The organism is Pantoea sp. RCC30.1 (genome assembly GCF_058148845.1).
In genome coordinates this window covers 1-56,674 of sequence record NZ_JBXUHX010000004.1, presented here as the reverse complement: position 1 = coordinate 56,674, position 56,674 = coordinate 1, and the positions used below count along the sequence as shown (strand labels likewise).

The following is a 56,674-nucleotide window of genomic DNA, read 5'->3' as shown; positions in this document are numbered from 1 at the left end:
TCACAACCCCTTAATACCGCCAGCAGCGCGCGCAGAGACGAAAAATAGCGCGCCATATTCACGATACACACCACACAAAGAGCCCAAAAAAGCGCAATAGTGCTGATCATATTCTCCCCTCCTGACTGGAATCGCAGCAACAGACCCCGTGTCTGACACTGAGCCCGCCTGCAGAAAAAACCAGCCATTGAATCACCGGACTGCGAAAGTTTTTCGACCCCCTGAGCGGCTGCGAACCGGACCGCCTTTTTTCAGTGTAGGAGAATTCTTAACATTTTTTCCAACGATGATTTTCGTTCAGCGCGAGTAAATTTGGCATAGCCTTGATCTTATTCATAAGCCAGGCGGCAACGGCAGCATTTGCAGTGAGAGAAGGCTATACTCATCCCATAACAACATCATCACCTGCAATGCAGGTAGACACTTTGGTGGCGCTCATCGCCCGCTCGCGCAAGGGATTTCGCTAAGCTGTGACGCGGCAGGAACACTGGATGCCATCCTTAATCTCGTGAAAGGAGTTTTATCATGGCTTATAAACATATCCTGATTGCAGTAGACCTTTCTCCCGAAAGCCAGTTACTGGTGGATAAGGCCGTCTCGCTGGCTCGTCCGTACGATGCCAGAATTTCCCTGATTCACGTTGATGTGAATTACTCAGACCTCTATACCGGCCTGATTGATGTCAACTTAGGGGATATGCAGAAGCGCATCTCTGAAGAGACGCATGCGGCATTGAAAGGGTTGTCAGATGCGGCGGGCTATCCGATCAGTGAAACGCTGAGCGGCAGTGGTGACCTCGGCCAGGTTCTGGTTGATGCGATCAAGAAATATGACGTTGACCTGGTGGTATGTGGTCATCATCAGGATTTCTGGAGCAAGCTGATGTCCTCAGCCCGTCAGCTAATCAACACCGTGCATATCGACATGCTGATTGTGCCGCTGCGCGATGAAGACGAGGCGTAATTTCGCCGCATAAATGAATAAAGCCGGCGCAGAGCCGGCTTTTTTAAGCTTTAAAGCGGTGGATAAATATCGAAGCGATGACTTTTAGTGACCACGGCTGCCTGCGTTACCACACCCGCCAGCGGCGGTGCATAGTCTGGCCGTTTTACCACAATGCGTTTCTTCGCCAGCCGCCGGGCCGGTTCCAGTAGAGCATCCGCATCTTCATCCGGCCCGACCAGCGACTGAAACACCCGCATCTCCTTTTTCACCAGCGCACTTTTCTGGCGATGGGGATACATCGGATCGAGGTAGACCACATCCGGTTGCGGCGTGATATCGCCCAGCGCCTGCGCGCTGGCGGCATGAATCAGCGTCAGGCGATCGCGCAGCCAGGGACCAATTTCCGCATCCTGGTAACCGCGCTGCAATCCATCTTCCAGCAGCGCAGCCACCACCGGATGACGCTCCAGCATCCGCACCCGGCAGCCGAGTGCGGCCAGCACAAACGCATCACGTCCCAGTCCTGCAGTCGCATCAACCACATCCGGCAGATAACCGCCTTTGATACCGACCGCTTTAGCGACGGCCTCGCCGCGTCCACCACCGAAGCGACGGCGGTGCGCCATCGCGCCAGTGACGAAATCAACAAAAATACCGCCCAGCTTAGGCTCATCACGTTTACGCAGTTCAAGGTGCGTTGAAGTCTGCACCAGCGCCAGCAGCGACGCTTCATCGTGGTCCAGCTGCCAGCGCTGCGCTAAAAGTGATAAGGCGCCGTCTCCGGCGCCTGATTCATCGATCAAACAGATTTTCACGAACCGACTTATCCCTGAATGCCGTAATGTTCCAGCATCGCATCGAGCTGCGGCTCACGGCCACGGAAGCGTTTGAACAGCTCCATCGGCTCTTCAGAACCACCCCGCGTCAGGATGTTATCCAGGAAGGACTGACCGGTTTCACGGTTGAAGATGCCCTCTTCTTCGAAGCGGGAGTAAGCATCCGCCGCCAGCACGTCTGCCCACAGATAGCTGTAGTAACCCGCCGCATAACCACCGGCAAAGATGTGGCTGAAGGCGTGCGGGAAACGGCCCCATTCCGGACTCGGGACAACCGCTACGCGGCTTTTCACTTCTCGCAGGGTTTCGAGAATCTGCGCGCCTTTCTCCGGATTAAACTCGGTATGCAGACGGAAATCGAACAGGCCGAACTCAAGCTGACGCAGGATAAACAGCGCGGCCTGATAGTTCTTCGCCGCCAGCATCTTATCCAGCAACGCTTTTGGCAGCGGTTCGCCGGTTTCAAAGTGACCCGAGATAAAGGCCAGCGCATCCGGTTCCCAGCACCAGTTTTCCATAAACTGACTTGGCAGTTCGACTGCATCCCATGGCACACCGCTGATACCGGAAACGCCAGGCGCTTCGATGCGGGTCAGCATGTGATGCAGGCCATGACCAAACTCATGGAACAGGGTAATCACTTCGTCATGGGTGAACAGCGCAGGTTTGCCTTTCACCGGACGGTTAAAGTTACAGGTCAGGTAGGCAACGGGCTTCTGCAGGCTACCATCGGCTTTACGCATCTGGCCGACGCAATCATCCATCCACGCACCGCCACGTTTGTGCTCGCGGGCGTAGAGATCGAGATAGAAGCTACCGCGCAGTTCGCCGGTTTCATCGAACAGATCGAAGAACTTCACGTCTGGATGGTAAACCTCAACGTCAGTGCGCTGCTTCGCGCTGATGCCGTAAATGCGTTTTACCACTTCAAACAGACCGGCGACCGCACGCTCTTCCGGGAAGTAAGGGCGCAGTTGCTCATCGCTGATGGTGTAGAGATGCTGCTTCTGCTTTTCACCGTAATAGGTGAGATCCCACGGATTCAGTTCAGAGACGCCATGCTCTTTTTGGGCGAAGGCGCGCAGCTGCTCCAGTTCTTTCTCACCCTGCGGACGGGCGCGTTCAGCCAGATCGTTGAGAAAGTCGATCACCTGTGACGGGCTTTGCGCCATTTTGGTCGCCAGCGATTTATCAGCGTAGGAGTCGAAGCCCAGCAACTGTGCCAGCTCGTGACGCAGCGCCAGTTCTTCCGCCATGATGGGACCATTATCCCACTTACCGGCGTTCGGCCCCTGATCGGAGGCGCGCGTCGCATAGGCCCGATACATCTCTTCACGCAGCGCCGCATTGTCGCAGTAGGTCATGACCGGCAGATAGCTTGGGATATCCAGCGTCAGCAACCAGCCTTCCTGCTCTTTGGCCTCGGCCTGTGCTTTCGCCGCCGCCAGCGCGCTTTCCGGCATACCAGCCAGATCGCTTTCATCGGTAATCAGCTTGCTCCAGCCCATGGTGGCATCGAGCACGTTGTTGCTGTAAGCCGAACCCAGCTCAGAGAGGCGCGCGGCGATTTCGCCATAGCGCTGCTGTTTCTCTTTTGGCAGACCAATACCGGAGAGTTCAAAATCACGCAGCGCGTTGTCGACCGCTTTCTTCTGCGCCAGATCAAGCGCAGCGTACTGGTCACCCTCTTTGAGGTTGCGATACGCCTGATAGAGACCTTCATGCTGACCGACCCACGTGCTGTATTCAGAGAGCAGTGGCAGCGTCTGCTCATAAGCTTCACGCAGCTCCGGGCTGTTTTTAACCGCGTTGAGGTGGCTGACCGGTGAGAAGACACGGCTCAGGCGATCGTCGGTTTCCGCCAGCGGCTGAACCAGATTATCCCAGGTATACGGCGCACCCTGCGCCACGACTTTTTCGACTTCTGCGCGACAGTGGCTCAGCACTTCCGTCACGGCAGGCACCACATGTTCAGGCTTGATGGCAGAAAAAGGAGGGAGCGTAAAAGATGTCAGTAGCGGATTGGTCATAGCGCAGTCCTGTATAGATGTATGGGGCGCAGCGGGTCGCGCAACGCAATCTAAGTAACATGCGGCTTAGTGTAGCGGAAATCAATGGCAGCCAGGATGAGGTGGGGAAGAAACGCGCGGATCACCGCACGGAAGATGCCTGCTTTTGTCTGATGCCCGAAATCCGGCTGGTGTGCCGGGCTGATTTTGCGGCCGTTTTTGGCTCCCTGAAACCATAATCCCGACGCCCCACCTGAACCGCGTCCTGCAATCCCGATTTGTTATCACGCTTCTGGCCCATCCGCGGGTCATCCCTGATATAATCGCGGATTCTCATGCTTTTCCTGCGTCGGTTGCTGTGCGTCGTTCTGTGGGTAATACGTGAGGTAATAATTGGTATAAATTGATTTTCCATCAATTAAAACCTTATACATTCAACAGGATAAACAATGCTGAGTTATCGCCATAGCTTCCATGCTGGCAATCACGCCGACGTGCTGAAGCACACCGTTCTGAGCCTGATCATCACGGCGCTGAAAGAGAAAGAGAAACCGTTTTTCTACCTGGATACCCATGCGGGTGCAGGTCGCTACCAGCTGAGCGGCGAGCACGCCGAGCGTACCGGTGAATATCTGGAAGGTATCTCTCGTATCTGGCAGCAGCCCGATGCGCCGGAATTGCTGCAACCCTATTTTGACGCGATTCGTGCGCTGAACCGTAGCGGCACGCTGCGCTACTATCCCGGCTCACCGCTGATTGCCCGTCACCTGCTGCGTGAAGATGACAAACTGCAACTCACTGAGCTGCACTCCAGCGACTACCCGCTGCTGCGTAACGAATTCAGCAAAGATGACCGCGCGCGCGTTGATCGTGCCGACGGTTATCAGCAGCTAAAATCGAAACTGCCACCGCCGTCGCGTCGCGGACTGGTGCTGATCGATCCGCCGTATGAAATGAAAAGCGACTACCAGGCGGTGGTGAAAGGGATTCAGGAAGGCCATAAACGTTTTGGCACCGGCGTCTTTGCGTTGTGGTATCCGGTGGTTTTACGCCAGCAGATCAAACACATGCTGCGCGACCTGGAAGCAACCGGCATCCGTAATATCCTGCAGATCGAACTGGCTGCCCGCCCGGACAGCGATCAGCGCGGCATGACCGCTTCCGGCATGATCGTGATTAATCCACCGTGGAAGCTGGCCCAGCAGATGAAGACCCTGCTGCCGTGGCTGCACCAGAAACTGGTTCCAGCTGGTACCGGTCACTTCGTGGTCAACCAGATCGTACCCGAATAACTCTCTTTGCTTTCTACGCCGCTCACTACCGGTGCTGCGGCGTTGTATCAGGTCTTTACCATGTGGATCATACTGGCTGGCGCGCTGGCCACGCTGCAACCGGCCCGACGGCTGGCATTATTATTACTGGCGCTCGCCACACTGCTGGGTTTTTATCAGGACGTGTTAGCGTGGCCAGCCCTGCTGCTGTTTACCGCCACCGCCGCTGTGGTGGCACTCCGTATTTATGACCGTGACCACCATCGACGACAAATGCTCACCGAAGCGCTGCTGGTGCTGATCGCTATCGGGTTGCTCCTCCATCTTTTTCCAGGCTTTAATAACCCCCTTCAGGCAGAGGATGTGCAGGCCGGGCCGCGCAGCGTGCCTTTCAGCTTCGGGTTTAACTTCGATAAAGCGCTTATTCCTTTTGTGCTGCTGGCCTGCCTGCCGACGCTGTTTCGCGCGCCTGCCACGCCACCACGCTATCGGCTACCCGCCGCACTGGCGCTGGCCGCGGCCATTCCGCTGTTGCTGTACTGCGCGGTACTATTGGGCGGATTAGCGTTTGAGCGACATACGCCGGACTGGCTGGGCGCATTTATGCTCGCCAATCTGTTCTTTGTTTCGCTGGCGGAAGAGGCCCTGTTTCGAGGCTATCTGCAGCAGCGATTAAAGCAGGTTATGGGTGGCATCCCGGCGCTGTTACTGAGCGCGCTACTGTTTGGTCTGGTGCATCTGAGCGGAGGCCTGTTGCTGGTGATCTTCGCCACCCTGGCCGGGCTGTTATATGGGCTGGCGTGGCACTGGAGCGGCCGCTTATGGCTGGCGACCGCCCTGCACTTTGGCCTTAACCTCACTCATCTGCTGTTTTTCACTTATCCCGCACTGCATCATTAGAGGTTAAAAACCGCCAGGTCCGAGGCCAGCTCGGTGCAGGGGAAAATGGTCTGGCACTCCGCCAGCAGGCGGCTCATGTCCTTTGCCAGATAGCGTGAACTGAAATGGGTGGCGATCAGCCGTTTTGCCCCGGCGCGTTTTGCCACTTCGGCGGCCTGCAGCGTTGTGGAGTGCCCGCGCCCATTGGCTTTTTCCACCATCGCTGCTTCCAGCGTGGTTTCATGCACCATCAGGTCAACATTGGCCGCCAGTTGCAGCGCGACCTCGGTGGGCGCCGTATCGCCAAAGATAGCCAGCTTTTTGCCGGGTGTTGCCGGTCCAAGGTAGTCAGCACCGTTAACTATCCGCCCATCCTCCAGCGTCACGCATTCCCCCTGCTTCAGCTGCTGAAACCAAGGGCCCCGTGGAACCCCTTCCGCTTTCAGACGCGCGGCATCCAGCAGGCCGGGTTTGTCATGCTGTTCAATGCGGTAGCCAAAACACTCCACCGGATGGCTCAGCGGCCAGGCACTGATACGAAACTCACCGTCATCCAGCGTCCAGCCCGCCTCAATCTCAACAATGGTCAGCGGATAGTCGGTGTAGGAACCGCTGATCGACAGTGCCGTCTCAACAAAGGTCTTTAATCCTTTGGGGCCATAAACCGTCATCGGTGACGTCAGTCCGGCCATCGACCGGCTGGTGAGTAATCCCGGCAGCCCGAAAATATGATCGCCATGCAGATGGGTGATAAAAATCTTATCCAGCTTGCCCGGTTTCAGGCTGGAGCGCATAAACTGTAATTGCGTGCCTTCCCCGCAGTCGAACAGCCAGGTTTCACCACTCAGCGCGCGGGTAAAAGCGATGGACGTCACGTTACGTTGCAGGCTGGGAGCACCGCCACCGGTGCCGAGAAAAGTAAGGTGCATGGTATGCTTCCCTGTAAGCGAATAAAAAACAGAACCCTATTACAATCATAGGCGCAAACTTTGCGTCATTTCGACCCGCAGCGTTACACTCAACCCCAATTTTTTATGCAACCGGATGGATACTTCAATGACCCGACATTTCGACTATCTCGCCATTGGCGGCGGCAGTGGCGGCATCGCCTCAATTAACCGTGCGGCTATGTATGGCCAGAAATGCGCCCTGATTGAAGCGAAAGAGCTGGGCGGCACCTGCGTGAACGTGGGTTGCGTGCCAAAAAAAATCATGTGGCATGCCGCGCAAATTGCCGAAGCTATCCATCTCTATGGGCCGGACTATGGCTTCGACACTACCGTGAACCGCTTCGACTGGGCCACGCTGGTAAAAAACCGCAGCGCCTACATCGATCGCATCCACAACTCTTACGACAACGTGCTGGGTAAAAACAACGTTGAAGTGATCAAAGGCTTCGCCCGCTTTGTCGATGCGCACAGCGTTGAAGTTAACGGCGAGATTATCACGGCCAACCATATTCTGATCGCGACCGGCGGTCGTCCGGTTCACCCCAACATTCCGGGTGCGGAGTACGGTATTGATTCCGATGGCTTCTTCGAGCTGGATGCCCTGCCAAAACGCACCGCCGTGATCGGCGCAGGCTATATTGCAGTCGAACTGGCGGGCGTGGTAAATGCGCTGGGATCAGAAACCCACCTGTTCGTGCGTAAACACGCGCCGCTGCGCAGCTTCGATCCGCTGCTCACTGAAACGCTGGTCGAAGTGATGAACACCGAGGGCCCGGCGCTGCACACCGAATCCATTCCTAAAGCCGTGGTCAAAAACAGCGATGGCAGCCTGACGCTGCAGCTGGAAAACGGCAGTGACTACACTGTGGATTGCCTGGTCTGGGCGATTGGCCGTGAGCCCGCTAACGACAACCTCAACATTGAAGCCGCTGGCGTGGCGCTGGATGACAAAGGCTATATCAAAGTCGATAAATTCCAGAACACCAGCGTGTCAGGCGTCTACGCCGTGGGCGACAACACCGGTGCAGTTGAGCTGACGCCGGTGGCAGTCGCGGCGGGCCGTCGTCTCTCTGAGCGTCTGTTTAACAACAAGCCGGACGAGCATCTGGATTACAGTAATATCCCGACCGTAGTGTTCAGCCATCCGCCGATTGGCACCGTGGGACTGACCGAGCCGCAGGCGCGCGAACAGTATGGCGACGACCAGGTGAAGGTCTACATATCGTCGTTTACCGCCATGTACACTGCCGTCACCCAGCATCGCCAGCCGTGCCGCATGAAGCTGGTCTGCGTGGGTGCAGACGAGAAAATTGTTGGCATTCACGGTATCGGATTCGGCATGGATGAGATGCTGCAGGGCTTCGCCGTGGCGCTGAAAATGGGTGCCACCAAGAAAGACTTCGATAACACCGTGGCGATCCACCCGACCGCAGCAGAAGAGTTCGTGACGATGCGCTAGCCCGCCTGCTTATGCGCATCACTGACCGTTACCCGCTGAAACTTTGGTCTGCGGGTAACGGCCTTAATGAAAATAGGTTTCCCGCAACGGCGTCAACGCCGCGCCCAGTGCCGAACTGTCCCCCTCAATGGCGCTTAGCAGAATATCCGGATATTCCGCAGAAATGTCCCAGCGTTTACCCGAACAGGTCCGCGGCATGGCTAAAAACATCTCGCCCAGCTTACGGGGAATTTCGCCTCCTAATATGATGGCGCCGGGATCGATCACCGCATTCATGGCATTTATTGCCCGATGCAGGTTTGGCGTTACCTCTTCTACCCACTGTTGCGCAATCGGCCAGGCAGGATCGAATTTATGATTGAGATCGCGAATATCTTTAATTTCAATACCGCCGTTACGTAACCGATCGATCAGGATCCCCAGAGCCGGGCGCAGCTTGCCCTCTTCCGGCGTAAAAATACGGCTAATCTCCCCCGCATTACCAAACGCACCCTGGAACGGTTTACCGTTAATCACGATGCCACCGCCAAAACCATAATTAAAAGAGAGATAGCCAAACGTATCGTATTTCAGCCCGGCTCCTAAAAAGGCTTCAGCGTGCGCCGCCGTCGTGGCGTTATTTTCAATCCATACCGGTCGATCAAACAACATGGTAATTTCACGGCGCAGATCGATGCCCATCCAGTTTTTTAAAGGTTCAGGCGGATTGAAATACTTTCGTGAATCATAAAGAAAGCCCGCCATGCTGAATCCCACACCACAGACTTTTTCTGGCGGAATACCGTATTGTTTTAAGGTATCCAGATAGTGATGTTTGATATTGAGTAAAGTACGGGCAGGATCGTGCGGATGCGTATCCAGTACGCAGTATTCTGTAATACCGCCCCGGAAATTAATCAGACTGGCGGCAACGCTGTCTGAGTTAATAGAGATGCCGTAACCATAACGCGCATTCGCATTCAATGATAACGACGGGCTGGGTTTGCCTCTTCCCTGGGGCGGCGATTCCCCCAGGCTGAGAAAGCCGTTTTCGGTCAGCGTATCAACAATGCGGTGAACTGATGACTGATTCAGAATGGTTTGCGAAACCAGTGAAGAGCGGGAAATACCATCGTTGCGGCGGACAAGCTCCAGAATGAGTTTTTCACTGCGATTAAGTTCGATTTCATGACCAGCGGAATATCCATGAACCACAACGTTGTCCTCACCGTATTTAATCATGGGTTCTGTTAATACCCTAGCATGCTTTTATGCATGACGAATAGTAAAGGGCTCTGCTTTTACGTTTGAATAAAACGTGCTGATTTTCAGCCTCTTCTGCCCTGCTTTCACCGATCATAAAAGCATCATAATAATGAAACATAACGAAGAGACACTCTAATATTATGCAGTGAGCATTATATTAACAGCTAGCCTTACGTCCGGATGGGTACTTTCACGGTGTACAGGGTTCTGTATGCATCCACACACTTCTTTTTATGCATCAGGTAAACAATGGAAACGCGCTTAAAGGTGGCTGAACGCATCGCACAAGAAGCCTCACTTTTGGCTCTTAATTATTTCAGACAGCTGAGTGAATTAGAGATTTGCGAAAAAAGGCCGCAGGATGTCTTCAGTGAAGCCGATCGGGAAGTGGAAACTCTGATTCGGCAGCGTCTGGCACACCATTTCCCCCAGGCTCCTATTATCGGTGAAGAGCATGGCGGTGAGCTCAGCGCCAGCTACTGGTCTGTTGATCCTATTGATGGTACGAGTAACTTCCTGCGCGGCTCGTCATTGTGGGGAATTTCTGTTGGCTATGTGTACGATGGCGAGCCGGTTATGGGCGTCATCGTCCATCCCGTCTTAAACCTCATGGTGAGCGGCGGCAAAGAGACAGGGGTTTATCTGAATGGTGAACCCTTTAAACGGCCTGTGGTTGCCGAGGGGCTTAAAACCGTGGCGATTGGTGACAGTCCATCATGGGATTTCACCCATCAGCTCTGTATTGAAAAGGCCTATCGGGACGACGGCTGGAATGTAGTGCGCTATCGCTGTGCCACCGTAGGTTTAACCTTTAGCGTACTGGGTTACATCGACGGTTATCAGGAATGTTTTAGCAGCATGTGGGACGTTTCTGCGGGTTATGCACTTTGTAAAGCGGCGGGACTGGATGCGCACCTTGCCGGCACACAGGAACAAAGCAGAACACATGTTAGTGTCGGCACACCCGAAATGAACGGCATTGCCGCCCGGTTTATCCCTCATCCTCGTTTTACTCCCGCCTGACCACGCATTGCCCCCGGCTTACCTCATCACTGCATTTCAGGACAGCGTCTCCCCGCTGTCCTGCCCACTGTACGCTTTCTTTAACAGTCACCTTGCCTTTCATCCCGAATATTAATCACAACGCATTAAAATACTTAGCACGTTAAACATACGATCTCAAAGTAAAATATAATTAACTGTTATTAATACGTTTTAAAAACTTAACAAATTCTTAACCTGCCTGAAATTGCTTAAATTCACTACGGCACATTATTATGCATATCGCATTAATTAAGAATTCACTGGCATTTATGACGGAGCAGCCCAACGTGAACACGCTAGAAATCCACAATGCCATGCTGACGTTCGACGATTTTGTCGTGCTGAACGGCATTTCACTGCAGGCCAAAAAAGGGCAATTTGTTTCCCTGCTTGGCCCATCTGGCTGTGGCAAAACCACGCTGCTTAAAGTTATTGCCGGCTTTTACGGTCTTGATAGTGGCGAAGTACTGATCCACCAGCAGGACATGCATCATGTCAAACCTGAACATCGCGACACGGCGATGTGCTTTCAGTCCTATGCGCTTTTCCCTCACCTTTCCGTTGCTGGAAATATCGGGTTTGGTCTCAGGCAGATGAAGATGGCAAAAAGGGACATTCACGATCGCGTAGCGCAGACCGCCGCTCAGGTATCGCTGAATGCGCATTTGCCTAAACTGCCGGTGCAGTTATCCGGCGGTCAGCAGCAGCGCGTGGCGCTGGCCAGAGCGCTGGCCGTGCGTCCGGAAATCGTGTTGTTTGATGAGCCGCTGTCAAATCTGGATGCCAAATTACGCGACAAGGTACGACTGGAGATCAGACAGCTTCAGCGCTCCCATGGGTTTACCGCCATTTATGTTACCCATGACCGTGCAGAAGCCCTGTCGATGTCTGACGTTGTGGTAGTGATGAATGCCGGAAAGATTGAACAAACCGGTACGCCGGATGAGATCTATTATTCCCCGGTAAACCGCTTTGTTGCCGGTTTCGTCGGTCAGGCTAACGTCATGAAAGCCCACGTACTGGATAGCGACAGCAGCACCGGTATTTATCGCATTGCATGCGTACTGGGTGAAATGGAAATTCATAGCCCTGTGCCTCCCGTATCGGACAAGGTCTATACCTTCTGGCGCCCTGAGGATGCCGTGCTGAGCGAACACGGTACCGGGAAAAACACGCTGGCCTTCGGGATCGGTGCGGTCAGTTTTCTGGGCAACCTTTCTGAACTTCAGGTTCATCCGCTGGGCCATGAAGAAACGGAATATCAGTGGTGTATCCAGCTGGTCGGTAAAAACCCCATCCGCGAAGGTGACAACGTTAATTTCTCTATTGCGCCAGACAGGATCCGATTTTTGCGGGAAAGCTATTCATGAAAACGCGCAACCGGAACAGGCTCTGTTGGTTGCTGGTCCTGCCTGCGGTCGCGCCGGTAATCATCATACTGGTGATGATTGTGATCATGGCGTTGGCGCAATCCGTTGGCCTGTTTAATTTTGGCGCACCGCCGCACTTCACGCTTCAGTACTGGCAAACCATTCTGAATGACAGCCAGCTGTGGCGCGCGACAGGCTATTCACTCAGAATCGGCGTGATCAGTGCGGTGCTATCCGTTGCCCTGGCGCTTCCGCTGGCACTGTGGCTGAGAAAGCCTTTTCCTGGTTCGATGCTGATGGGCGCCTTACTCAAAGCCCCGCTGATGGTACATGGGCTGGTGGCTGCACTGCTGTTTATCAACCTGATTTCCTGGCAGGGCTTTATTAACCTGAGCTTGCTCAAACTGGGGATCATCTCTCACCCCATCAGAATGCAGAATGACCGCTGGGGAATTGGCGTGATTATTTTGCAGGTCTGGAAACAGCTTCCCTATGCGCTGCTGATTATGACCGGCAGCCTGCGCGCGATTGGCGACGAAATGTTTAATGCCGCACGGGATTTGGGCGCCGACAAGACTGCCCGGTTGTTACAGATCATTCTGCCCTTATCAATCAAGTCCATTCAGGTATCGCTGGCACTGATCTTCATCGGCGCCCTGGGTGACTTTTCATTCCAGGTCGTTGCGGGCCCAACCAGCGTGTTCTCTCTTTCGCAATACATGCTGCGCTTCCCTGAAATGAGCGCGCAGGGCTGGAATCTGGCGGCCGTTGTCGCGGTGATTTTAATGCTGGCGGCTTTTGTCGGTGCAGTCGTGCTTACCGCCCTGGCGAAGTGGCTACAACAAGCCGGAGAACAGAGATAATGAAAGCCAGACAGACCTTATCCCCGCTGCGGATCGTCATGATGATCATTATCACCGCCCTCTTTATGCTGTGGCTGGTTATTCCCTTTATGCTGACCGTTCTGTGGTCACTGGTCGATAAAACCCATCCGTGGGCATGGCCAGATGCCCTGCCGCCAGTTCTCTCACTGGGCCGCTGGATGGAAGTGTGGACCACGACCGCGTTACCGCAGGCGATCAGGAACAGCTATTTACTGGCCGCAACCGTCTCCGTCTGCACACTGATGCTGTCTCTGCCTGCCGCGTGGGCGTTTGGCAGAATGTCGTTTACGGGCAAACACCTTTTACAGAATGCGATCTTATTGCCGCTTATCATTCCGGGCTTTGTCGTCGCGCTGTTTTTTTCCATGTTGCTCAACGTGGTGGGCATTCACAGCCGGTTTGGCGGCATTTTGTCAGGGCACATTATTATCCTGATGCCTTATGCCGTTCGCATTCTGACTCTGTCGTTTTCGCAGATACGCCAGGACACGCTTGATGCGGCACGAGATATGGGCGCGTCGGTGATAAACCGTTTTTTAGTGGCCTGCCTGCCCACCATCAGACCGGGAATATTTGCCGCATTAATTATTGTCTTTACATTATCAATAGAAGAGTTCGCCATAAGTTTCATTGTTGGCTCACCTGATTTTATTACCGTTCCTACCATTCTCTATTCTTATCTGGGTTATAACTTTATCCGGCCCAATGCAGCGGTGATTTCTTTAATGCTGGTTATGCCAAATGTCATTTTAATGTTGATTGCAGAGAAATTATTGACGAAAAATCCTGTCGCCACCTTTGCAGGAAAAGGCTGACAGTCTTTAACACGCGTTATTGGGGAAACATATGTTCAGACTCGTTGCTGCAATATTATTGCTGGCCGGGGCTTTCTGTAGCCGGGCTCAGGATTTAACCACGATGAAGTGGGAACAGATTGTCGAACAGGCGAAAAAAGAAGGGAAATTAACCTGGTATCAATGGTATTACCAGGATCGTTTAAAAGAGCAGGTCAGCCTGTTTGAAAAACAGTACGGTATTAACGTCACCCTGTCTGAAGGCACACTACAGGGCAATATTAATAAACTCATGGCTGACCGGGGGCGGAAAACGGGTGATATTGATGTGTTTTCGATTGGCGGGGGCGCATTCGATACCGTATCGCCTCAGCAAACGTTTTTTGGCCCGATGAATACACTGCTGCCGGAAGGCAAAACCCTAAATTACACCATTGAGGGAACGGACAGTAAAAGCTATGGCGTGGCATTTTGGGGCAACCAGACCGGTCTGGCCTACGATTCGCGCCGCCTGAAAGAAAGCGAGTTGCCACGAACCCTGCCGCAGATCACTGCCTTCCTGCAAAGTCATCCTCAGGAATTTGGCTTCAACGTTGAGAACGGCGGATCCGGCCCGGCCTTTATTGAATCGGTGACGCGCACGCAGGTACCGGGTTTTGATTTCACGAAAGGCGACGCGGATGTAAAAAGCCTGGCAGCTCTGCAGCCCGCCTGGAACTGGTTCAAACACCAGCGTCCCAACTACATCATTACGGCGTCCAATGCCGACAGCATCACCCGACTGGTCAGCGGTGAATTTCTGCTGGTTCCCGCCTGGGAAGATTACCTGATGGGATTAGAAAACCACGGTGAAGTCCCGAAAACGATCCGGCTGTATATCCCCGATTTCGGCATGCCCGGCGGCGGAAATATGGTGGCGATACCCAAAAACGCCCCCCATAAAGCGGCAGCGTTGCTGTTTATCCACTGGCTGACGCTGCCCGCCACCCAACGGCTGTTCCAGCAGGTTTACGGCATTACGCCTCAGAACAAAGAAGTGAATCGTGATGCGGGGCTGATCAACAGCAAAGAGCGCGTTAATGGCACTCAGTTCATGCCTAAGCCGCTGGGTGATGAAGTCAGAACCGAATTTTCTAACCAGGTTTTGCTCAAGTAGACCTGCGATAAAACCCTAACAGAAGGTAAAACCAGGAATGTCGACCAAAAAACAACCTGCACGTGTAGTGAACTCCCGCCTGATTGCTCATCGGGGAGCACCGCTGCTGGCACCGGAAAACACGCTACCTTCGTTTCAGGCGGCTGTGGAACGCGGAGCGACGTGGATAGAGGTGGATGTCAAACTCACCAAAGATATGCACCCGGTCATTATTCATGACGATTCCGTAGACCGGACAACGAATGGTAAAGGCTATGTGGCGAATTTAACCCTGGATGAGATTCGGTCGCTGGAGGCTGGCGTGTGTTACGGCCACCTTTTCAAGGGTGTGAAAGTGCCTACGCTGGCTGAAACAGTCGGCTTTGTACTGGATAAAGGTGTCGGGCTGCAACTGGAAATCAAACCCACCTCCGGGCAGGAAGTGGAAACGGCGGAGATAGCGATCGCTCAGCTGAAGTCACTGTGGCCAGCAAGCGAGAAGAAGTTATTTATCAGCAGCTTCTCTGAGATTTCGCTGCAGGTTGCCGCAAAGCTTATGCCTGACGTACCGCGTGGGTTGGCGGTTTGCGTCCCGCCGAAAGACCCCGCGGCGCTGCTCGCGAGAACAGGTTGCCAGATCCTGCATTTCCTGGGTGACTTCGCGACGGATGATGACCTGGCGCGACTGGCCCGTTCAGGTATTGAATTCGCGATTGCCACGATCAATGACCCGGTTCTTGCCCGAAAATATATTGATGCAGGCGCACAAACAGTATTAAGCGACATACCCGATTTAGCCTTTTAGTAAAAAATCACCAGGAAATACTTTGCCATGTCGTAATAACACCAGGGGAATTCATTATAGAAAGTGGCCATAGTCTTTATGGCCACTATAACCATTTTATTATTCATTTATTAAAAAAGACGAAAGTGATATCGAAATGAATGCCGCCTTGAGCGGTAATATCCTCATGCTTCAGTTAACTGATAAGGGTAGATGATATGCACAATAAAATAAAAAAAATCGCGCCGTATGCAGTATGTTTTCTGGTCTCATTTTCTGCATACTCCTCCGAGATTTATAATAAAAATGGAAATAAGCTCGACCTGTACGGTAAAGTTGATGCGCGCCATGTTTTCTCAGATAATATTGCAGAAGATGGCGACAACTCTTATGCACGACTGGGTTTTAAAGGTGAGACGCAAATTAATGATCATCTTACCGGTTATGGTCAATGGGAATATAATTTCCAGCTGAATCACAGTGAAGGCGCTAGCGATACGCAAACGGGTAATGCCACACGTTTAGGGTTTGCCGGTCTGAAAATGGTCGACTTCGGCTCGTTCGATTATGGCCGTAGCTTTGGGGTACTGTATGTTGCTTCTGCCTATACGGATATGGCACCGGTCTACGGTTCCGGCACCATGACCACTAACGATAACTTCCTGTCAAAACGCTCAACCGGCCTCGCGACATGGCACTCTCCGGACTGGGGTGGATTAAAGCTAACCCTGCAGTATCAAGGGAAAAATGACCGCGCAACCGCCAAACTGGCTAACGGGGATGGTTACGGTGCGGGCCTGACTTACAGCATTACCGATGGGCTGAGCATTGCGGCAGCCGGGATGAAAGCAAAACGGACGCTAACTCAGCAAGCTGACAGTCAGGGAGACGAAGCCACCGCCTGGGTAACCTCTGCAAAATATGATGCCAGCCAGATCTATCTGGCCGCAATGTATGGCGAGGCCAATGACGTTACGCCTTATGGGCAGCTGGCACAGGTCGCCGACAAAACCCATAACATTGAGGCGATTGCGCAGTACCAGTTCCTGAACGGTTTGCGCCCTTCTGTCGGTTTTGTTACCCAGCGTGGCGAAAACCTGCGGGGCGCAGGGAATTTTGCCGGGGGCAACGAGACGATGCAGAAATATATTGCAGTGGGCACCTATTACTATTTCAACAAGAACATGCTGACCTACGTGGACTACCGCATTAACTTGCTGAAGGAAAATGACTTTACGCGAGCCACCGGCATTACGACAAAAAACAGTATCGGAATGGGCCTGACCTATCAGTTCTGACCAGGCTGATCATGTTTTGTGCGGTATTGCTTCTGTCCTGAAAATCGCTAATTTAACGAGGCTGGCTAATGCCGGCTTTTTTATGTCAGCCGCATGGGAAATGATAACAGGGCTGCGGAGTGCAGCAACGCACCGCGCCAGTGCAACTCAGCTAACCCGATCCAGCCAGCGCACATAAGCCTGATCCCACAACGCCGCGGGCGTTCCCGCCTTGCCAAGACCAAACCCATGTCCGCCTTTGCTGATCTGAATCAGCTCAACCGGCACACGGTTGCGGCGACAGGTGTCGCGCATCAGCTCGGTGTTAAAGGGATTTGAGGTGCGATCATCCTCTGCCTGCGCCAGAAACGTGGGCGGATATTGCCGCGTCACGAAGTTCTGTACTGACCAGTTCGCCTCATCCTGCGGCGTAGCGTTTTTGCCAACCATCATCAGATGCGTATTGGTGTGCTGATAAGGCGCTTCCAGCGTAATAACAGGATAAATCAGGCCGACGCTGTCGACTTTTGGCACCACTTCATCCAGCGGATCGATGGCCGGATAGGATTCAAAGTCCGGCCGCGCCGCCGCCAGGCCCAACAGATGTCCACCTGCGGAGAAGCCCAGTACATGCACCTTGCGCTCAAAAGATCTCACCAGCCGGATGGCGCGCTGCGCATCCTGCAGCGGTGCCAGCCGACCCGCCTGCCACTTCTCATGCGGCAACCGGTAGCTGAGCACATAGGCGGTATAACCACTGGCATTGAGCCAGCGCGCGACCGGCCAGGCTTCGCGTCCCATGCCGATCCAGCGATAACCGCCGCCTGCAGCGATTAATACCGCTTCGCCATTCGGATTTTCCGGTTTAAAGCGCTGAATCGCCGGGCTGACGATATTTGACCAGGAACCGGTGCTGTTAATATGCAACTGGCCGGATGGGCCGCCGCCGCCGGGCGGATCATCCGGCCAGAGGGGAATAATGTCATCACGGGCAAATAATTTGCCGGTGGTCATGGAGAGCCCGAGCGCTCCCGTGCCGAGAATAAAGCGTCGACGCGTAATCATAATGCCTGTTGTGTGATGCCTGAAGTGTCAGCAAACCGTTGCGGTAGGCTAAAGAAGTATGAACAAATGCAAGTCTGATGCCATGGCTGGCGATTATGTACGCAATAGCCCCTGGAAAGCCATAAAAAAACGCGCCCGGCAGGCGCGTTTTTATTTAATTCCGTGTGGTTAATCTTCCTGCTGAAACTGCGCCATGACGGCCTGCTCACACTGCTGTTCGTTGATGCGCAGTTTGGCACGCTCATCGTCACCCAGTTGCAGCCAGGCACTGGCTACTTCACGCGCGGACTCTTCATCAAATTCGGGCTGATTCATTGCCGATGGCGACTGACTGCTCGCCACTGAAGATTTCATCTGTTCAACATATTGATCCGCACTCGCGACCTTTTTCTCGCCGCTGACAATGTGGCACAACTGACTGGCATAAACATTCTGCTCAGTATCAGTGTCGTCCGCCGCCAGCGCGCTGCCGGTGGCGAGGATGCTCAGCAGCACTATCTGAGTCACTTTCATTCTTAACTCCTGTTCGTTCGGGTTAAACCTTGCGCTGAAGGGCTTCGAGGCGCTTCTGACGCCAGTTTAGCAGCGGCGACACGGTGGTGCCGTGGACCACCACGCTGCAGACCACCAGCGTTAACGCCATATTGGTCATAATTTCCATCTGCGGGCCTTGCATGCCGTGCGTCCAGGCATAGGCGATGTAGTTCAGGCTGCCAATCCCCCGGATGCCTAGCCAGCCAATCAGCAGACGCTGCCCCAGCGGCAGTCCGGCGCGAACTGTCACCAGGCAGACGGCCAGCGGCCGCACCACCGCAAACAGCACCAGGCCGATCAGCACGCCGTAGATGTTCCAGTGCTGCGCCAGTGTGACGCCCAGCACCACCATCATGCCAGCCGCCAGTAAACGTTCAATAGTATCGCCAAAAGAGAGGGCGTCGCCTACTACAAACCCAATCGACTTCACCATATTGTTGTCGCCCTGATGCGCCAGACGTTTGTTAGGGTTCACCAGCGCCTCAGAGGGCAATACACGCTCGTCGTCAGAGAGATCTTCCGGCTGATGGCGACGGAACACGCCCAGCTCGGCACGGCGTAACCCCAGTCCGGCGGCGAAGGCGGCCAGGAAGCCGGAGGCACCCAGGTACTCCACCAGAGAATAACTCAGCGCAATCAGCGCCAGCGCCAGGAAATCATTGGGCGCAACGTCGCCATTAGCATTGCGCAGCCGGGTCGCCAGCATGCCGATTAACTGCCCCAGAACAAAACCGATGATCAGACCGCCGCCAATTGCCCAGAGCACCTCGACCGCACCCCAGTGCGCCAGCATCGCGCCATTCAGGCTTTCGCCATTGAACAGCAGTAGTGCAAGCATCAGCAGCGGTAATGCGGAGCCATCGTTCATGCCTGCCTCGCTGGAGATCGCCACGCGCAGCGAGTCATCATCCTGCGCATCGTTGACCGAGATTAAACTCGCCAGCACCGGATCGGTCGGCGCGACAATTGCCCCAAACGCCAGCGCAATCGGCCAGTCTAATCCCACCAGGAAGTGTGCCAGCAGGGTCATCGCGGCGACGGTGAGCAGCATGGCGGGAAAAGCCAGTTTCAGCCCGGTGTGCCAGCAGTTGTTCTGCAGCGGCTGACGCAGCTTGAGACCGGTGATAAACAGCGAGGCCGCCATGGTGATTTCAGTGATATGGGCCACGGCTTCGGAATGGGTGACAATATCCAGGTGGATAACATCAAATCCCCACGGGCCGCACAGCATGCCGGCGATAAGGAACAGACCAAATGAGGTAACTGGCCCCCGGTGAATCCAACCGGAAGCCAGCGACATCAGCAGCAAAAGGCCGCCCGTCGCTGCTGTCCAGGCTAAAAAGTTCATAACACTCCACAATATTTCGGGTTTATGAATAAGCCTGGCACATTTTTTGACGGGCGCAGTGTCAGTTTTTCAGGTGGCGACTGGCAAAGCGGACCGCGAGAGCAGCGGCACCGGCTAAGGTGGCGAGCGCAACTACGCCATTCCAGCCCCAGTGAGCCAGCGCCAGACTCCCCAGCGCCGCACCGGTGGCCATACCGATAAACACGACGGTAAACAGCAGTGCATTCAGACGACTACGTGCTTCCGGGGCCAGTCCATAAACCAGTGTCTGATGCGCCACCAGTGTGGCCTGCACCCCTAAATCGAAGCCGATGGTACAGAGGACAATCAGCGCCAGCTGGGCCGGCATTGGCAGCAGCGGCAGCAGGAACATCAGCGCAAAGGAGAGGGTCACCAGCGCGGCACCAGCCTGCGTGACCCTTGCCGGACCGATGCGGTCAGCAAAACTGCCCGCCAGCGGTGCCGCCATAGCACCCGCCGCACCGGCTAAACCAAACGCCCCGGCCACGGCACTGTCCAGATGAAAGCGATCGCTGAGCATTAACGCCAGCGTCGACCAGAAGGCGCTAAAGCCCACTGACAACAGCCCCTGAGCCAGTGCGGCACGACGCAGCGTCTGATGGTGACGCCACAGGTGCACCAGCGACAGCAACAGGCGCGGATAGCTCACCGAGGTGCCGGGTGCGAAACGCGGCAGTACCCGCCACAGCGTGAGCGTAATCAGCAGCACCGCCAGCGCGGCGATCATATACATGGTGCGCCAGCCAAAATACTCTGCCACCACCCCGCTGACCACCCGCGACAGCAGGATCCCTACCAGCAGCCCGGTCATCACCGTGCCGACTATTTTACCCCGGCTGCGTTCCGGAGCCAGCGCCGCCGACGCGGGCACAATATCCTGCGCCACTGTGGCGGTCAGGCCGGTGATAAAACTCGCAACCAGCAGCGCGCTGAGCCCACCGGAAAAACCACACAGCAGCAGCGCCGCTACCAGCAGTAAACCTTTGATAAAGATAATGGTGCGGCGGTCATGACGATCGCCCAGCGGGGCCAGCAGCAGAATACCCAGCGCATAGCCCGCCTGGGTCAGCATCGGCACCATGCCGACCGCGCCGATGCCGGCATTAAACTGCTTGCTGATGATATCCAGCATCGGCTGGCTGTAGTAAATCGACGCAACGCTGAGTCCGGCACCGGCGGCCAGGGTAAATACCAGTGGCGTAGATAGCGGTTCATTTTGAGTCTGGGTTTGTATGGCTGACATGCTGTAATCCTCATCATTTCGTACAACCATTAAAGCGCATCGCGGTTATACGCGGTAGACTGATAACAGGCAAAACTGTTATGCGTGGTACGTATGAATAATCCTAACAGCAGCGATCGCATCGACCTGATGCAGACGTTTATCCGTATCGTCGAGAGCGGCAGCTTATCCGCTGCCGCCGCCCAGCTCGGTACGACACAGCCCACCGTCAGCCGTCGGCTGCAGACCCTGGAACAGCGGCTGGGATTGAAGCTTATCCTGCGCACCACCCATGCGCTGAAGCTTACTGATGATGGCGAACGTTGCTACGCCCAGGCACGGCAGCTGCTGGCAACCTGGCATGCACTGGAAGATGAGCTGACCGGTGCCAGCGCCGACCCGGTCGGTACGCTGCGGGTGCGCGCCCCGCACGCCTTTGGTCAGGATCAGCTGATCGCCCCGCTGGTGGACTATCTGCACCGCTATCCCCGGCTAAATATCGAGTGGATGCTGAATGACCGCACGCCCGACTTTATGGCGGAGAATGTGGACTGCGCCATTCAGGTCGGCGCACCCACCGATCCCTCGGTGGTGGCGGTTCTGCTGGCCGAAGTGCCACGCATTGTGGTGGCAGCCCCGCACCTGCTGGCACAACATCCGCCCATAGAGCAGATTAAACAGCTGCGCGATCTGCCGTGGCTGGCGCTGACCAGTTTTTACCGTAACGAAGTGGCGTTGCAGAAGATTGACGACGGCCAGCCGGTGAATCTGGCGATTACGCCCCGGTTGAGCAGCGACAGCTTATATGCGGTGCGCAAAGCGGCGCTGGCCGGTATGGGTGCGGCGATTGTCTCCTCGTGGGCGGTGCAGGAAGATTTAACGGATGGCGGCCTGGTTCAGCTGATGCCCGCGTGGCAGGCACCCCCGCTGCCGGTGTGGCTGACCTATCCCTGGGCGAGTTACTACCCGGCCAGGCTGCAACACTTTTTTGCCATGATCAAAGAAGTGATGCCGCAGCTGGCGGGCACTCGCCCGGCCTCGCAGCCAGCAGGTCGTTCAGGGAAAACAGAGCGGAAAGGGTAAAGCAGGCGCCCGCCTCAGCGGGCCGCCAGAGAGGTTACTTCGGTTTTTTATCGCCGCGCGACATCTGATCCAGCCAGCCCATCACAAAGGCGGAGAGCACAAAGGTCAGGTGAATAATCACGTACCACATCAGCTTGTCGTTTTCGACGTTGCGCGCTTCCATAAATACCCGCAGCAGGTGAATCGAGGAGATGGCGACAATGGAGGCAGCGACTTTGTTTTTCAGCGAGCCGGAGTCCATCTTGCCCAGCCAGCTCAGCTTCTCTTTGTCTTCGTCGATATCGAGTTTAGAGATGAAGTTCTCATACCCCGACAGCATCACCATCACCAGCAGGCCGCCAACCAGCGTCATATCCACCAGCGACAGCAGCAGCAGGATCAGATCGTTTTCCGCAATGCTGAAAATGTTGGGCAGCAGGTGGAAAATTTCCTGGAAAAATTTAATGGTCAGCGCCAGCAATCCCAGCGAAAGTCCAATGTAAACCGGGGCCAGCAACCAGCGCGATGCATACATCAGGTTTTCGGTAAAACGTTCCATACAATCCCACGAATAATCAAACAGGTTCGGGAGTATAACCGATCAACTGTGAAGTTATTTCAGCCCTTCGTCAGAAATTTCAGGGGCGGGCGGCAGCGGCAGCGAGAGACGAAATGCCGCGCCACCTTCGGGCCGGTTTTCGGCCCAGATCTGACCGCCGTGGCTCTCAATAATGGTTTTACAGATCGCCAGACCCAGCCCGACGCCCGGCACCGCCGACTCTTTATCACCGCGCCAGAACTTATCGAATATCCGGGTTAAATCGTCTTCGGCAATGCCCGGCCCGCTGTCCCAGACTGCAATCTCCAGCCGTGTCGCTGCCCGCCAGGCGCGGATGCCGCGTGGTGCGCTGTTACCGGCATATTTCAGGCTGTTTTCTATCAGGTTAGTGAAGACCCGCTCCAGCAGCGTGCTGTCGCCTTTGATCAGCACGATATCGTCCGGCAGATCGAGCTGGACCTCATGCCCTTTCAGCGACGGTGCCATGCTGCTCAGCGCGCCGCCAATCACCTCTTCCAGCGCCAGCCACTCTTCCCGCAGATTAAGGCCGCCCGACTGAATGCGCGCCATATCCAGCATATTGCTCACCAGCCGGATAGTGCTCAGCGTCTGTTCGCGGATCTGGCTGGCCTGCGGCACATATTTTGAGTTGTCGCTGGCCAGGTCGAGCATCAGCATTTCTGCCTGACCAAACAGCACGGTCAGTGGGGTGCGAAGGTCGTGGGACAGCGCCGACAGCAGCGCATTGCGCAGCTGTTCACGCTCTGCCGAGAGACGCGAGGCCGCCTCGCTGTGCGACAGCGCCATCCGCTCCAGGGCGTTGGCGATCAGTACGGTAAAGGTTTCTACCAGCCGCTGCTGTTCGGGGATCATCAACTGACGCAGGTTCTGCGGCTCCACCACCAGCAATCCCCGGCAGTGCGCGCCGCTTTTCAGCGGCAGGATCTGATAAGGCACCGCCGGTAAGGTATCGGTGCCCGCGCCCGCAGGCTGGCCTTTGCTGTAACTCCATTTAGCAATCGCACGATCCGGCTCGCTGGCCGGTAACGCATCGCCCACCGGTTGCAGTTCGCCCTGCTCATCCGGCAGCAGCAGCAGGCAGCGCGCCTGTAAGGTGGCGTCGAGCACCCGCTGGCTGGTGGCGGCGATATCCTGAGGCGTCAGCGCGCTGCCCAGCGATTTAGCCATCTCATAGAGCTGACGCGCCCGCTGCTCGCGGTAACGCGCCACCCGCGCCTGATAGCGCACGCCTGCGGTAAGGTTCCCGACGATCACGCCCACCGCCAGCATCACGCCAAAGGTCACCAGATATTGCAGGTCGGAGACCGCCACCGTGCCGGTGGGCGCAACAAAGAAGAGATCAAAGGCGACGATATTCATCACCGTGGCGATCACCGACGGCCAGCGCCCGTAGCGCAGCGCCACGATCACCACCGCCAGCAGGTAGATCATCACGCAGTTGGCGGGATCGAAACCGATCAGCACAGACTGTCCGGCGGCGGTCACAAGGATACAGAGCACCAGCGCCATCATTACGCCGCGCAGCTGGATACGCCATTTTTCGCTGGTGACGCGACCATCCGGCAGCGGATGCGGCGCATCTTTCAGCGGCTCATCCAGCGCGACGACCAGCAGGTCGAGATCCGGGCCAAGCTGGCCCAGACGTTCGGCAAAACTATCACGTCGCCAGCGCCGCAGCGGGCGACGGCCGGTGACGATTTTGCCCAGGTTGTGTTCGCGGGCGTAGCCCAGTACCGCTTCAGCTTCATCCGGTTCAGAGAGGGTGGCGGTTTCCGCGCCCAGCTCCTGCGCCAGCTGTAACGTGCGCAGAATCGCCCGTCGCCGCGCTTCCGGCAGCCGGTTGAGCCGGGGCGTTTCGACATAGACCGCGTGCCATTCACTGCCGAGTCGCGCCGCCAGCCGGGCAGCGGTTCGGACCAGCTTTTCACTGCCGCTGTCGTCACCAATGCAGAGCAGAATGGCGTCGCGGGTGTGCCAGACGCGCTCCCGTCCCTGCTGATCGCGCCAGGCGCGCATCTGATCATCGACCCGGTCGGCGGTGCGGCGCAGAGCCAGCTCACGCAGGGCGAAGAGGTTACCTTTGCGGAAAAAGTTTTCGATGGCGCGCTCCGCGCGGTCACCAATGTAGACTTTGCCTTCTTTCAGTCGCTGGCGCAGATCGTCGGGCGGCAGGTCGACCAGGACCACTTCGTCGGCGCTGTCGAAAAAGGGGTCGGGCACGGTTTCGCGCACCTGAATACCGGTGACGCCGCCGACCACATCGTTGAGGCTCTCAAGGTGCTGAACGTTGACGGTGGTCAGGACATCGATGCCCGCTTCCAGCAGCTCCTCGATATCCTGCCAGCGTTTGGGATGGCGCGAGCCCTTTACGTTGGTGTGCGCCAGCTCATCCATCAGGATCACGGCCGGATGGCGGGCCAGCGCGGCATCGAGATCAAACTCCGCATGACGCGAACGGCCGGTCGCGCGACGCGGCAGCAGGGTTAATCCTGTCAGCAGCTGCGCGGTTTCCGGCCGTTCATGGGTCTCTACCACGCCGATCAGTACATCCAGACCCTGCGCACGCAGCCGCTGTGCCTCCTGCAGCATGGCGTAGGTTTTGCCCACGCCAGCACAGGCACCAAAGTAAATTTTTAGCTGGCCGCGATGCGTTTCGCGGTTAGCCTGCAGCAGCGCGTCGGGATCGGGACGCTGGGGTTCGTGGTTCATCGCTTCCTTAACACCATTACAGTTCGTTGAGCGCCATATTCAGCTGCAACACGTTGATAGTCGGTGTGCCGAGGAATGGCATCAGTGGACGATGCGTCATCTTTTCAATCAGCGCCTCGACCTGCGCCACCGGCACCTTGCGGCTGGCGGCAACACGTGGAGCCTGCCAGAGAGCCGCTTGTGGCGAAATATCCGGGTCCAGCCCGCTGGCTGAAGCAGTGACCAGCTCAACCGGCACGGCGGCCGGTGCCTGCGGGTTCGCGGCCCGCAGTGCAGCGACGCGGTCGGCTACCGCCTTATCCAGCGCCGGGTTGCTGGCGGCCAGGTTGCTGCCGCCTGAGGAGAGCGGGTTGTAAGGTTTATCACCTGTGGCTGAAGGACGGCCCCAGAAATAGTTGGGCTGGGTAAAGTTCTGGCCAATCAGTGCTGACCCGCGCGCCACGCCATCTTTCTGCAGCAGCGAGCCGCTGGACTGTGATGGAAACAGCCACTGCGCCAGACCGGTGGTGAGCAAAGGATAAACCACGCCGGTGACAAGCGTAAGCAGCAACAACAGTAAAATTGCCGGACGTAACTGACTCATTTTTATCTCCTCAGGCCATGCCTGAAAACACTAACAGCAGATCGATCGCTTTGATGCCGACAAACGGCACCAGCAGGCCACCCAGACCGTAAATAAGCAGGTTGCGGCGCAGCAGCGCAGCGGCGCTCAGGGGGCGGTAGCTGACGCCTTTCAGGGCCAGCGGGATCAGGAACACAATCACCAGGGCGTTAAAGATAACCGCCGACAGAATCGCGCTGGCTGGCGAGTGCAGCTGCATCACGTTGAGCATGTTGAGCTGAGGATAAGTCGCCGCAAACGCCGCCGGAATAATGGCGAAATATTTCGCCACGTCGTTGGCGATACTGAAGGTGGTCAGCGAACCGCGTGTCATCAGCATCTGTTTACCGATGTGCACCACTTCCAGCAGCTTGGTCGGGTTCGAGTCGAGATCGACCATGTTGCCCGCCTCTTTCGCCGCCTGCGTACCGGAGTTCATCGCCACCGCCACATCCGCCTGCGCCAGTGCAGGCGCATCGTTGGTGCCGTCACCGGTCATCGCCACTAAACGTCCTTCTGCCTGATACTGGCGGATCAGCGCCAGCTTGGCTTCCGGTGTGGCCTCCGACAGGAAGTCATCCACGCCCGCTTCAGCAGCAATCGCCGCCGCGGTCAGCGGGTTATCGCCGGTGATCATCACCGTTTTGATACCCATTTTGCGCAGCTCGGCAAAACGCTCTTTGATGCCGCCTTTCACGATATCTTTTAGCGCCACCACGCCCAGCACGTTCGCGCCCTCTGACACCACCAGCGGCGTACCGCCACTGCGTGCAACCTCTTCCACCTGCGCATTGACCTCAGCAGGGAAACGGCCATGGTTCGCTTCGATATGGCGACGTACCGCATCGACCGCGCCTTTGCGGATCAACCGGTCCTGTACGTTCACGCCACTCATGCGAGTCTGCGCTGAGAACGGAATAAAGCTGGCGCCCATGCTGCTGAGATCGCGCTCACGCAGATTAAATCGCTGTTTCGCCAGCACCACGATGCTGCGGCCCTCCGGCGTCTCATCGGCCAGTGAGGCGAGCTGCGCGGCGTCGGCCAGTTGCTCTTCGCTGACGCCCGGCGCGGGCAGGAACTGGGTCGCCTGACGGTTACCCAGCGTGATGGTGCCGGTTTTGTCCAGCATCAGCACATCCACATCGCCCGCCGCTTCCACTGCACGACCGCTGGTGGCGATCACGTTGGCACCCAGCATGCGGCTCATCCCCGCTACACCAATCGCCGACAGCAGGCCACCGATCGTGGTCGGGATCAGACAGACCAGCAGCGCCACCAGCACGGTGATGCTGACCGGCGTTCCGCCCCATGCCGAGAACGGCCAGAGCGTCACGGTTGCCAGCAGGAACACGATGGTCAGTGATACCAGCAGGATGGTCAGGGCGATCTCATTCGGGGTTTTGCGGCGTTTCGCGCCTTCCACCATGGCGATCATACGGTCGAGGAAGGTTTCGCCCGGGTTGGCGCTGCAGGTGATCACCAGCCAGTCAGAGAGAATACGCGTACCGCCAGTGACTGAGGCGAAGTCACCGCCTGACTCACGGATCACGGGTGCGGACTCACCGGTAATGGCGCTCTCATCCACCGAGGCTCCGCCCTCCATCACTTCACCGTCACAGGGAATAATGTCGCCCGCTTCAACCAATACTGCGTCGCCTTTGCGCAGCTCATCGGCACTGACCTGATGCCACTCGGCACCATAGCGCGCCGACGCCAGTTTCTTGGCAAAGCTGGTTTTTTTCACCCCTTTCAGGCTGCTGGCCTGGGCCTTACTGCGCCCTTCTGCCAGCGCCTCCGCCAGGTTGGCGAACAGCACGGTGAACCAGAGCCAGACCGCAATCGACCCTGTGAAGCTGGCGCTGCCGCTGATGCGTCCGGTCAGCATGGCCAGCGCCAGCAGCGTGGTCAGGATGCTGCCGAGGTAGACCACAAACATCACCGGGTTACGGAACTGCACCCGAGGATCGAGCTTTTTCACCGCATCCCAGGCCGAGGTACGCAGCAAGGCTGCGTCAAATAACGCCTGTTGTTGACGACTCATGAGGATTGTCCCTGAACAAGTTGCAGATGCTCAGCCACCGGGCCCAGCGCCAGAGCAGGAATAAAGGTCAGTGCACCCACCAGCAGCACCGTGCCGATCAGCAGTGCAATAAACAGCGGACCGTGGGTTGGCAGCGTGCCATTACCCACCGGCTGCACTTTTTTCACCGCCATCGCACCGGCAATTGCCATCACCGGAATGATGATGCCGAAGCGGCCCAGCAGCATGCAGACAGCCAGTAACAGGTTCCAGAACGGCGTGTTAGCACTCAGGCCGGCAAAGGCGCTGCCGTTGTTGTTGGCCGCCGAGGAGACCGCGTAGAGCACTTCGCTGAAGCCGTGAATGCCCGGGTTCGCCATTGCGCTGCGTCCGGCATCAGTCATCATCGCCAGGGCGGTGCCGATCAGCACCAGCGCCGGAGTGACCAGAATCGCCAGCGCGGTCATTTTCATCTCCCACACATCGACTTTTTTGCCCAGGAACTCCGGGGTACGGCCAATCATCAGTCCGGCGATAAACACCGCCAGCAGCACGAAGAGCAGCATGCCGTAGAGACCGGCACCGACACCGCCAAACACCACTTCGCCCAGCTGCATCAGCCACATCGGCACCATGCCGCCCAGCGCGGTAAAGGAGTCGTGCATGGCATTGACCGCACCGCAGGAAGCCGCGGTGGTGATGACCGCGAACAGGCTGCTGTTAAGAATGCCAAAGCGTGTCTCTTTACCTTCCATGTTGACGGCGCTGTCGGCCCCCAGCTGGAGGAAATGCGGGTTGCCCTGCAGTTCGGCCCACATCACGACGGCGACCGCCGCCACAAACATCAGCGTCATCGCCCACAGCAGCATGTGGCCCTGACGACGGTCACGCACGCTTTCGCCAAACGCGAAGCAGAGCGCAGCCGGGATCAGGAAGATGCTCAGCATCTGCACCAGGTTAGTCAGCACCGTCGGGTTTTCGAACGGATGGGAGGAGTTGGCGTTAAAGAAGCCGCCACCGTTGGTGCCCAGCATTTTGATCGCCTCCTGCGATGCCACCGGTCCCATCGACAGCGTCTGCTGCACGCCTTCCAGCGTGGCGAAGCTGTGATAAGGCGCGAAGTTCTGAATGCTGCCCTGACTGACAAAGAACAGCGCCATCAGCAGGCTGATGGGCAGTAAGACGTAAAGCGTGATGCGCGTCAGGTCGCGCCAGGCGTTACCCAGCGAAGCAGAGCTGCGATTGGCGAAGCCACGGATCAGGGCAAAGGCTACGGCGATACCGGTCGCGGCAGAGAGGAAGTTCTGCACCGTCAGGCCCACCATCTGGCTGAAATAGCTCAGAGTGCTTTCGCCGCTGTAGGACTGCCAGTTGGTGTTGGTCACGAAGCTCACGGCGGTGTTGAGCGCCAGATGCCAGCTCAGGCCAGGCAACTGCTGCGGATTCAGCGGCAGCGAGCCCTGCAACAGCAGCATCGCCAGCAGCACCACGAAGCCCAGCGCGTTGAACAGCAGAATCGCCAGCAGGTAGTGCGGCCAGCGCATGTCCGATTCCTGCGCGCCCAGCAGTCGCCACAGTGGCGCTTCCAGGCGGGCAAACACTGGCTTGTCAGCCACTAACGAGGCCAGACCCCGTCCAAGCGGCTGCGCCAGCACCATCAGCAATACCAGGTAAAATGCGATGAGTAAAAAAGCATTGGCCGCCATCAGAAGGCCTCCGCATTTAACAGGGCATAGATCAGATAGCCCAGCAACAACACCACCAGCACGATGCCGGTTATTACGCCCACGCTCACAGGAACCTCCAGAGGATTGGATTTATGGCTTAGCTTGCGCGGAGGCGTATAAAGAAGGGGTTAAAATACAGCGGGCGGGCGTAAAAATAGTGTAAAAATGGCGAGAAATCAGGCGACTTCCAGCGCCCAGATACGATTGAGATCGACGTTGCCCCACAGCTTACTGTCCTCTGCACCCACAATGCTGTCGGTGCAGAAGCTGTCGCCGAGGTCCAGCTCTTCCGGCTTCACTTCACGCTGGGCATGCAGCGACCAGAAAACATGTACGCAGGGACGCATCAGCGATTTTTCGCCCGCTTTCACCACCAGCGCTACCCGGCCGGAAGCCAGACGAACCAGCGATCCCACCGGATAGATGCCGATGGTTCGTACAAAGGTGTGCAGCAAGCCAGGATCGAAATGGCCGCGCCAGCTCAGCATCTGGTGCATCGCCTCTGCGGGTGTCCAGCCGTTGCGATAGGAGCGGGTCGAGGTCACCGCATCATAAACATCACACACCGCCGCCATGCGGGCGTAGAACGAAATCGCCTCGCCTTTCAGGCGGTGCGGATAGCCGCTGCCATCATATTTTTCATGATGATGAAGAGCGATATCGAGCAGGTCGTCGTCAGCGTTGGCCTCTATCAGCATCTGCGTGCCGACCACCGGATGCTCACGCATCACCCTGAACTCCTCTTCAGTCAGCTTGCCCGCTTTGTTCAGGATCGCCAGTGGCACGGCCGCTTTGCCGACATCATGCAATAAACCGCCCATGCCCACCCGGCGCAGCTGCTGCTCATCCAGCCCGAGTTTTTTACCCAGCGCAATCATCAGCCCGCAGACCGCCATAGAGTGCAGATAGGTGTAGTCATCATGATTTTTCAGCCGCGCCACGCTCAGCATGGCGGAGGGCTCACGCGTGATCGATCCTGCGATTTCATCCACCAGGTCCATCATATAATCAAGCTTCAGGCCGTTACCCAACCGCGCTTCGTTGAACATTGCCCGCACTTTCGGTTTGCCCTGCTGGAAGATCAGCTGCGCCTGATCCATTTCCTGAAAAAACGGGGTGCGGCCAATGGTTCTCTTTGCGACCGAGGTGGCGATCGGCATCTGAACCGATCGATCGAGGTCGATCCAGAGCTGGCGGATCCCTTCACTGCGTAGCGTGGCAATTTGTCGTGGATCGGTGATCAGCATCTGATTATGAATGCGCTGGTCTTTTATCCACCAGACCTCCAGCTTGTGGATAAACATCCCTGGGCGCAGTTCATCAATGGTAATCAGCTTTATCACGCTATCACTCTTTAATATCAGCGGGTGGTAAGGTGATATCGGCAGCTGGACAAATTTTCTTCAGGCTGTTTTGTGCGAAGCGTGGGGGTCTGGTGAGTGGTCAGAGGAGAGGCCAACTCTTCAGACAGAACGATAAATCGGTGTCCAGGTCCAGACTGAGCAGGACAACAAATCCATAATCATCCATGGAAGATTATGGATTTTCCCTTAACAGCCAGATCGTTAAACGGATTATTTATGACTTAATGGATCGTCTTGACTGCAAGAGCAAAGATTCGAACATTCTCTGTCAGTGTGACTGAAAGCACACGTAACCCTAAACAATAGTTTTTGCGTAACTCAATAGAATTATTTATATTTATGACGCATATTTTTTGCTTAGCAGTGGTACTAATAATAAAATAATAACCCTGTTTTAAATGACGGAGAATGGATGCATGGCGAAGAACTTAGCCCCCGGATATTGTGTAGTGGAACGTCCCGGTACACTTGAATATCAGGCGCGGGAACTATTCAGAGATACACGTTCACCCGCTACCAGCCTGTTTATGAAACTTAATGCAGATACTCCGTATCTTAAGCCAGGGCAAATCCTGATTGTGGCTGACTCCGATACACCCAATCAGCTTACAATGCAGATGCTGACAACGCTCCGCCAGGCTAAGAATAAAACTAATGCGGCATTGATTGGAGTGAACGACGATGACGCCAGTTTTATGCAAAAAAATTATGGAACGATTGCCGCACTGACAGGTGCCGGAGACAAGATTTTTAGCACTGTAGGAGATGCGGGTGAAAAATATTTTAGTGCTATTGAACAAACTCTGAAAAAAATCGAAGTCAGCTACCAGAATCAGTTCCGCACACAGGGTTCTCTGATAGGCCAGCAATTCTTTGTTGAGCGTAATCAACTACTACAGCAGCTTAAAGAGCTGGTCAATAAGCCGCTGTTAAAATCCCTTGCACGTTATACTGTAAAATTCCAGCAGTATGACAATATGAAGCGCGCATTAAATCTCTCCAGCCGCTCGATAGTGCATGAATGGTCTACCGTTGGGATAAGTGGCATTCCAGGGTATTCATACTATGTCGGTAACGCAGCCAGAGCTGCGCGTTTTTTAAAGACTGGCGGACTCATCGGGATTGGATTCGCTTTTGCAGGCACGACTAATGATGTGGTTGATGCATGCAGCAAAGGGCGTGAGGATGAATGTGGGAAGATTGCCGTTAAAGACTACTCAAAGTTTGCTCTCACTACAGGTGGTGGGATGTTGGGTGGCGTATGGGGTAGCTCTGCCGCATTAGCTGGCTGTGCGGCTATTGGAATAGCAACAGCGGGCGCGGGTGGTGTTGCATGTGCAGTTGTAGGGTCGGTCGCCGGTGGTGTTGCAGGTAGTTCAGGCGTCGAAACTATAATTAATAAAATTGCAGAATATTATGATAACTAATAAATTGCTGGCTGGTACTTCATTATTTTTTGGTGGGCTGGGATGCGGCCTTCTGATTCTATCGCTTATAATATATTTAATTAAACGACAGGATTATTATAATCTGGTCTCTTCTTACAGAGAGAAATATACGTTCCCCGGCCCCTGTTCATTTTATTATATGACTGGCTTCTTCGGAGTATTTCCGGTTTTACGGTTTTTCATAAAATTAAGTCGCAGGAAGAAAATAAGCTACCTTGCCATCAATGATCCCGGATATGATTTCTTTGAAAATAATAAACAGAAGATATACCCCTGGATGAAGATTTATTCTTTTTTTTGGTTTGCGGCTACCGCATGTTATATCTTATTTGCTGTATTTGGACTGCTTTTACCTTAACAATCAATAGCTCAACTAAGGGTCTTTCTTTGGATCCCGCCTCCCACAGCCGGAACGCGGTGAACGTCTTTTCAATGCTCTCTATCAGCTGCGGCGGCAGAAACTTCCCTTTGATCAGCACATTACATTGCTTTAATGCCATCTTCTTTTTCCTGATTGTTATAGGATGCCGGGCGATCGCTCTCTTCACCAACGCGTTCAATCGGTCCCATCACCAGCAGGAACAGCAGGGCCGCTACCACGCAGTGTGCCGCCACAAACGCCAGCCCGATGCTGTAGCTGCCAGTCAGCCCGACGATGATGCCGAACAGCAGCGGCGTAGTGAAACCGGCGATATTGCCAATGCCGTTAAAAATCGAACCCGCCAGACCTACCGCCTCTTTCGGTGCGGTGTCGCTGATCACCGTCCAGGTGCCTGCTCCGGCCGCGATGCCTTTGCCAAAAAAGGCGAAGGACATAATGGCGATAATGCCGCCGTTACCGGGAATAATCGCCGCCAGTACCAGGCTGGACGCCATCAGCATGCCGACGATATAGGGTGTTTTACGCGCCCAGGAGACGCTCCAGCCACGGGCGATTAATTTGTCTGACAGATAACCGCCGCTGATCCCGCCCAAAAAACCAAACAGCGCCGGAGCAATAGTGGCGAATCCCGCCTCCATGATGTTCATGCCGCGCGCCTGCACCAGATAGATGGGAAACCAGGTGATAAAGAAGTAGCTGAGCGCAATGATGCAGTACTGACCGAGATAGGCGCACCAGAGCATGCGATTGGTGAGCAGCTTCCTGAACATCGCTTTGCTGATCGGTGGCCGCGCTTTCAGCGTCTGGGCCGCATCGATATCTACCAGCGCACCACCATCGACGATGTGGCGCAGTTCACTTTCCGACACGCCGGGGTGATTGCGCGGCTCGCGCATCCAGGCCGCCCAGACAAATACCGCCACCAAACCGATGCCGCCCAGCACAAAGAATGGCCATTCCCAGCCAAAGCGCGACACCAGCCAGCCTGAAAGCGGCGAGAAGATGGCGACGGCAAAATATTGCGCCGAACTGAACAGCGATGAAGCCCGTCCCCGCTCTGCGCCGGGGAACCACATAATCACCACGCGCGCATTGGCGGGAAAGCTGGGCGCCTCGATTAATCCCAGCATAAAGCGCAACCCAAACATCAGCATCAGCGCACCGGTCATGCCGCTGGAGAACTCACCCACGAATCCCATCGCCAGCGTGGAGAGGGACCAGAGCGCCAGCGTGACGCCATAGACTTTTTTGGCCCCGAAGCGGTCAAGCAACAGTCCGCCGGGGATCTGACCGATGACATAGGCCCAGCTGAAGGCAGAGAGGATCAATCCGAGCTGGATCGCCGACAATCCAAATTCCTCTTTGATCGCCGATCCGGAGATCGAGAGGATCGAGCGGTCGGCGTATGCCACCACCGACAGAAAGAGGATCAGGCAGAGGATCCAGATGCGCACATGAGACGTCCGGTGAGTCGTTTGGTCTTTAAGCATGAGCTGAATTCCTTAAAAAGCGGCAGGTTGCGCCACGAGTTTTTTTTCAGGAATAACGCTGAGATTTCCCGCTTCAGGAAATATAGGTAGGAGGCTAACTATCGGTCATTGTGCAGATGTCGGGATCGCCTGGTCCGATTAGGCGGTTTTCTGGCAACCACCACAATCGCCCGTGCGGCGCTGCACAAAAGCGCGAAAAGCTCCGGCTCTCTGCCCCAGAGTGTGCGCCAGGTCGGGGATTTCACTGGCGCGGCCAGCTATGACGTGGCGATTTCACGGCAAAGTGTGGCGGCGCTAGCAAGTGTGAAAAGGGCCGGTTGTCAAACCTGACGGCAGTTCCTAAGCTGCAAATGATCACACTTTTCCATTTTTATAATAAATGAAAAATAAATTCCACTTGATTTGCCCCGGGAGTCACCAATGAAAAAACGTGCATGGGTACTACTCTGTCTGCTCTCTCTTTCCACGTCGGCGCTGGCAGAAAAGATCGGCGTCTCGATGGCCTATTTCGACCAGAACTTCCTGACCATTATTCGCCAGTCGATTGAGAAAGAGGCCAAAGTGCGTCAGCTGGATGCGCAGTTCGAAGATGCGCGCGGCGACGTAGGTCGTCAGACCGACCAGGTGCAGAGCTTTATCAGCGCTGGCGTGGACGCGATTATTGTCGATCCGGTGGACTCCGCCAGCACGCCTGCCCTGACCAGACTGGCGCAGCAGGCGCATATTCCGCTGGTCTACGTTAACCGCTCTCCGGGCGATAAAACCCTGCCGCCGGGCGTGGTGTTTGTCGGCTCTGACGAACGCGAATCGGGCACATTGCAGATGGAGGCGCTGGCGAAGCAGGCCGGTTATCGTGGCAAAGTCGCCATCATGATCGGCAACCTCAGCGATGCGGGCGCGCTGCAGCGCACCAAAGATGTGGAACAGGTGGTGGCAAAGTATCCCGACATGAAAGTGGTGCTGAAGCAGACCGCCAACTATGCGCGCAATGAGGGCATGGATTTAATGCTCAACTGGCTGTCGAATGGCGAAGAGATTGATATTGTCGCCGCCAACAACGACGAAATGGCGATTGGCGCAACGATGGCGATTGCTCAGGCGAAGCCGAAGAACACCATTCTGGTGGGCGGCATTGATGCCACACCGGATGGCCTGAAAGCGCTGGCGAGCGGCAGACTGGCGGTGACGGTGTTCCAGGATGCCGTGGGCCAGGGCAGGAAATCGGTTGAGGTGGCGCAGCAGATGATCAAAGGCCAGAAGGTCGACTCCCACCAGTGGATCCCGTTTGAGCTGGTGACGCAGCAGAACATGCAGCACTACAGCAATAAAAATCCGTAACGCAATACGGAGCGGCAGTGATGCCGCTCCGGTTATCACTTTTCATGCAGCAGCTTCGCCATCATCACCACATCGCGCAGCTGACCGTCGCGGAGTGCGGCCTGCCGCATCACCCCTTCCCGCTCAAAGCCCAGCCGCTCATAGAGCCGCAGCGCCCGATCGTTGTCGTGAAATACCTCCAGCTCCATACGGGTAATGCCCAGCCAGTTGCGGGAATAGTCCATTGCGGTGCGGATCAGGCGCTCACCGACGCCGCGACCGGCGTAATCGGGATGCACGCCCAGCCCAAAGCTGATGCAGTGGCGGGTGCGAGGCTTATTATCCACGAACAGCGTCAGCTCACCGGCCAGCACGCCATTGATCTCCGCGACAAAGGCGATAAACCCTTCGGCATCCATTCTGGCGATTTTTTTCTCCCAGGTGGCAACGCTGGGAAACGGCAGTTGCAGCGTCCAGGGATAGACGTCGGGATGACTGTAGAGTCGCTGATAGGCGGCGGCATCCTGCGGTTCCCGTGCCCGAATAATGATTTCCATATTTTCTCCTTTTAGCCGAACGGGGTTCATGCACTAAGCTGTAGCTCTTTACCGGACGGAAAGAGTATCGCTATGTTGTATCGCCGTTTTGAGCGTTTTATCAATATTTTTCATGATGCGCCCACCGACTCGCCCCCCTCAACGGTCTGGTCGTTTTACCTCTACTATCTGCGGCAGGTCTGGCCAAGTTTTGCGGCATTGCTGGTGGTGGGGCTGGCTGGCGCCCTGATCGAAGTCTCGCTGTTCAGCTATCTGAGCCGCATTATCGATATGGTCAATCACTCTACGCCCACCAGCCTGTTTCAGGATAACTGGCCGATACTGCTGTGGATGGCGGCGGTGGCGCTGATTCTGCGGCCGATTTTTATCGCCCTGCACGACATGCTGGTGCATCAGAGCATCAGCCCGAGCATGACCAGCATGATCCGCTGGCAGAATCACAACTACGTGCTGCGCCAGAGCCTCAACTTCTTTCAGAGTGATTTCGCGGGCCGCATCGCCCAGCGCATTATGCTGACCGGCAGTTCACTACGTGATTCTGCGGTGCAGCTTGTAGACGCGATCTGGCACGTGCTGATCTACGCCGTGACCTCACTGGTGCTGTTTGCCGGTGCCGACTGGCGGCTGATGATTCCGCTGATTATCTGGATGGTGGCCTACAGCGCCTCGCTGCGTTTCTTTGTGCCGCGCGTCAAAGCACGCTCTGTGGTCTCCTCGGAGTCACGATCTAAGCTGATGGGCACCATTGTTGATGGCTATACCAATATCGCGACCATCAAGCTGTTCGCCCACAGCGATCTGGAACGTCAGTATGCGCGTGAGGCGATTCAGGAGCAGACTGAAAAAACCCAGCACGCTGGCCGCATGGTCACCAGCATGGATCTGACGCTGTCGGCGCTGAACGGCCTGCTGATTGTCTCGACTTCCGGGCTGGCACTCTGGTTATGGAGCCAGTCGCTGATCAGCGTCGGGGCGATTGCGCTGTCGACAGGTCTGGTTATCCGCCTGGTGAATATGTCTGGCTGGATCATGTGGGTGGTCAACGGCATCTTTGAGAATATCGGCACGGTACAGGATGGCCTGAAAACCATTGCGCAGCCGCTGAGCGTGCAGGATGCCCCGCAGGCGAAACAGCTGAAGGTGACACGCGGCAACATCCGTTTTGAGGATGTGCGCTTCGATTATGGCGGTGGCCGTCAGGTGATCAACGGTTTTAACCTCGACATCAAGCCGGGCGAGAAGATTGGTCTGATTGGTCCTTCGGGCGCCGGTAAATCGACGCTGGTGAACCTGCTGCTGCGCCTCTATGACCTGAACGGTGGCCGTATCGTGATCGACGAACAGGATATCGCTGCCGTGACGCAGGAGAGCCTGCGCAGCCAGATTGGCATGATCACCCAGGACACTTCGCTGCTGCACCGCTCAATCCGTGAAAATCTGCTCTATGGCCGTCCTGACGCCAGCGAGGAGGAATTACAACTGGCGATTCAACGCGCCCGCGCCGATGAGTTTATTCCGCTGCTCTCCGATTCACTGGGCCGCACAGGGCTGGATGCGCACGTGGGCGAGCGCGGCGTGAAACTGTCGGGTGGTCAGCGTCAGCGTGTGGCGATTGCCCGCGTGCTGCTGAAGGATGCGCCGGTTCTGATCATGGATGAGGCTACCTCGGCGCTCGACTCCGAAGTGGAAGCGGCGATTCAGGAGAGCCTGGAGTCACTGATGCAGGGTAAAACCGTTATAGCCATCGCACACCGCCTGTCGACCATCGCGAAGATGGATCGACTGGTGGTGCTGGATAAAGGCGGTATTGCCGAGATGGGCAGCCATCACGAACTGCTGGCGCAGAACGGTCTTTATGCCCGTCTGTGGCAGCATCAGACCGGCGGTTTTGTCGGCATCGATTAATCGCCGCGTCGATAGGGTAAGGCGTCGCGTGCTTCTTCCGCCCAGCCGCGCACGCCTTCCCGCTCCTGCACCAGGAAATCTGACACGGCATCGCGCAGGCCGGGATGCAGCAGATAGTGCCAGGAGTGGGTGATCTGCGGCTCAAAGCCGCGCACCAGTTTGTGCTCACCCTGAGCGCCCGCATCAAAGCGCATCAGCCCTTCATCAAGGGCTAAATCCATCCCCTGATAGAAACAGGTTTCGAAGTGCAGCCGGTCAAATTCCGCCAGACAGCCCCAGTAGCGGCCATAGAGCGAGTGGCTGTCCCGCAGATAAAAGGCCATCGCCGCCGGTTGCTGCTGTAAGCGGGCGATCACCACCACGATATTCTGCGGCATGCGTTCCGCCAGCAGGCTGAAAAAGTCACGCGTCAGATAGGGACGCTGACCGCGCACCGCATAGGTGTTGGCGTAACAGGTGTAGACAAAATCCCACTGATCTTCGCGCAGCTGGTAGCCCAGGTAGCGGTCAAACTCAAAGCCACTCTGCGCCACCTGCTCACGCTCTTTACGCAACTGTTTGCGCTTGCGTGACATCAGCGTATCAAGGAAATCCTGGAAATCGCGGTAGTCACGGTTATGCCAGTGATACTGACAACCGAGCCGGGAGAGCCAGTCGGGCTGATCGGCCAGCAGCTGGTTAGCCTGCGCATCGGTAAAGTTGATGTGCGCGCCGCTTAACCCCTGCTGTAACAGGCTCTCCGGCAGGGCCGACAGCAGTTGCGCGGCGGCAGCGGTTTCACCCAGCAGGCGCGCGCCGCTGACCGGGCTGAAGGGTATCGCGCCCAGCCATTTCGGATAATAGCGGATCCCGGCGCGCTGGCTGGCATCCGCCCAGGCGTGATCAAAGACGTACTCGCCCTGTGAATGGCGTTTGCGGTAGCCTGGCAGCGCGGCGCGGGTCACGCCCTCCTCCCGCCACAGCAGGTGATCGGGCTGCCAGCCCGCTTCGGGCCGCACGCTGCCGCTCTCTTCTAAGGTAAGCAGAAAGGCGTGGCGCAAAAAAGGCTGGTCATCAGGCAACAGCGCATCCCACTCGGCGGCCGGGATCTCCGCCAGTGACGTCAGGTGAATCAGCGACATGAATTACTCCAGAGAACGTCGGGCAGAGAGTCAGTCAAGCAGGTTTTCCGCGCCAGCGAAAGGGTAAAGGCACGCAAAGTGAAGGCTGCATCAGTGGAGCACAGCTTCTATACTGCGACTTTATCACCCCAGGATCTCCACAGGACATCGCCATGGATCGACTCGATTGTGACCGGATGTTTGTCACAGTGCTGGAAACCGGCAGCTTTTCGGCGGCGGCGTTACGCCTCGGCACCAGCAGCAGTCAGGCGTCCAAGCTGGTTTCAAAGCTGGAGCAGCAGCTCGGCGTCCAGCTGTTTAAGCGCAGCACGCGCGCCCTGTCGCCCACCGATGTCGGGCGCAGCTATTATGAGCGGGTAAAGAACCTGCTTGATGCGTTTGAGACGCTGGATGCCAGCGTGCGTGAAAGCGCCACCACGCCAACCGGCAGACTGAAAATCAGCGCGCCCGGCTCCTTTGGCACGGCGGTGCTCTCACAGGTGCTGGTGGCGTTTGCCCGGCGCTATCCGTTGATTGAACTGGATGTCAGCTTTTCAGACCGGGCCGTGAATATCGTCGATGAGGGGTTTGATATGGCGATCCGTATCGGCACCCTTAGCGACAGCAGCCTGGTAGCACGCAAGCTGGGCGAAGTGCATGTGCGCATCGCCGCCTCACCGGTCTATCTGGAGCAGTTCGGCACGCCGCATCACTGGCGTGAAATGGAACATCACCAGTGCATTATCGATACCAATTTTCGCGATCCCTGGCACTGGCCGTTTGCCAGCGGCGACGGCAGCAACGAGATTGTCACCGTACCGGTGCGCGGGCGTCTGCGCTTCGCCAATACAGAAGCCTGCCTGCAGGCCGCCAGCGCCGGATTAGGCATCGCGCGTCTGCCCGGTTTTATTGCGGCCCCGGCGCTACAACGTGGTGAGATTGTCCGGCTGCTGGAGAATTTCGGAACGCCGCCGCTGGGCCTGTTTGCGGTCTATCCGCCTGCCCGCCATCTGGCACACCGGGCGCGCCTGCTTATCGACTTTCTGGTGACGCATTTCGCCCACTTTCCACTGGCGTGATTTATTCCATATTGGAATAAATGATTGTCTTCAGGACCGGATTATCAGCCGTTTCGGCATCAGTTAAGCTACTTCTCTAATCACAGAGGAGTCGCGCGATGTTAGTAGAAGGCAAATGGAGTAGTGACTGGCATCCGGTGCAGGCTACCGATAAACAGGGCGGCTTCGTCCGTCAGACGTCCGGCTTCCGGCATTTTATCAGCAGCGATGGCTCCACTGAATTCGCGGCCGAACCCGATCGTTACCATCTCTATGTCGGGCTGATCTGTCCATGGGCGTCGCGCACCCTGATGGCCCGTAAACTCAAAGGTCTGGAGTCGCTGATTAGCGTGACGGTGGTGGAGCCGCAACTTGGTGCCCAGGGCTGGCGCTTTGGCAATTTTCCCGGTGCGCAGCCGGACCCGCTGAATAACGCGCAATATCTGCATGAAATCTATACCCGCGTCGTGCCTGATTACACCGGCCGCGCCACCGTACCGGTGCTGTGGGACAAGAAAACCGGCACCATCGTTAACAACGAGTCCGCTGACATCGTCCGCATGTTTAACAGCGGCTTTGGCGATCTGGCCGATAACCACATTGACCTCTATCCCGCCGCGCTGCACGCCGGGATTGATGCGCTGAATGAGAGCCTCTATCCGCGTCTGAATAACGGTGTCTATCGCGCCGGGTTCGCGACGACATCCATCAGCTATCAGCAGGCGTTTAATGACGTTTTCAGCCAACTCGACGAACTGGAAGCCCTGCTCGGCGATGGTCGCACCTTCCTGCTGGGCGAACGGTTGACTGAAGCCGATATTCGCCTGTTCGTGACCCTGATTCGCTTTGACGTCGCCTATCATGGCCTGTTCAAATGCAATCTGCGCCGGATACGCGACTATACGTTGCTGAATCGCTATCTTAAGAGCATGTTGTCGGTCTCCGGCGTGCGTGAGACGGTCAATATCGATCACATTAAACAGGGTTATTACTCGATCAAGGCGCTGAATCCGAACGGGATCGTTCCGGCTGGCCCGGATATGAGTGAATACCATTTATAAGGGCATAAGCTAAAGGAGCAATAATGGCAAAAGCACTGGTGATTTTTCTGCATGGCGTGGGCAGTAACGGCGACGATCTGGCTCCGATTGGCCGTCACTGGGCGACGCTGTTGCCGGATGTGATTTTTGCCTCACCCAATGCGCCCGAACGTTTTCCCGCCGGTTTTGGCTGGCAGTGGTTCAGCCTGGAGGACGTGACGCCAGAGAACCGGCCGGGACGGGTACGGGCCGCGCGGGCGGCGTTTGATGCGACACTGAACGAGATTGTCGCGCAGCACGGCTTCGCCGATCGCTGGCAGGATGTGGTGCTGGTGGGCTTCTCTCAGGGGTCGATCATGGCGCTGGATGCGCTGGCTTCTGGCCGTTATCCGCTGGCGGGCGTGGTCGCCTTTTCCGGTCGTCTGGCGGTTGAGGGTGAATTTACCCCGCAGGCTCATGTGCCCGCGCTGTTGATCCACGGTCAGGTCGATGAGGTGATCCCGTGGCAGGAGAGCGAATCTGCCGCAGCACGACTCCGGGCAGCCTCGGTGCCGGTCGACGCGCGCTTTGAACCCGCCACCGGCCACACCATTTCCGCCCAGGGTGCGATGCATGCCGCCGCGTTTATCGGGCAGTGCTTACAGGATTAACCCCAGCAGCGGGTTAACGCCTGCCAGGCGTGACGTGCAGCGACGTCGGGCGGCAGGCGTTTCAGCGCATCGTTAAAGACTTCGATTCCCACCGGCCCCTGATAGCCCGCGCTTTTGAGTTTATCGACAAAGTGCTCAACGTCGATAATCCCATCGCCGGGCAGCAGACGCTGGTGCTTCGCCATCGCCATCAGGCTCTGCTTATCCTGCGCGGGAACGGCGGCCATATCACACAGCTGCACTTCATAAATGCGCTCGGCGGGAATGCCGTCCAGCTGTGAGGCGTCGCCGCCCAGCGCGCAGATGTGGAACAGATCGACCACCAGCCCGATATTGGGCTGGTCGAGCCGCTGAAGTCGCTGCCACGCCAGCGGCAGCGTGTTGTCCACGCTGCACCAGGCCATCGGTTCATACATGATGCGCATGTTGTAGCGCGCAGCTTCAGAGGCCATCCAGCGCAGATCATCATCAATCTGGTCGGCGCAGCAATCCTCACGGGTGCTGGCCGGTGCCTGAATGGTGTCGCAGCCCAGCACCTGAGCGATTCGGATAAACTGGCGCAGCTCCTCGCGCTTCTTTCCGCGCAGCGTACCGGGTGCGCCGGTAAAATCGCGCAGCACCTGCAGATTAGTGAAGCCTGGACCCTGCCGGGCGGCGATCTCAGCCAGTGCCACCGCGCCGCCTTCACATGCTTCGACATCCTCACGCCAGATCTCTACCTGATCGAAACCGGCGTCACGCGCCGCCTGCAGTTTCTGGCCGGGTTCACCGTTTAACAACACCAGGTTAAGGAAGGTGGGGTTAGTTCGCATTGCTCGGCTCCTTAATCGTCCGGAATAATCGGTGACATTCAGCGTTACGCCCGCGCGCACAGGGCGGCGCGGGCGTAAAACCTGAAACAGTATCTACCTCTTAAGCGTTATGACAAGCGCCGATTCGCCGGGTCAGCCCAGCAGCGTGACCAGTGCGAAACCGGCAAACGCCATCAGCAGCGAGCCGATCACATGCACCAGCGCACTGGCCATCGCCCAGAGATATTTGCCTGTCTGAAGCAGCCCCATTAATTCCGCAGTGAACGAGGAGAAAGTGGTCAGCCCGCCGCACAGTCCGGTGACGATCAGCAGTTTCCAGATCGGGTCGATCCCGGGATGGCGGACAAACCAGGCCATCGCCCCGCCGATCACCAGACCGCCGATCAGATTCACCAGCAGTGTGCCCGGCGGCAGATTGGGAAAGAGCGCATTAAAGCGCATCGCGAACAGCCAGCGCAGTACACAGCCGACAGAGCCACCGATCATCACAGCCAGTAACGGTTTAAACATGTCTTGCTCCTGATTACAGAGTAATGCCGGGCTGAGGGGGGAAAGGCAGAGATAAACTGCGCCTGACACCTCAGCTCCCGCGAAAGGATTGAGTGTCAGGCGTCATCAGCCGGTGTTAAACCCACCGGCGGTTGGGAAAGGTGGCACGCCATCACCTTGAGCCGGTGATAATACGACGCCTGTTTCAGGCTGGCAAGCGTGTGCTCGTGGCGGCTGAATCGCTTGACGCCCTGCCCGCTGGCGGGGTAATGCTGATGGTTTACAGCCTGTTGCGGAGACCCTATGCGTACCCTGATTTTTGATACTGATATCGGCGTGGATGATGCCTTTGCGCTGGCTTATGCGGCGCGGACGCAGCATCTGCTGGGGATTACCACCGTATTTGGTAACGTGGCGGTGGGGCAGGCGGTGAAAAACGCCCGGCTGTTTTGCGACAAAATGGCGATTAACGCGGAGGTCTATCGCGGCTGTTCACGACCGCTGTCGCTGGCACCCTCTGCGCCCGCCAGGCTGCACGGTGAAGATGGGCTGGGCGACGCGTTTGATAATGCCTGCAGCGATGAGGCTCCAGGCGCTGTGCAGTTTATTATCGACAGCGTGCGGGCGCAGCCGCATCAGATCACTCTGGTGGCAATTGGCCCGCTGACCAATATCGCTACGGCCATTAATCAGGCGCCGGATATTATTCCGCTGGTGAAAGAGCTGGTAATTATGGGGGGTGCGTTTGGCACCGACGGCCACAGCGGCAACGTGACGCCTTTCAGCGAATTCAATATCTGGAAAGATCCACACGCCGCCGATCAGGTGCTCGCCTCGGCGCTCAATGTGGTGGTGATCCCGCTGGATGTCACGCACAAGGTATTGATCAGTGCCGATGAGGTTCAGCGTCTGAACCAGCCGGTGCTGAGCGCTATCTGTCGCCCTTACCTGGCTTACAGTCTGGAGAAAGAGGGATTCGACGGTATGGCGTTGCACGACACCCTGGCGGTGGCGTGGCTGACGCTGCCGCAGGCCTTTACCCTCACTGAAAGTCCGCTGCGGGTGATCACGGAGGACATCGCCTGCGGTCAGACGGTGCGTAAACTGAGCGCGCTGGCATCCCGTCAGAATCCCTTTGCCGGTCTGCCCGCCCAGCGTATCGCGCTCGGCGTGGATGCCGACGCGGTGCGGGCGCACTTCTTTGAGACCCTCACCGCGCCCTGAAGCGCTGGCTGACCGCGTTACCGGTCGAAGTGAATCACGCCTTTGATCAGCTCGCGGTTGTTGATGATTTGCGCCTCGAAGGTTTCATCCAGCGTGGAGAAAGCCAGATGGTGATTCAGCATCATTTCGGCGCGAAGCTGGCCGCTGGCCATCAGCGTACTCACCCGGTCGAAATCTTCGCGGGTGGCATTGCGACTGCCCATCAGCGTGGTCTCTTTTTTGTGGAATTCACTATCCGGGATGACCAGATCGCCTTTGTGCAGGCCAACATAAACAATCGTGCCGCCGTGCCGCATCAGGTTGACCGCATTGTTCATCGCCGCCGGACTGCCGGTAGCGTCGATCACTTTCAGGGCCAGACGGCCACCAAACTGCTCGCGTAGCGCATTATAAAACGCCTCATCAGCCGGATTCAGTGCTGCCAGGCCAAGCTGGTCAGCAACATGCTGGCGACGGAATTCGCTGGTGTCCGCCACCACCACCTGCGCGCCACTGGCGGCGGCAATGGCGGCAACACCCAGCCCAATCGGTCCGGCACCTACCACCAGCACCTGCTCATCCGCCACGATTCCGGCACGACGCACGGCATGGGCGCTGATGGCAAACGGCTCAATCAGCGCGGCCGCTTCCGGAGCAACCTCATCCACCGCCAGCAGCGTGCTGACCGGTACGCTTAAGTAGTCGCAGAAACCACCATCCTGATGCACGCCAATGACCGAGATCTGCTCACAGCAGTTGGTCTTGCCGCTCTGGCAGGCGTCGCAGCGCAGGCAGGAGATGTAGGGCATTAACGCGACCCGCTGGCCTGGCTGAAAGCCCGCGGCGTCCTGACCCAGCGCCACCACTTCGGCACAGATTTCATGGCCCAGCACCCGTGGATAGCTGAAGAACGGCTGATTGCCGGACCAGGCGTGGATGTCAGTGCCGCAGATCCCGGCGGTAAGGATTTTAATCAGCGCCTCGCCAGCAGCAGGTACGGGGGTGTCGCGGGTGGCCCAGACCATCTTACGTGGTTCAGCGATGACCAGTGCTTTCATTGTTGTCATGGTGATTCTCCGGTTGTCCTGCAGGCAGTTATGGCGAATCCTGCTTGCTGCGCGGCTTTCGTTTGCGGGAAGTGTGAAGCACGGCGATTTTTTTGGGCTTTGAATGGTTTTTAATGCATAAAAAACCGGAGAGTGAGATGAGCCGCAGCCAGAATTTGCGTCAGAACGTCATCAATCAGATGCTGGAGAGTATTGCTCAGCGTCATATTCGTTCGCCCCTGCCGCCGCAGGCCGCGCTGGCCGAGATGTTCAATATCAGCCGGACCACGGTGCGTCATACCCTGCACTATCTGCATCAGTGCGGCGTACTGGATAAAGTGGATCAAACCTACGTAATCGTGCGCGATCCCCGTGAAGATGACAGTTTTAACGCTTTAACGCCGCCGATTGAGCAGCAGGCCAGTCACTTTGAGCAGATGTTTTTTAATATGATTAACCAGCGGCAGCTGGTGCCCGGCGATACGTTTAGCGAGCTGCAACTGGCGCAGCAGGTGAAAGTCAGTCCGGTGGTGGTGCGCGAATTTCTGCTGCGCTTTATGCGTTATGACCTGCTGGAACCGGTGAAACGCGGCCAGTGGCGTATGAAAAAATTCACTCAGGATTACGCCGAGAAGCTGTTTGAACTGCGCGAGATGCTGGAAACCCACGCCCTGAGCCGCTTCCTGAATCTGCCCGCCAGCGATGAGCGCTGGGTGCAGGCGCGGGATCTGCTGGATCGTCACCGATCGATGCGCGACACCATCGCCAGCAACTATCGCCACTTTGCTGCGCTGGACCGTCAGATGCATTCGCTGATTTTATCCGCCGCTAACAACCCCTTTTTTAATCAGTCACTGGAGATTATCTCAGTGATCTTTCATTCACATTATCAGTGGGATGAAAGCGATCTCAAGCAGCGCAATATTGTCGCGCTGGAGGAGCATATGGCGATTCTGACCGCCCTGATTGGCCGTCAGGATATCGACGCGCTCTGTGCATTACATAACCATCTGGCGACCGCCAAAACCTCGATGGTGCGCTCAATCGGTCAGTACAATTAAAAACCGATTAAAAACCACAAAGCATTAGCTCCCGCACGATTCAGAAACATCTTTGCAACATCCTTAACCCTTTGCTCTTAGTCTCGACTGCAACGTCACGGCGGCCTTTTGCCGCTGCGCGCAGACCCCTTTCTCACCATAACGATAAGTACCCAGTTTCGGGAGAGTGCAATGGAAAAGACCTCAGTAACCGGCCGCGACAGCGTGACCGGCGACACGCCATCAGACCAGGATTTCGTGCCGATGCGCAGCGACGTGATACGTTCACCGCGCATCCGTAAGGTGCAGATTACGGCGATGCTGCTGTTGCTGTTCGCTGCCATCATCAACTATCTGGATCGTAGCTCGCTGTCGGTCGCGAATATGACCATCCGCGACGAGATGGGGCTAAGCGCCACCGAAATTGGCTTCCTGCTCTCCGCCTTTTCGCTGGCGTATGGCCTGGCGCAATTGCCGTGCGGCGCGCTACTGGATCGTAAAGGGCCGCGCATTATGCTCGGTATCGGCATGTTCATCTGGTCGCTGTTCCAGGCCGCCTCTGGCCTGGTGCATAACTTCACCCAGTTCATCCTGGTGCGCATCGGCCTCGGGATTGGCGAAGCGCCGATGAACCCGTGCGGCGTGAAAGTGATCAACGACTGGTTCAATATTAAAGATCGCGGCATGCCGATGGGGATGTTTAATGCAGCTTCGATGATTGGACTGTCGGTGGCTCCGCCGATTCTGGCCGCGATGATGCTGGTGATGGGCTGGCGTGGCATGTTTGTCACCATCGGTATCCTCGGCATGTTCCTCGCTATCGGCTGGTATATGATTTACCGCGACCGCGACAACAACACACTGAGCGCTGAAGAGATCCACTATCTGCAGGCCGGCAGTGTGGCGTCACGTAAAGAGCCGATCAGCTTCAAAGAGTGGCGCGGCCTGTTTAAGCAGCGGACCATGTGGGGCATGATGATTGGCTTCAGCGGTATCAACTACACCGCGTGGCTCTACATCGCCTGGCTGCCCGGCTACCTGCAGTCCACCTATCACCTCGATCTGAAAAGCACCGGCCTGCTGGCGGCGATTCCGTTCCTGTTTGGTGCGGCGGGCATGCTGCTAAATGGCTATGTGGTTGATTCACTGGTGCGTCGTGGCTTTAATGCGGTAAAAACCCGTAAAGTCTGCATCGTCAGCGGGATGCTGCTGTCAGCCGGATTCACCGCCGTAGTGACCCGCGCGACCGATACCACCAGCGCCGTGACGCTGATTGGCATGGCGTTGTTCTGTATCCACTTTGCCGGCACGTCGTGCTGGGGGCTGATTCATGCCAACGTCACCGCCCGCATGACCGCCTCAGTCGGCAGTATCCAGAACTTCGCCAGCTTTATCTTCGCCTCATTCGCGCCAGTCATCACCGGCTGGGTGCTCGACACCACCAAATCGTTCAGCCTGGCGCTGATGATTTGTGCCTGCGTGACGCTGGTTGGCGCACTCGCCTACCTGCTGCTGGTGCGCCAGCCGATCACCGACGGCGAATAATCCCAGGACGGCGCGGCGGCTACGTCAGCGCCGTCAGCGTGACACCATGTTTCGCACCGTAACGCTGAATACCTGACATCACCTTCTCCGCGTTGAGCGGTGGCGGTGGTGGCAGTAGCGGTGCCCGTTCCCGTAGCGCCGAGTCGAAGCGGGCAAACGTCGCGAAGTCACGCGGGTACCGCTCTTCATCCACCCCGATTAAGACCCCCTCATCACGCGCATGGGACAGCAGCCCTCGCCAGCGATCAATTTCCGCCAGCCCGATACTGTCGGTGCCGTGAGAAAAGAGCATCATGTCGATGTTGCGGAACGGCGGCTGTTTTTCGAGGAAGCGTTGCAGTGCTAACGCCGAGGATTCGCTGCTGAAGCTCAGCCAGAACGGAATCGACTGCTGCTGCTGCGTACACCACGGATCCATCAGCAGGAAGCTGTCCACCGTCAGCCGGGTCGGTAAAATTCCCGCCGCCAGATACCAGTCGCGGTAGATCTCCGCCACCACATAACTCATCGCTTCCGGGTCTTCATAGCGAATCTCCATCAGCTTCCAGTTCTGCGCTTCGGCCAGTTTTTTCAGCGGCGCGATCAGATAACCATCCAGCCCCCACTCCGCTTCGGGCACCCGATCAGTGATGGCTGGCGGTGTCCAGCGCTCAAGATCGACGCCATAGCGCGCCAGATATTCCGCCACGCGCGGACCGCCCTGCATAAACTCTTTTTCGCTGGCCCCGCCCGGCGCTCCAAACTGAAAGAACGAGCGATCGCTGGTACGCGTCACCGGCCACTGCTGGGTGCAGTGATTGATAAACAGCGTGGAACCGGCGGGCAGGCTCCCCATCAGAAATTCGTTGAAGGCCAGCGGCAGTTCGCGCAGTTTCAGCCGGAAATAACGCATCTGATCGAGCATCAGGCGGTCCTGATTCGGGTCGTGCATGTGGTGAACTGCCAGCCGTGGCCAGGCGGCCAGCAGCGCGGCGGCCACCTCTTTGCCCTGCTCAAAACTCGCCTCGGCATCATCGGGATCGTTGCTGGCGGCACGTACCGGGCAGAGAAAAGTTTGCGGCAGCCACGGCACGTTCATCGCCGACGCCAGATGCACCAGCGCGCCGTTTGACGAGCCGATAAAAGCTGCCGGATAATCCTGCTGTGGGTACTCACTCACCATCCATTCAGCGATGCCTTCTATATCCAGCTCACCCGCCTGGCGCAGGCTAATACCCTCTGCCATACCGCCCAGCGCATAGCCCCACTCACGCAGCCCGGTCGGCAGACGATTCAGCGAGGGGAGCAGCCGGTCGAGCGTCGGTGACTGACTTGGGCTGGCAAAGGGACGATCGTGCAGCGCATTCGCCAGCGCCAGCAGCATGGCGGCGGCAGAGTCAAAACGGGCGATGCCCTTGGGCGGTTTACTCATGCTGATTCTCCTGCTGAATGCGCGCCAGGAAGGGGCGGATGGCGTTGCAAAAACTCCACGGATAGACGTAGTGCAACGTATGGGTGCCGTCTCGCAGCGTCAGGCGTTCACTGCGCGGCATCAGCGCGGCGAGTTCATCCAGCCAGCGCGCCGGGCAGATCGGATCGCGCGAACCACGCAGCAGCAGCGTCGGCGCATTGATGTAAGTGAGGCGATGTTCGATGTGGTCGCGCATCATGACGCGCAGCGTGCCAAACGCACGGCGCAGTCCCGCTTTGGCATAATCAATGCGGGCCAGCGCACCCGGCGAGCGATGCCCTTCCAGTCCGGTATTACGCCAGTTACGCCACAGCTGCCGTGTCAGGCTGCGCGCATGGCGATCCACTGTCGGCCCCTGCAGCACCAGCCCCGCCACCGCCTGCGGATATTTCACCGCCAGCGCCGCCAGAATCTGGCAGCCAAAGGCGTTGCCTACCCAGATGGCACGTTGAAAACCGTTGTGCTGCAGCCAGAGCCAGAGCGCATCCGCCTGCTGATCTACCGTCATGATTGGTGCGGAAGGTGGGAGCGTGCTGGCCCCAAAACCGGGCAGATCCGGCACCAGCACGTGATAGTCGCGACCCAGCGCCAGTGCCAGCGGCTCCATCGCCCGGCCCGACATGACCAGACCGTGGACCAGCACCACCGGCAGTCCCTGATCCTCATTGGGCGTAACGCGGGTAAACATTCGCCAGTCACCAATCTGCTGATAATAACCGGCCAGACCGGCGTGATGGCTGTGTGGAGACACCGGCGGCGTCTCCTTAAGCTGCCGCCAGCGTTTCCTGCACCATAACGTGGCCGCCACACCCAATCCAACACCTGCCACAATCGCTGCCTGTTTTCGTCGATGCTTCTGGATCATCCGCTGCTCCTGGTTTGGGGAGAATAATTCAGTGTAGGACGGGATCGGGTGGGAGGCGGCTTATCCGCGTGATGGTGTGAAAAAGTATGGGGTTTAGCATGAGAAGTCGCTGACGTTGCGGGTGATGAAGTCTGGCGGGGATCTGTCTGGTGTAAGCGGGAAGGCAATAACTGAAAAACTTGAGGAGTATCGCTTTAAATTCAACGCCCGATATCCAGCGTTAGCAAAAGAAATGGATTACTTGCTGACAATCAGTAATGCGCCTCAGGGGAACTGACTTACGTTTAGCAAAGTCCGCTTATGGCTTATAAAGAGATGATTAACAGCGGCTTGGAATAATAAATAATGAGCAGCTCAACGGACCAGGCGTAATACGAATTTCAGGCAATAAAAAACCCGCACAAGGCGGGTTTATTTTATTATCAGCAGAACTTATCTGCTCAGACATATGTCTTCATCGCTATTGTAAGCGTCGCTGATAATGAGCGCGATTTATTGCGCTGTGACGTTGCCAGCTGCAGGGCCTTTAGCGCCATTTTCAATGGTGAAGGAGACTTTCTGACCTTCATCAAGCGTTTTGTAGTTATCACCCTGGATAGCAGAGAAATGCACGAATACATCTTTGCTGCCATCATCAGGAGTAATAAAGCCAAAACCTTTATCTGAATTAAACCATTTTACTAAACCAGTCATTTTATTAGACATAGATATTTCCTTAATCGATTAGCCACTAAGAGCGGCGAAGATGGCCTGTAGTTAGAGATTTACTTATTGGGCACTTAGGAAGAGGCTTTCGAAGAAGGATATCTGTGGATAACACTTGAACTGAAGACTACTTTACTAAAACTGCTTTCATAAGGTCTGTGTTCCAAACCGATGACGTATTAAGACATAGCGATAATAATTTAGCAATGTATATGTTTATTTATTTTAACCATTTAAACGCTCAGATGGCTGAATGGCCATTATATGTTGATGAGTCAGGAAGCGCTTCCGCTCCGCTGTGTGCGAAAAGGTGCAGGTCAACCCCGTTATAATGACGGTGCCGATTGAACGTTGATGCTTAAAAATAAACAGAGCCAGTCATGTCACATCGCGTAAAAATTTCCGCACGGCCAGCGAAGGGATTTCTTCGCCCTCCTCATCTGTGAGCTTACCTGCTGCATGTCTCAGTGACCGTGAACGGTCAATCCTACAAGCCGGATAACAACGGGGCGGACAACCAGTATGCAAAAGAAAGCCGCTGGCATAGCGACCCGGTAAGCATTCATCACATTTGTCATGTAATGAGGCCCCATTCCGAATTCGGCTAACGTGATGACAAGACTCATCAGGAACGCCATGATGATCGCCATATAAAGCGCAAATATGTAAGGTGCCGAGCGCACCGGCAGGCGAGTTCGTAAGATTTTTTTTGTTGTAGCATCAGTCATCTGATTATCCTGTTTAACAAAAGTAGATAAAACTGCGGCTAATTTAACAAGCTTATGAGGGGGGGTGTAGAGCGGTTATGCTTTAATCATTATTAAGTAAAAGTGACGAATAAACGGTTGGGGATACGATGGACGTTTTAGGGCTGATTAGCACTTTTATCCGCGTGGTGGAAAACGGCAGTATTGCAGCGGCGGCACGCGCTAAAGGTATGAGTCCGGCAGCAGTAAGCCAGAGTCTTTCACGTCTTGAAGCGCATCTGGGCGTGCGACTGCTATCGCGCACCACCCGCAGCATGATCTTAACGGAAAATGGTAAACGCTATTTCGAGAAAGTCCGTCACATCCCACATGATATCGAACTCGCCTCGCAGGCTGCTGCGAATGAAGCCAAACCGCAGGGGCCACTCTGTATCGCTACGACAGCCGCGTTTGGTCGGTATGTTCTGGCTCCCCTTATGCCCGCTTTCAAAGCATCTTTCCCCGATATAGATATTGAACTGATCAGTACTGATCGCAACGTTGATCATCGCCTGGAAGGCGTCGATGTCAGTATCCGCATCGAAGCACAGCTGAATGATCAACTGATCGCCAGAAAAATCGCATCGCTACCTTTTATATTCTGTGCGGCTCCCGCTTACCTTGATCGAGCTGGCACTCCTCAGACGCCTGGAGAACTTAGCCAGCACGCCTGCCTGGTTTTCCGCTATCCCACCGACAGACGGTTTCTGCCATGGACGTTTATGGTCAACGGACAGCCTGTTAATGCAAAACTCAATCCCAGTTTTATCAGCGATGATATTGATATTATTGCAAAGATAGCTGTAAACAGCGGCGGCATTGCCCGCCTGGCAAGCTTTGTTGCTCAGCCACTGATAGACAGCGGTCTGCTAAGGCCTTTGTCCTGGTCAGATCACAGTGGCGAGAGCAACATTGAGTCCCTGCCGATGAATATCTATGCCTGTGTCACCGAACGTTCGGCACTGAATTCGAAAGTACGGACATTTATTGAATTTTTAGCAGATGCGATTTAAGACAGGAGTGCTTTTGGCAGGCAAAAATTGTCCGCATTTTGATGGGAATCTCAGCAGGTGCGTCACCGCCAGATAGAGAAGCAGTTTCATCGCCATAAAGCGGGGAAATCAAAAGAAGAAGGGAGTTAATAGCTAGCCAGATAGACCAGAAGTGCAAAAACACGGCTTTAAAACAGCAGAGGCAGAAAAGGTGATAATCACAGGTCGATCCCTGACCGCGATTATCGAGGGTTTCTTGCGGGGTACTTAGTACATGGCACCCGGCGGTACGTGTTTGAACGTCTCAACGTAAGCGCGGAACACGTGTTTAATAATGCGTTTCATAGAATACCTGATTCAAATTTAGTTGAAGATATACCGAAAAAGTATAGCCCCTGAGCGTTTTAACAGCAAATAAATTTGAACCAGATCACAAAAATGACGCTTTTATGTGCAAAGGCCCTAGGCGGTGTAGCCAAGATGCTGCAATAGAATGGTGGAGCCGACGGCGATTAAAACCACGCCACCCAGCACTTCCGCCCATTTGCCCAGTACCGGACCGATAAAGCGTCCAACTAATACGCCGGTCGTCGCCATCACCGTGGTGGCGGCACCAATGGTCAGCGCGGTGGTGATGATGTTCACCTGCAGGAAAGCCAGACCGACACCGACCGCCAGCGCATCCAGGCTGGTCGCGACGGCAGTGGTCGCCAGGACCATAAAGCCATGACTTTGCGGAGCTTCACAGGGTTCTGCAACGGCAGTCTGACGGAAACCTTCCATCATCATACGGCCACCCAGAAATGCCAGCAGGGTGAAGGCAACCCAGTGATCCCACGCCATGATGTAACGACTGGCTGCCAGGCCAAGTGCCCAGCCAATCAGCGGGGTCAGCGCTTCAATAGAGCCGAAGATCAGACCGGTACGCAGCGCTTCTTTAAAACCAGGACGATGCAATGTGGCACCTTTGCCCAGCGCAGCGGCAAAGGCGTCCATCGACATACCCAGCGCAAGAATTAAAGTGGCAATAAAGGTCATGATTTATTCACCTGGGGCGAAAAAGCGGCAATTCACGCTGAATCCACCACACAAAGTGTTCAGTTATGAAAAAGTGGGCGCAGTCTATCACGCAAAGGCTGATATAAAAAGACAGTAAAATCAGGGATTTAAGTATAGCAAAGGCTATAACTCTTATCATTCGCTATGAATCGCGCTAAGTCGATGGTGCTAAAGCATTTTCTGACCTTTTCCCTGGCCCTTCAACGCATCGGATGCCTGCATTGCCGCACGCCACCATTGAACCGTGTCGCTGATTACCGGAAAATGCCGGGCTGATAAATATGGGATACCGGTTATGAATAACCCTTTTGAGACGTTGATTGTGCCTGGCGGCATTTTGCTGCTGGGTTTTCTCTCGGCGCTGCTTCTGCCCGCGCCCGCCTTTAGCGTGACGGTGGCGCAGCATCTTTTGCAGATGTTCCATTTACAGGATCTGAATCAGCTCTACACGGTGGTGTTTTGCGTCTGGTTTTTGCTGCTGGGCACACTGGAGTTTTTTGTTATCCGCTTTGTCTGGCGTCGCTGGTTCAGAGGCTGACCACCTGCGCATCGACCAGCGCTTTTAGCCGTTCGGCGCTGCACGCGTAACCTTCACGCGGCAGATGTGCCGCGCCCAGCACCAGACCCGCACCGCGCTGATCGGCCTGCTGATACCAGATCGACAGCGGCGAGGGGGCCATGCCCCACTCTACCGCCTGCTGCGCAATGGCCTCATCCGCACTACCGGCGGGTAAGCGGACAATCACCGCCAGCCCGGCGCGTTGCAGGTCGGGAAAGTGAGGCTGGAGCGCCGCGATCATCTGTTCCAGTCGCTCATGATAGACGCGCTTCATGCGCCGCAGATGCCGCATAAAGTGTCCGTCCCGCAGAAACTCCGCCACCGCGTTGTGCAGCAATCCTGAGGACGCAGGCGAAAGCAACGCGCAGACCTCGCCGAACCGGGCCGTCAGCGCGGGCGGCACCACCATGAAACCGAGCCGCAGTTGCGGCGTCAGCGTCTTGCTGAAGGTGCCGATGTGCAACACCCGCCCCTCGCTGTCGAGCGCCGCGAGTGCCGGAGCCGCGCGGTTACCGGGCTGAAGCTCGCCGAGATAGTCATCTTCGATTATCCAGCGCTGCTCCCGGCTGGCCCAGTTCAGCAATTCATGGCGGCGCGCGAGGCTCATCGTCATGCCAAGCGGTGCCTGCTGTCCCGGCGTGACCAGCGCGAAAGCGGCCTCCGGTGCACGGGCAATCCCGGCCTGCACCTGCAACCCTTCGGTATCAACCGGCACGGCAACCGGCGTGACACGCAGCGCTTCAACCGCGCGACGTGCCACCCAGAATCCGGGATCTTCCAGCCAGGCCTTTTTGCCCTGAAAGTCCATCGCCAGCCCAATCAGACCCATTGCGCCCGCATAGCCGCTGGTAATAATGATTTGGTCCGCCTGACAGCGCAGGCCGCGCGCCACCGCGAGGTAGGCCACCAGCGCCTGACGCAGCGCTACGCTACCGCGCGGATCGGGATAGCTGGCCGGTCTGCTGACCTGAATGCGCGCCTGACGCTGCAGGATGCGCAGCCAGACTTTTGCCGGAAACGCATCGCTGGCCGGAATGCCCATTTGAAAGGTCAGCGGTGCCGCGTCATATTCTTCTATGCCCTCCAGCAGCAGACGTTCAGTATTGGCGCCGGTCGGTTTTAACGGCGGTAATGCGCTGACAAAAGTGCCCGCCGCGCCTCTGGCCTGCAGAAACTGACCATCAACCAGCATGTCATAGCTGGCACGAACGGTGCCGCGCGCTACGCCGAGCTGCACTGCCAGATCACGGCAGGAGGGCAGACGCGCGCCGGGCCGTAAACGCCCTTCACCAATCGCCTGTTCAATCAGCTGGCGCAATTGCTCGCTGAGGCCGCGTGATGTGCCGCGCTGCAGTGTCAACGTAGAAAGCGGCGATGGACCAGTCAAACTCTCATTTTTTGGCACTTTATCTGCTCCATTGAAAGGCCGAAAATCGCCTCATCAATCCCAGGAGGCATTAAGATGAGTGAACGTATCGATTTTCACAGTGCAGCACCGGCAGGCATGAAAGCGCTGGGCGGCGTATACAGTTATCTGGCACAAACCGATCTGCCGCTCACTTTACTGGAACTGTTGTTCCTGCGCATATCCCAGATTAACGGCTGCGCCTACTGCATTGATATGCATACCAAAGCGCTAAATAAATCGGGTATGAGCTGGGATAAGATCGTACTGACATCGGTCTGGCATGAATCCGGCACGCTGTTCAGTGATAAAGAGAAGGCGGCCCTGCACTGGGCTGAATGCCTGACGCTGATTGCTCAGCAGGGCGCGCCAGACGATTGCTATAACGCACTGAAAGCCCACTTCAGTGAAAAGGAGATTGTTGACCTGAATATCGCGATTGGTCTGATGAACACCTATAACCGCATGGCGATAAGTCTGAAAAAGCGACCTGCCAGCGTGAATCAGTCATAAGTGGATCCGATGCGTGCGCCGGTGCGCACGCATTTTCAGACTCACAAAAATGTAACATTATTTTTACACAAGCGACTATTCAGGCTCTCTTACCCCGATTCCTGTTATTCCTTACTGCATAATAAATCGCTAAATTTCAGCTAATTAAATAATTCCGAACTGT

The 56,674-nt window shown here is 56.3% G+C and carries 53 protein-coding genes and 1 riboswitch (1 of these 54 cut by a window edge); of the genes, 24 read left to right on the top strand and 29 right to left on the bottom strand.

Going from position 1 to position 56,674, the window contains the following annotated elements:
• Positions 1-110, bottom strand: partial view of a universal stress protein UspB gene (gene uspB, locus AC2LB6_RS05455; RefSeq protein WP_003852126.1) — the start only. It extends 226 nt beyond the left edge of the window; only the first 110 of its 336 coding nucleotides appear in the window; its start codon is at positions 108-110; the stop codon falls past the left edge of the window.
• 415 nt (positions 111-525) lie between these two features.
• Between uspB and uspA the strand changes: the two genes are divergently transcribed.
• Positions 526-963, top strand: a complete 438-nt coding sequence (gene uspA, locus AC2LB6_RS05450; protein ID WP_003852123.1) for a universal stress protein UspA — start codon at positions 526-528, stop codon at positions 961-963.
• A 50-nt stretch (positions 964-1,013) separates the two neighbouring features.
• On the opposite strand, the gene rsmJ is transcribed toward uspA, so the two are convergent.
• Together rsmJ and prlC are read right to left on the bottom strand one after the other, a co-directional pair.
• A complete protein-coding gene (gene rsmJ, locus AC2LB6_RS05445) occupies positions 1,014-1,760 on the bottom strand; it encodes a 16S rRNA (guanine(1516)-N(2))-methyltransferase RsmJ (RefSeq protein ID WP_490092749.1) in 747 nt (248 codons plus the stop codon).
• Between the two features lie 8 nt (positions 1,761-1,768).
• Positions 1,769-3,811, bottom strand: coding sequence for an oligopeptidase A (gene prlC / locus AC2LB6_RS05440; protein ID WP_490092748.1), 2,043 nt, complete (start codon positions 3,809-3,811; stop codon positions 1,769-1,771).
• A gap of 428 nt (positions 3,812-4,239) precedes the next feature.
• On the opposite strand from prlC, the gene AC2LB6_RS05435 reads away from it, so the two are divergent.
• Positions 4,240-5,082, top strand: a complete 843-nt coding sequence (locus AC2LB6_RS05435; protein WP_490092747.1) for a 23S rRNA (adenine(2030)-N(6))-methyltransferase RlmJ — start codon at positions 4,240-4,242, stop codon at positions 5,080-5,082.
• Between the two features lie 60 nt (positions 5,083-5,142).
• Entirely contained in the window at positions 5,143-5,961 is an 819-nt protein-coding gene (locus AC2LB6_RS05430; protein WP_490092746.1) for a CPBP family intramembrane glutamic endopeptidase, read from the top strand.
• On the opposite strand, the gene rnz is transcribed toward AC2LB6_RS05430, so the two are convergent.
• Positions 5,958-6,869, bottom strand: coding sequence for a ribonuclease Z (gene rnz, locus AC2LB6_RS05425; protein WP_490092745.1), 912 nt, complete (start codon positions 6,867-6,869; stop codon positions 5,958-5,960). The two genes, AC2LB6_RS05430 and rnz, sit on opposite strands and share 4 nt — an antisense overlap.
• Positions 6,870-6,996: 127 nt before the next feature.
• Between rnz and gorA the strand changes: the two genes are divergently transcribed.
• Positions 6,997-8,349 (top strand): glutathione-disulfide reductase, encoded by a 1,353-nt coding sequence (gene gorA / locus AC2LB6_RS05420; protein WP_490092744.1) that lies wholly within the window; start codon positions 6,997-6,999, stop codon positions 8,347-8,349.
• A 63-nt stretch (positions 8,350-8,412) separates the two neighbouring features.
• Here gorA and AC2LB6_RS05415 read toward each other — a convergent pair whose 3' ends face one another.
• Complete coding sequence (locus tag AC2LB6_RS05415) at positions 8,413-9,543, bottom strand: ROK family transcriptional regulator (protein WP_490092743.1); 1,131 nt, start codon at positions 9,541-9,543, stop codon at positions 8,413-8,415.
• 300 nt (positions 9,544-9,843) lie between these two features.
• Between AC2LB6_RS05415 and AC2LB6_RS05410 the strand changes: the two genes are divergently transcribed.
• From AC2LB6_RS05410 to AC2LB6_RS05380, 7 genes are all read left to right on the top strand, one after another.
• Positions 9,844-10,617 (top strand): inositol monophosphatase family protein, encoded by a 774-nt coding sequence (locus AC2LB6_RS05410; protein ID WP_490092742.1) that lies wholly within the window; start codon positions 9,844-9,846, stop codon positions 10,615-10,617.
• Between the two features lie 290 nt (positions 10,618-10,907).
• Entirely contained in the window at positions 10,908-12,008 is a 1,101-nt protein-coding gene (locus AC2LB6_RS05405) for an ABC transporter ATP-binding protein (protein WP_490092859.1), read from the top strand.
• Positions 12,005-12,871, top strand: a complete 867-nt coding sequence (locus AC2LB6_RS05400) for an ABC transporter permease (RefSeq protein ID WP_490092741.1) — start codon at positions 12,005-12,007, stop codon at positions 12,869-12,871. Before AC2LB6_RS05405 ends, AC2LB6_RS05400 begins: the two co-directional genes overlap by 4 nt.
• Positions 12,871-13,707 carry an ABC transporter permease gene (locus AC2LB6_RS05395; RefSeq protein WP_490092740.1) on the top strand — a complete coding sequence of 279 codons (837 nt, stop codon included), beginning with the start codon at positions 12,871-12,873 and terminating at the stop codon, positions 13,705-13,707. The genes AC2LB6_RS05400 and AC2LB6_RS05395 overlap by 1 nt, the downstream gene beginning before the upstream one ends.
• A 31-nt stretch (positions 13,708-13,738) precedes the next feature.
• Positions 13,739-14,842 carry an extracellular solute-binding protein gene (locus AC2LB6_RS05390; RefSeq protein ID WP_490092739.1) on the top strand — a complete coding sequence of 368 codons (1,104 nt, stop codon included), beginning with the start codon at positions 13,739-13,741 and terminating at the stop codon, positions 14,840-14,842.
• Positions 14,843-14,879: 37 nt separating this feature from the next.
• On the top strand, positions 14,880-15,626 hold the full coding sequence (locus tag AC2LB6_RS05385; protein ID WP_490092738.1) for a glycerophosphodiester phosphodiesterase family protein: 747 nt from the start codon (positions 14,880-14,882) through the stop codon (positions 15,624-15,626).
• A gap of 197 nt (positions 15,627-15,823) precedes the next feature.
• Positions 15,824-16,903, top strand: a complete 1,080-nt coding sequence (locus tag AC2LB6_RS05380; RefSeq protein ID WP_490092737.1) for a porin — start codon at positions 15,824-15,826, stop codon at positions 16,901-16,903.
• 147 nt (positions 16,904-17,050) lie between these two features.
• Here AC2LB6_RS05380 and AC2LB6_RS05375 read toward each other — a convergent pair whose 3' ends face one another.
• The 4 genes from AC2LB6_RS05375 to AC2LB6_RS05360 form a co-directional block, all read right to left on the bottom strand.
• Positions 17,051-17,947, bottom strand: coding sequence for an alpha/beta hydrolase (locus tag AC2LB6_RS05375; protein ID WP_490092736.1), 897 nt, complete (start codon positions 17,945-17,947; stop codon positions 17,051-17,053).
• Positions 17,948-18,115: 168 nt separating this feature from the next.
• A complete protein-coding gene (locus AC2LB6_RS05370) occupies positions 18,116-18,460 on the bottom strand; it encodes a hypothetical protein (protein WP_490092735.1) in 345 nt (114 codons plus the stop codon).
• A 22-nt stretch (positions 18,461-18,482) separates the two neighbouring features.
• Positions 18,483-19,829 carry a cation:proton antiporter gene (locus AC2LB6_RS05365; protein ID WP_490092734.1) on the bottom strand — a complete coding sequence of 449 codons (1,347 nt, stop codon included), beginning with the start codon at positions 19,827-19,829 and terminating at the stop codon, positions 18,483-18,485.
• A 61-nt stretch (positions 19,830-19,890) separates the two neighbouring features.
• Positions 19,891-21,093, bottom strand: a complete 1,203-nt coding sequence (locus tag AC2LB6_RS05360) for an MFS transporter (protein WP_490092733.1) — start codon at positions 21,091-21,093, stop codon at positions 19,891-19,893.
• A 93-nt stretch (positions 21,094-21,186) separates the two neighbouring features.
• Between AC2LB6_RS05360 and AC2LB6_RS05355 the strand changes: the two genes are divergently transcribed.
• A complete protein-coding gene (locus AC2LB6_RS05355; RefSeq protein WP_490092732.1) occupies positions 21,187-22,155 on the top strand; it encodes a LysR family transcriptional regulator in 969 nt (322 codons plus the stop codon).
• Between the two features lie 34 nt (positions 22,156-22,189).
• Here AC2LB6_RS05355 and AC2LB6_RS05350 read toward each other — a convergent pair whose 3' ends face one another.
• From AC2LB6_RS05350 to AC2LB6_RS05320, 7 genes are all read right to left on the bottom strand, one after another.
• Positions 22,190-22,693: a TIGR00645 family protein gene (locus AC2LB6_RS05350; RefSeq protein ID WP_090966952.1), complete on the bottom strand. Its 504-nt coding sequence runs from the start codon at positions 22,691-22,693 to the stop codon at positions 22,190-22,192.
• A 54-nt stretch (positions 22,694-22,747) separates the two neighbouring features.
• Positions 22,748-25,423 (bottom strand): two-component system sensor histidine kinase KdpD, encoded by a 2,676-nt coding sequence (kdpD, locus tag AC2LB6_RS05345; protein WP_490092731.1) that lies wholly within the window; start codon positions 25,421-25,423, stop codon positions 22,748-22,750.
• Between the two features lie 16 nt (positions 25,424-25,439).
• Positions 25,440-26,006: a potassium-transporting ATPase subunit KdpC gene (gene kdpC / locus AC2LB6_RS05340; RefSeq protein ID WP_490092730.1), complete on the bottom strand. Its 567-nt coding sequence runs from the start codon at positions 26,004-26,006 to the stop codon at positions 25,440-25,442.
• A gap of 10 nt (positions 26,007-26,016) precedes the next feature.
• Positions 26,017-28,065, bottom strand: a complete 2,049-nt coding sequence (gene kdpB, locus AC2LB6_RS05335; protein ID WP_490092729.1) for a potassium-transporting ATPase subunit KdpB — start codon at positions 28,063-28,065, stop codon at positions 26,017-26,019.
• Positions 28,062-29,750: a potassium-transporting ATPase subunit KdpA gene (gene kdpA / locus AC2LB6_RS05330; protein ID WP_490092728.1), complete on the bottom strand. Its 1,689-nt coding sequence runs from the start codon at positions 29,748-29,750 to the stop codon at positions 28,062-28,064. Before kdpA ends, kdpB begins: the two co-directional genes overlap by 4 nt.
• Positions 29,750-29,839, bottom strand: a complete 90-nt coding sequence (gene kdpF / locus AC2LB6_RS05325) for a K(+)-transporting ATPase subunit F (RefSeq protein WP_010253443.1) — start codon at positions 29,837-29,839, stop codon at positions 29,750-29,752. The genes kdpA and kdpF overlap by 1 nt, the downstream gene beginning before the upstream one ends.
• A 108-nt stretch (positions 29,840-29,947) precedes the next feature.
• Positions 29,948-31,114, bottom strand: a complete 1,167-nt coding sequence (locus AC2LB6_RS05320; RefSeq protein WP_490092727.1) for an HD-GYP domain-containing protein — start codon at positions 31,112-31,114, stop codon at positions 29,948-29,950.
• 437 nt (positions 31,115-31,551) lie between these two features.
• On the opposite strand from AC2LB6_RS05320, the gene AC2LB6_RS05315 reads away from it, so the two are divergent.
• On the top strand, positions 31,552-32,562 hold the full coding sequence (locus tag AC2LB6_RS05315) for a hypothetical protein (protein ID WP_031593052.1): 1,011 nt from the start codon (positions 31,552-31,554) through the stop codon (positions 32,560-32,562).
• Between the two features lie 501 nt (positions 32,563-33,063).
• On the opposite strand, the gene AC2LB6_RS05310 is transcribed toward AC2LB6_RS05315, so the two are convergent.
• Positions 33,064-34,455 carry an MFS transporter gene (locus tag AC2LB6_RS05310; RefSeq protein ID WP_490092726.1) on the bottom strand — a complete coding sequence of 464 codons (1,392 nt, stop codon included), beginning with the start codon at positions 34,453-34,455 and terminating at the stop codon, positions 33,064-33,066.
• A gap of 420 nt (positions 34,456-34,875) precedes the next feature.
• On the opposite strand from AC2LB6_RS05310, the gene AC2LB6_RS05305 reads away from it, so the two are divergent.
• Positions 34,876-35,793, top strand: coding sequence for a sugar ABC transporter substrate-binding protein (locus AC2LB6_RS05305; protein WP_490092725.1), 918 nt, complete (start codon positions 34,876-34,878; stop codon positions 35,791-35,793).
• Positions 35,794-35,828: 35 nt separating this feature from the next.
• Here AC2LB6_RS05305 and AC2LB6_RS05300 read toward each other — a convergent pair whose 3' ends face one another.
• Positions 35,829-36,329, bottom strand: coding sequence for a GNAT family N-acetyltransferase (locus AC2LB6_RS05300; protein ID WP_490092724.1), 501 nt, complete (start codon positions 36,327-36,329; stop codon positions 35,829-35,831).
• A gap of 72 nt (positions 36,330-36,401) precedes the next feature.
• On the opposite strand from AC2LB6_RS05300, the gene AC2LB6_RS05295 reads away from it, so the two are divergent.
• On the top strand, positions 36,402-38,234 hold the full coding sequence (locus AC2LB6_RS05295) for an ABC transporter ATP-binding protein (protein WP_490092723.1): 1,833 nt from the start codon (positions 36,402-36,404) through the stop codon (positions 38,232-38,234).
• Here the strand turns inward: AC2LB6_RS05295 and AC2LB6_RS05290 are convergent.
• Positions 38,231-39,355, bottom strand: a complete 1,125-nt coding sequence (locus AC2LB6_RS05290) for a GNAT family N-acetyltransferase (protein WP_490092722.1) — start codon at positions 39,353-39,355, stop codon at positions 38,231-38,233. The two genes, AC2LB6_RS05295 and AC2LB6_RS05290, sit on opposite strands and share 4 nt — an antisense overlap.
• 152 nt (positions 39,356-39,507) lie before the next feature.
• Here AC2LB6_RS05290 and AC2LB6_RS05285 point away from each other — a divergent pair, with 152 nt between their 5' ends.
• From AC2LB6_RS05285 to AC2LB6_RS05275, 3 genes are all read left to right on the top strand, one after another.
• Positions 39,508-40,413, top strand: a complete 906-nt coding sequence (locus AC2LB6_RS05285) for a LysR family transcriptional regulator (protein ID WP_490092721.1) — start codon at positions 39,508-39,510, stop codon at positions 40,411-40,413.
• Positions 40,414-40,511: 98 nt separating this feature from the next.
• A complete protein-coding gene (locus AC2LB6_RS05280; protein WP_490092720.1) occupies positions 40,512-41,453 on the top strand; it encodes a glutathione S-transferase family protein in 942 nt (313 codons plus the stop codon).
• 23 nt (positions 41,454-41,476) lie between these two features.
• Complete coding sequence (locus AC2LB6_RS05275) at positions 41,477-42,082, top strand: alpha/beta hydrolase (RefSeq protein WP_490092719.1); 606 nt, start codon at positions 41,477-41,479, stop codon at positions 42,080-42,082.
• Here AC2LB6_RS05275 and AC2LB6_RS05270 read toward each other — a convergent pair.
• Positions 42,079-42,894: a sugar phosphate isomerase/epimerase family protein gene (locus AC2LB6_RS05270; protein ID WP_490092718.1), complete on the bottom strand. Its 816-nt coding sequence runs from the start codon at positions 42,892-42,894 to the stop codon at positions 42,079-42,081. The two genes, AC2LB6_RS05275 and AC2LB6_RS05270, sit on opposite strands and share 4 nt — an antisense overlap.
• A 132-nt stretch (positions 42,895-43,026) precedes the next feature.
• Positions 43,027-43,404 (bottom strand): fluoride efflux transporter CrcB, encoded by a 378-nt coding sequence (crcB, locus tag AC2LB6_RS05265; RefSeq protein ID WP_490092717.1) that lies wholly within the window; start codon positions 43,402-43,404, stop codon positions 43,027-43,029.
• A gap of 89 nt (positions 43,405-43,493) precedes the next feature.
• Positions 43,494-43,569: riboswitch (Fluoride riboswitch) on the bottom strand.
• A gap of 117 nt (positions 43,570-43,686) precedes the next feature.
• Here crcB and AC2LB6_RS05260 point away from each other — a divergent pair.
• Positions 43,687-44,607, top strand: a complete 921-nt coding sequence (locus AC2LB6_RS05260; protein ID WP_490092716.1) for a nucleoside hydrolase — start codon at positions 43,687-43,689, stop codon at positions 44,605-44,607.
• A 17-nt stretch (positions 44,608-44,624) separates the two neighbouring features.
• Here AC2LB6_RS05260 and AC2LB6_RS05255 read toward each other — a convergent pair whose 3' ends face one another.
• The gene (locus AC2LB6_RS05255) at positions 44,625-45,653 is read right to left on the bottom strand and encodes a zinc-binding alcohol dehydrogenase family protein (protein WP_490092715.1); all 1,029 of its coding nucleotides are present in this window, start codon (positions 45,651-45,653) and stop codon (positions 44,625-44,627) included.
• Between the two features lie 137 nt (positions 45,654-45,790).
• Here AC2LB6_RS05255 and AC2LB6_RS05250 point away from each other — a divergent pair, with 137 nt between their 5' ends.
• Positions 45,791-46,693, top strand: coding sequence for a GntR family transcriptional regulator (locus AC2LB6_RS05250; protein WP_490092714.1), 903 nt, complete (start codon positions 45,791-45,793; stop codon positions 46,691-46,693).
• Between the two features lie 171 nt (positions 46,694-46,864).
• A complete protein-coding gene (locus tag AC2LB6_RS05245; RefSeq protein ID WP_490092713.1) occupies positions 46,865-48,217 on the top strand; it encodes an MFS transporter in 1,353 nt (450 codons plus the stop codon).
• Positions 48,218-48,236: 19 nt separating this feature from the next.
• On the opposite strand, the gene AC2LB6_RS05240 is transcribed toward AC2LB6_RS05245, so the two are convergent.
• The 4 genes from AC2LB6_RS05240 to AC2LB6_RS05225 form a co-directional block, all read right to left on the bottom strand.
• Entirely contained in the window at positions 48,237-49,628 is a 1,392-nt protein-coding gene (locus AC2LB6_RS05240; RefSeq protein ID WP_490092712.1) for a hypothetical protein, read from the bottom strand.
• On the bottom strand, positions 49,621-50,532 hold the full coding sequence (locus AC2LB6_RS05235) for an alpha/beta fold hydrolase (protein ID WP_490092711.1): 912 nt from the start codon (positions 50,530-50,532) through the stop codon (positions 49,621-49,623). The genes AC2LB6_RS05240 and AC2LB6_RS05235 overlap by 8 nt, the downstream gene beginning before the upstream one ends.
• 492 nt (positions 50,533-51,024) lie before the next feature.
• A complete protein-coding gene (gene cspE, locus AC2LB6_RS05230) occupies positions 51,025-51,237 on the bottom strand; it encodes a transcription antiterminator/RNA stability regulator CspE (protein WP_010671477.1) in 213 nt (70 codons plus the stop codon).
• Positions 51,238-51,701: 464 nt separating this feature from the next.
• Positions 51,702-51,965 carry a DUF2798 domain-containing protein gene (locus AC2LB6_RS05225; protein WP_490092710.1) on the bottom strand — a complete coding sequence of 88 codons (264 nt, stop codon included), beginning with the start codon at positions 51,963-51,965 and terminating at the stop codon, positions 51,702-51,704.
• 128 nt (positions 51,966-52,093) lie between these two features.
• On the opposite strand from AC2LB6_RS05225, the gene AC2LB6_RS05220 reads away from it, so the two are divergent.
• Complete coding sequence (locus AC2LB6_RS05220; RefSeq protein WP_490092709.1) at positions 52,094-52,996, top strand: LysR family transcriptional regulator; 903 nt, start codon at positions 52,094-52,096, stop codon at positions 52,994-52,996.
• Between the two features lie 246 nt (positions 52,997-53,242).
• Here AC2LB6_RS05220 and azuC read toward each other — a convergent pair whose 3' ends face one another.
• Complete coding sequence (azuC, locus tag AC2LB6_RS05215) at positions 53,243-53,320, bottom strand: stress response protein AzuC (protein ID WP_123809971.1); 78 nt, start codon at positions 53,318-53,320, stop codon at positions 53,243-53,245.
• A 117-nt stretch (positions 53,321-53,437) separates the two neighbouring features.
• Positions 53,438-54,013, bottom strand: coding sequence for a manganese efflux pump MntP (gene mntP / locus AC2LB6_RS05210; RefSeq protein ID WP_003852038.1), 576 nt, complete (start codon positions 54,011-54,013; stop codon positions 53,438-53,440).
• A gap of 316 nt (positions 54,014-54,329) precedes the next feature.
• Here mntP and AC2LB6_RS05205 point away from each other — a divergent pair, with 316 nt between their 5' ends.
• Positions 54,330-54,572, top strand: a complete 243-nt coding sequence (locus tag AC2LB6_RS05205) for a DUF1158 domain-containing protein (protein ID WP_419140306.1) — start codon at positions 54,330-54,332, stop codon at positions 54,570-54,572.
• On the opposite strand, the gene pdxR is transcribed toward AC2LB6_RS05205, so the two are convergent.
• Complete coding sequence (gene pdxR, locus AC2LB6_RS05200) at positions 54,562-55,998, bottom strand: MocR-like pyridoxine biosynthesis transcription factor PdxR (RefSeq protein WP_490092708.1); 1,437 nt, start codon at positions 55,996-55,998, stop codon at positions 54,562-54,564. The two genes, AC2LB6_RS05205 and pdxR, sit on opposite strands and share 11 nt — an antisense overlap.
• Before the next feature lie 57 nt (positions 55,999-56,055).
• Here pdxR and AC2LB6_RS05195 point away from each other — a divergent pair, with 57 nt between their 5' ends.
• Positions 56,056-56,511, top strand: a complete 456-nt coding sequence (locus AC2LB6_RS05195) for a carboxymuconolactone decarboxylase family protein (RefSeq protein WP_490092707.1) — start codon at positions 56,056-56,058, stop codon at positions 56,509-56,511.
• The last annotated feature ends 163 nt before the right edge of the window (positions 56,512-56,674 follow it).

What these genes read in the sequence shown, in the direction of transcription:
- uspA (WP_003852123.1), top strand. Translation starts at nt 526, where the DNA reads ATGGCTTATAAACATATCCTGATTGCAGTAGACCTTTCTCCCGAAAGC.
- prlC (WP_490092748.1), bottom strand. Translation starts at nt 3,811, where the DNA reads ATGACCAATCCGCTACTGACATCTTTTACGCTCCCTCCTTTTTCTGCC.
- AC2LB6_RS05435 (WP_490092747.1), top strand. Translation starts at nt 4,240, where the DNA reads ATGCTGAGTTATCGCCATAGCTTCCATGCTGGCAATCACGCCGACGTG.
- AC2LB6_RS05430 (WP_490092746.1), top strand. Translation starts at nt 5,143, where the DNA reads ATGTGGATCATACTGGCTGGCGCGCTGGCCACGCTGCAACCGGCCCGA.
- rnz (WP_490092745.1), bottom strand. Translation starts at nt 6,869, where the DNA reads ATGCACCTTACTTTTCTCGGCACCGGTGGCGGTGCTCCCAGCCTGCAA.
- gorA (WP_490092744.1), top strand. Translation starts at nt 6,997, where the DNA reads ATGACCCGACATTTCGACTATCTCGCCATTGGCGGCGGCAGTGGCGGC.
- AC2LB6_RS05410 (WP_490092742.1), top strand. Translation starts at nt 9,844, where the DNA reads ATGGAAACGCGCTTAAAGGTGGCTGAACGCATCGCACAAGAAGCCTCA.
- AC2LB6_RS05405 (WP_490092859.1), top strand. Translation starts at nt 10,908, where the DNA reads ATGACGGAGCAGCCCAACGTGAACACGCTAGAAATCCACAATGCCATG.
- AC2LB6_RS05400 (WP_490092741.1), top strand. Translation starts at nt 12,005, where the DNA reads ATGAAAACGCGCAACCGGAACAGGCTCTGTTGGTTGCTGGTCCTGCCT.
- AC2LB6_RS05395 (WP_490092740.1), top strand. Translation starts at nt 12,871, where the DNA reads ATGAAAGCCAGACAGACCTTATCCCCGCTGCGGATCGTCATGATGATC.
- AC2LB6_RS05390 (WP_490092739.1), top strand. Translation starts at nt 13,739, where the DNA reads ATGTTCAGACTCGTTGCTGCAATATTATTGCTGGCCGGGGCTTTCTGT.
- AC2LB6_RS05385 (WP_490092738.1), top strand. Translation starts at nt 14,880, where the DNA reads ATGTCGACCAAAAAACAACCTGCACGTGTAGTGAACTCCCGCCTGATT.
- AC2LB6_RS05380 (WP_490092737.1), top strand. Translation starts at nt 15,824, where the DNA reads ATGCACAATAAAATAAAAAAAATCGCGCCGTATGCAGTATGTTTTCTG.
- AC2LB6_RS05375 (WP_490092736.1), bottom strand. Translation starts at nt 17,947, where the DNA reads ATGATTACGCGTCGACGCTTTATTCTCGGCACGGGAGCGCTCGGGCTC.
- AC2LB6_RS05370 (WP_490092735.1), bottom strand. Translation starts at nt 18,460, where the DNA reads ATGAAAGTGACTCAGATAGTGCTGCTGAGCATCCTCGCCACCGGCAGC.
- AC2LB6_RS05365 (WP_490092734.1), bottom strand. Translation starts at nt 19,829, where the DNA reads ATGAACTTTTTAGCCTGGACAGCAGCGACGGGCGGCCTTTTGCTGCTG.
- AC2LB6_RS05360 (WP_490092733.1), bottom strand. Translation starts at nt 21,093, where the DNA reads ATGTCAGCCATACAAACCCAGACTCAAAATGAACCGCTATCTACGCCA.
- AC2LB6_RS05355 (WP_490092732.1), top strand. Translation starts at nt 21,187, where the DNA reads ATGAATAATCCTAACAGCAGCGATCGCATCGACCTGATGCAGACGTTT.
- AC2LB6_RS05350 (WP_090966952.1), bottom strand. Translation starts at nt 22,693, where the DNA reads ATGGAACGTTTTACCGAAAACCTGATGTATGCATCGCGCTGGTTGCTG.
- kdpD (WP_490092731.1), bottom strand. Translation starts at nt 25,423, where the DNA reads ATGAACCACGAACCCCAGCGTCCCGATCCCGACGCGCTGCTGCAGGCT.
- kdpC (WP_490092730.1), bottom strand. Translation starts at nt 26,006, where the DNA reads ATGAGTCAGTTACGTCCGGCAATTTTACTGTTGTTGCTGCTTACGCTT.
- kdpB (WP_490092729.1), bottom strand. Translation starts at nt 28,065, where the DNA reads ATGAGTCGTCAACAACAGGCGTTATTTGACGCAGCCTTGCTGCGTACC.
- kdpA (WP_490092728.1), bottom strand. Translation starts at nt 29,750, where the DNA reads ATGGCGGCCAATGCTTTTTTACTCATCGCATTTTACCTGGTATTGCTG.
- AC2LB6_RS05315 (WP_031593052.1), top strand. Translation starts at nt 31,552, where the DNA reads ATGGCGAAGAACTTAGCCCCCGGATATTGTGTAGTGGAACGTCCCGGT.
- AC2LB6_RS05310 (WP_490092726.1), bottom strand. Translation starts at nt 34,455, where the DNA reads ATGCTTAAAGACCAAACGACTCACCGGACGTCTCATGTGCGCATCTGG.
- AC2LB6_RS05305 (WP_490092725.1), top strand. Translation starts at nt 34,876, where the DNA reads ATGAAAAAACGTGCATGGGTACTACTCTGTCTGCTCTCTCTTTCCACG.
- AC2LB6_RS05300 (WP_490092724.1), bottom strand. Translation starts at nt 36,329, where the DNA reads ATGGAAATCATTATTCGGGCACGGGAACCGCAGGATGCCGCCGCCTAT.
- AC2LB6_RS05295 (WP_490092723.1), top strand. Translation starts at nt 36,402, where the DNA reads ATGTTGTATCGCCGTTTTGAGCGTTTTATCAATATTTTTCATGATGCG.
- AC2LB6_RS05290 (WP_490092722.1), bottom strand. Translation starts at nt 39,355, where the DNA reads ATGTCGCTGATTCACCTGACGTCACTGGCGGAGATCCCGGCCGCCGAG.
- AC2LB6_RS05285 (WP_490092721.1), top strand. Translation starts at nt 39,508, where the DNA reads ATGGATCGACTCGATTGTGACCGGATGTTTGTCACAGTGCTGGAAACC.
- AC2LB6_RS05280 (WP_490092720.1), top strand. Translation starts at nt 40,512, where the DNA reads ATGTTAGTAGAAGGCAAATGGAGTAGTGACTGGCATCCGGTGCAGGCT.
- AC2LB6_RS05275 (WP_490092719.1), top strand. Translation starts at nt 41,477, where the DNA reads ATGGCAAAAGCACTGGTGATTTTTCTGCATGGCGTGGGCAGTAACGGC.
- AC2LB6_RS05270 (WP_490092718.1), bottom strand. Translation starts at nt 42,894, where the DNA reads ATGCGAACTAACCCCACCTTCCTTAACCTGGTGTTGTTAAACGGTGAA.
- crcB (WP_490092717.1), bottom strand. Translation starts at nt 43,404, where the DNA reads ATGTTTAAACCGTTACTGGCTGTGATGATCGGTGGCTCTGTCGGCTGT.
- AC2LB6_RS05260 (WP_490092716.1), top strand. Translation starts at nt 43,687, where the DNA reads ATGCGTACCCTGATTTTTGATACTGATATCGGCGTGGATGATGCCTTT.
- AC2LB6_RS05255 (WP_490092715.1), bottom strand. Translation starts at nt 45,653, where the DNA reads ATGACAACAATGAAAGCACTGGTCATCGCTGAACCACGTAAGATGGTC.
- AC2LB6_RS05250 (WP_490092714.1), top strand. Translation starts at nt 45,791, where the DNA reads ATGAGCCGCAGCCAGAATTTGCGTCAGAACGTCATCAATCAGATGCTG.
- AC2LB6_RS05245 (WP_490092713.1), top strand. Translation starts at nt 46,865, where the DNA reads ATGGAAAAGACCTCAGTAACCGGCCGCGACAGCGTGACCGGCGACACG.
- AC2LB6_RS05240 (WP_490092712.1), bottom strand. Translation starts at nt 49,628, where the DNA reads ATGAGTAAACCGCCCAAGGGCATCGCCCGTTTTGACTCTGCCGCCGCC.
- AC2LB6_RS05235 (WP_490092711.1), bottom strand. Translation starts at nt 50,532, where the DNA reads ATGATCCAGAAGCATCGACGAAAACAGGCAGCGATTGTGGCAGGTGTT.
- cspE (WP_010671477.1), bottom strand. Translation starts at nt 51,237, where the DNA reads ATGTCTAATAAAATGACTGGTTTAGTAAAATGGTTTAATTCAGATAAA.
- AC2LB6_RS05225 (WP_490092710.1), bottom strand. Translation starts at nt 51,965, where the DNA reads ATGACTGATGCTACAACAAAAAAAATCTTACGAACTCGCCTGCCGGTG.
- AC2LB6_RS05220 (WP_490092709.1), top strand. Translation starts at nt 52,094, where the DNA reads ATGGACGTTTTAGGGCTGATTAGCACTTTTATCCGCGTGGTGGAAAAC.
- azuC (WP_123809971.1), bottom strand. Translation starts at nt 53,320, where the DNA reads ATGAAACGCATTATTAAACACGTGTTCCGCGCTTACGTTGAGACGTTC.
- mntP (WP_003852038.1), bottom strand. Translation starts at nt 54,013, where the DNA reads ATGACCTTTATTGCCACTTTAATTCTTGCGCTGGGTATGTCGATGGAC.
- AC2LB6_RS05205 (WP_419140306.1), top strand. Translation starts at nt 54,330, where the DNA reads ATGAATAACCCTTTTGAGACGTTGATTGTGCCTGGCGGCATTTTGCTG.
- AC2LB6_RS05195 (WP_490092707.1), top strand. Translation starts at nt 56,056, where the DNA reads ATGAGTGAACGTATCGATTTTCACAGTGCAGCACCGGCAGGCATGAAA.